Genomic DNA, 56,512 nt, shown 5'->3' on the forward strand with positions numbered 1-56,512 from the left:
TCTTCGCAAGCGAGCCGCCGAATTTGCCGACCGCGGTCCGCGCGGCCGATACGATCACTACGTCCGTCATGTTCAATTCCTGCTTCGAAATCAGTTCGTCGTTCCGACGCCGGCACGCGCCGGCTGCAACGGGCGATGGCGCACGTCGGGCCATCCGGCGCGATCACGGTCGCACGCCGCCATACGGCGGACAACGCTCGCGCACACCGGCGGCACACCGGCACGGGCGCCTTGCGGCGAACCGGACGGCCGCCGGACACCGCGTAGCACACACGGCGTCCGGCGCCACCCGGCGCCGATCAAGCGGGTCGCGCTTGCACGCGACACGCTGTCATGCAGTTACGCAGCCGATTCGCGCGCAGCCGCGTCCTTGCGTGCGGCGGCAGCCGTCTGCTTGGCGCCGCGCGTGGCCGTTTCGCTGACCGCGTCGAAACCGCTCTGTGCGGCTTCGATCGCCTGACCCGTCGCTGCACGCACGGAGTCGGCCGCGGCCGTCGCCGCGGACAGCGCCGAATTCAGCGCGGCCACGACCGGCGCCGAGCCGGCCGGCGCGTGCTTCGACAGTTCGCCGAGCGCGTCCTTCAGGCGCTTGTCGTTCTGTTCGTACTGCGCCTGCGCGACCTTCGCCCATTCGGATTGCGTCGACACCGCGATGTCGAACAGATGGCGGCCGTACGACACGACCTTGCCGGCTGCTTCCTGCGGTGCGGCGATCTGCTGCGCAAAGCCCGCGGCCGGATTGCTGCTGTTGAACGCGTTCTTCAGCTTGTCCTCGTACTCTTCGAGCGCCGTCCGGGCCGCCTGCAGGTTGAGTTCGACGACAGCCTCGAAACCGTGGATCGCCGGACGGGCAATCGCAAACCACGCGGCGATACCGGACTGATAATCGGCGCTGAGTTTTTCGGGGGCAAATACGGACATCGGGCACGCTCCTGTTAGCAATGCGAGAGACGACATAAAGAAAAATGGAAGCTCGACCAGCCACCGCTTCCTTATTGACAACCCGTCACTTATTTGAGTGCGGGAAGTTGAAGGAGGCCATTCTAGATCGATTAATTGTCAATTAAATGGCATTAATACTAGGTGCAAACCCTTATTATCGCTTCCGACAGCCGCTGGAACCTTCGGCCCGCCGACATCGCAGAGAGGATCCCGCAGGGTTCGGTCCCGCAATGCCTTTTTACCTTTTTACAGGATAGCGCATCGTGACGTCGCGCAATATTTACCAATCCATTATTCCGTTTATTAGAAAACCGGCGCACATTGAAAATGGAGCAGTCACTTATGTAATCGTTTTTTCTGGATTTAATATGAAATCGTTTCCGGGATTATTAATGACGGAATCAATGATCGGACGAATTGCGGGTCGCAATGAAAATACGGCCGCATGAAGCGGCCGCGGTCGACACGGGAAAGCGCGCAATCAGCCGGCCAGTTCGCGATGCAGTGCGCGGAATTCCTGCGCGAGCTTGTGCCCCGGCTCGAGATGGATCACCGGCATCGACTGCTGATGCGATTCGCGAATCTTCACCGACGCCGACAGCCTCGACGCAAGCACCGGCAGCCCTTCATCGACGAGCTCGTCGACCAGCCGTTGCGGCAGGCTCGCGCGCGGCTGGAACTGGTTGATGACGATCCCTTCCACCTCGAGCGCCGCGTTGTGGTCCTGCTGGATTTCCTTCACGTTCTCGAGCAGCGTGTACAGCGCGCGGCGCGAGAAATCGTCGCAGTCGAACGGGATCAGGCAGCGCTCGACCGCGATCAGCGCCGAGCGCGTATAGAAATTCAGCGCGGGCGGCGTGTCGATGTACACGGCGTCGTAGGTGTCGAGCTCGTTCAGCGCGTCGCGCAGCTTGTAGATCTTGTAGCGCGATTCGAGCTTGCCGTGCAGCGTGTCGAGATCCGGATGCGCGGGCATCACGTCGAGCCCTTCGAACGGGGTCGGATGGATGAACGACGCGACGTCGACCGGACGGAAGTTGAAGGTCAGCGCGGTTTCGAAGAAACCGGCAACGCCCGGTTGCGCGTCGGCCGCGGCATCGCCGAGCAGGTAGCGCGTGGAGTTCGCCTGCGCATCGAGGTCGATGACGAGCGTGCGCAGCCCTTCGCTCGGACTGATCGCCGCCAGGTTGCAGACGATCGTCGACTTGCCCACGCCGCCCTTCTGGTTGAATACGACCCGCCGCATGGTGTCCCCTCGATCGAACGTCGAAAGGATCAGCTTAGCCGGTCAATCATGGCGGCCGCGTGACGCAGGTCGAATTGCGTGCGACTTGTGGACGGCGCACGTCAAATGCGCGGCAGCGCGCCCGAAACGTGCTGGTTGCCCGGCACGCACCACCGCCACGGGAATTCCGTGCCGACACGAATGCCGATGCGCGGCCCGCTCGTCGGATCCATGGGCGGCGCCGTGCCGTCGTCGACGATCGCGAACCCTCCACGCGCATCGACCAGGTCGACGCCATCCTGCGCGCCGCCGATCCCCATCGCCTGGGTCAGCCGCGCCGGCCCGCGGCACAAGTCGCGATCGCGCGTCTGCGGTGGCCGCGCCGCGCGCATTCGCTCGAGCCCGTGCAGCGGCTCCAGCGCGCGGATCAGCACACCGGTGCCTGTGCCGTCGGGGCCGCACACGCAGTTGCAGCACCAGTGCATGCCGTACGTGAAATAGACGTACAGATGCCCCGACGGCCCGAACATCGTCGCGTTGCGCGGCGTCCGGCCGCGATAGGTATGCGCGGCCGGATCGATCGCACCGGCATACGCCTCCACTTCGACGATGCGGCCGGCGCGGCCGTCCGCCGCCGCGAGGATCTTGTTGAGCAGTTGCGGGGCGACGTCGGTGGCCGTGCGGTCAAAGAACGCGCGCGGCAACACCGTGCCCGGCCAGAGCGGCGCGGTCTTATTGCGTCGCATGCTGCCCGGCCGTCGATGCAGCCAGAAAAAGCTGACGGTATGCATCGACCAGTTCATTGAGACCGAACGCGAGATTTCGTCCGCTCGGATTGGGGAGCACCCCGACACTCGCGCCCTGCATGCGGGCCGGCTGCAGCCCCCACTGGACTTCGCGCTGCCCCGACAGCGCCGAGTACGCGGCCTTGCCGAGAAAGGCGATGAAGCGCGGCCGGTAACGCACGATCTTCTGCTCGAACGCGGCGGCCGCGGCAACGAATTCCGCGCGCGAGAGTTGGTCGGCACTTGCCGTCGGCCGCGTCACGACCGCCGTCAGACCGCAGCCGTACTGGAGGATCGTGCGATCGTCCTGCGGCGCGATTTCCGTCGGCGTGAAGCCGGCGAGATGGATCACGCGCCAGAAGCGGTTGCTTCTGCCCGCGAAGTGATGCCCGGTCACGGCCGCGGTCAGGCCGGGATTGATCCCGCAGAACAGCACGCCGAGATGATCGACGATAAGGTCGGGAAGTTCGTCAGCCACGTTTTACCCGGAGTGCGATGTGCAGGAACAGGAACGCCGTAAACGAAGCAAGGCCCGAAGGCCCGGGCCAAGCAAACGGCTTGACTCGGACATTCGGGCCCATCGTGATGCGGGATGCCGACTGGGCGATCAGAACGGGATATCGTCGTCCATCTCGTCGAAGCCGCCGCCGGCCGGTGCGCTCGGACGGCTTTGCGCGCCGCCGCCAGCACCGCCACGCGCCGCGCCGCCGGCACGACCGCCGCCGCCACCGCCGCGTTCCATCTGCTCGCCGCGACCGCCGCCGCCGCCACCACCGTAGCCGCCGCCGTAACCGCCTTCGTCACCGCCGCCACCGCCGCCCGCACCGCGGCCGCCGAGCATTTGCATCTGTTCGGCCACGATTTCGGTCGAGTAACGATCCTGGCCGTCCTGGCCCTGCCACTTGCGCGTGCGGATGCGGCCTTCGATATAGACCGACGAACCCTTCTTCAGGTATTCGCTGACGATTTCCGCCAGACGGCCGAAGAACGCGACGCGATGCCACTCGGTCATTTCCTTGAAATCGCCGCTTGCCTTGTCCTTGTAGCGGTCGGTCGTCGCGAGACGGATGTTCGCAACCGCGTCGCCGCTCGGCAGGTAACGGACTTCAGGATCGGCGCCGAGATTGCCGACGAGGATGACCTTGTTGACGGATGCCATGTGTTTCTCCAGTAAATTCGATGCCGGGCCGCCGGCGCATATTGCCGGGACGGCCCACCGGGCAAGCCGGCGCGCGGCCGGCGCCTGCCCGAAATGAGGTTCAGGCCTTGCGCGGCGGCGCTTTCATGCTGGCCGCGATTATAAGCCACGCGGCCACGAGCCCCGAACACGTATAGAAGACCGTGTTGGCGCCCCCGTGCTTCAGCAGCCAGCCGCCCACGATGCCGCCGAGCGCGAGCCCGATCGACTGCGTGGTGTTGTAGACGCCCGTGGCCGCGCCCTTGCGCGAACCGGGCGCGAGCTTCGACACGAGCGACGGCTGCGACGCTTCCAGGATGTTGAAACCGAGGAAGTAGACGAAGAGAATCGCCGCCACAATCAGGATGGTATGCGGTGCGCTGCCGAGCAACAATTGACCGATCAGGATAGCCAGAATGCCGCCGAGCAGCACCGGCTTCATCTTGCCCCGTTTTTCCGCGACGATGATCGCCGGGACCATCATCACGAACGCGAGCCCCATCACCGGCAGGTAGACTTTCCAGTGCGCGGCGACCGGCAGCCCGCCGTCGACCAGCAGGCGCGGCACGACGAGGAACAGCGCCGTCTGCGTCGCGTGCAGCACCAGCACGCCGAAGTTCAGGCGCAGCAGCTCGACGTTGTGCAGCACCTCGGCGAACGGCGCGGGCACGTGCACGGGCTTCGCCGCATCGGGCACGATCCACAGCACGACGCCGATCGCGAGGATCGACAACACGCCGACGATCGCGAACAGCCCGCTCATCCCGACCCAGTGGAACACGATCGGCGCGCCGACGATCGCGACCGCGAACGACACGCCGATCGAGCCGCCGACCATCGCCATCGCCTTCGTGCGGTTCTGCTCGGAGGTCAGGTCGGCGATGAACGCGAGCACCGCGGACGACACCGCGCCCATCCCCTGGATCACGCGGCCGACGATGATCCACGTGATGTCGTGCGCGGACGCGGCGACGAAGCTGCCGATCGCGAAGATCACGAGGCCCGTGGCGATCACCGGCTTGCGGCCGAACTTGTCGGACGCCCAGCCGTAGAAGATGTAGAACAGCGACTGCGTGACGCCGTAGGCCCCGAGCGCGAGGCCGACGAGCAGCACGTTGTCGCCGCCCGGGATGGTTTTCGCGTAGACCGAGAACACCGGCATGATCATGAACAGGCCGAGCATGCGCAGCGCGAAGATCGCCGCGAGCGACGTGGTCGCGCGCAGTTCGGGCGCAGTCATGCGGGAAGACGTGGCAGACGGATTGGACATCGGGAATGAATTTCGAATGATCGGAGTGTCCGCCCGGCGGCGGGCGGCGGAAGATCAGGACCGGCGGCCCGGGAGGCCTGGCGGGCGACACGTCGGGGCAGGATGCTGACGGCCCGCGGGCCGCCCGGAACCGTGCGGCGCGACCGCTTTCCCCGGTGCGGGTGTCGCCTTGCTGCCACCTGCTGTAAAGGCTGGGGGCCGTAAACGACGGTCTCGAAAAGCCGTTATAGTAGCAGGTTTGGTTCCCTCCATTTTCGCCAGGTTCATGGAACAGATCCGTATCCGTGGGGCGCGCACCCACAACCTGAAAAACGTCAATCTCGACCTGCCGCGCCACAAGCTGGTCGTGATTACCGGGTTGTCCGGGTCGGGCAAGTCGTCGCTCGCGTTCGACACCCTTTATGCCGAGGGCCAGCGCCGCTACGTCGAAAGCCTGTCCGCGTATGCCCGCCAGTTCCTGCAACTGATGGAGAAACCCGACGTCGACCTGATCGAGGGCCTGTCGCCCGCGATCTCGATCGAACAGAAGGCGACGTCCCACAACCCGCGTTCGACCGTCGGCACGGTCACCGAAATCCACGACTACCTGCGACTTTTGTACGCACGTGTCGGCACGCCTTACTGCCCCGACCATGAGATCCCGCTCGAGGCGCAGAGCGTGTCGCAGATGGTCGACGCGGCGCTCGCGCTGCCCGAGGAAACCAAGCTGATGATCCTCGCGCCCGTCGTCGCCGACCGCAAGGGCGAGCACGCCGAGCTGTTCGAGGACATGCAGGCGCAGGGCTTCGTGCGCTTTCGCGTACGCTCGGGCGGCGGCACCGCGAACGAAGGCGTCGCGAAGATCTACGAAGTCGAGTCGCTGCCGAAGCTGAAGAAGAACGACAAGCACACGATCGACGTCGTCGTCGACCGCCTGAAAGTGCGCCCGGACATGAAGCAGCGGCTCGCCGAATCGTTCGAGACGGCGCTGCGCCTCGCCGACGGCCGCGCGATCGCGCTGGAGATGGACACCGACCGCGAACACCTGTTCAGCTCGAAGTTCGCGTGCCCGATCTGCTCGTACTCGCTGCAGGAGCTCGAGCCGCGCCTGTTCTCGTTCAACAACCCGATGGGCGCGTGCCCGGAATGCGACGGCCTCGGCCAGATCACGTTCTTCGACCCGAAGCGGGTCGTCGCGCACCCGTCGCTGTCGCTCGCCGCCGGCGCCGTGAAGGGCTGGGACCGCCGCAACCAGTTCTACTTCCAGATGCTGCAGAGTCTCGCGGCGTTCTACGAATTCGACATCGACGCCGCGTTCGAGGACCTGCCGGAAAAGATCCGGAAGGTGCTGCTGTTCGGCTCGGGCAAGCAGACGATCCCGTTCTCGTACATCAACGAGCGTGGCCGCACGACGATCCGCGAGCACGTATTCGAGGGGATCATCCCGAACCTCGAGCGCCGCTACCGCGAGACCGATTCGGTCGCGGTACGCGAAGAGCTGTCGAAGTACCAGAACAACCAGCCGTGCCCGTCGTGCGACGGCACGCGCCTGCGCCGCGAGGCGCGCCACGTGCGGATCGGCACCGGCGACTACGCGCGCGGCATCTATGAAATCAGCGGCTGGCCGCTGCGCGATGCGCTCGGCTATTTCGACGGCCTGACGCTCGAAGGCGCGAAGCGCGAGATCGCCGACAAGGTGATCAAGGAAATCGTCGCGCGCCTGACGTTCCTGAACAACGTCGGCCTCGACTACCTGTCGCTCGAGCGCAGCGCCGAGACCCTGTCGGGCGGCGAGGCGCAGCGCATCCGGCTCGCGTCGCAGATCGGCTCGGGCCTGACAGGCGTGATGTACGTGCTCGACGAGCCGTCGATCGGCCTGCACCAGCGCGACAACGACCGCCTGATCGCGACGCTCAAGCATCTGCGCGACCTCGGCAACTCGGTGATCGTCGTCGAGCACGACGAGGACATGATCCGCACGGCCGACTACGTCGTCGACATGGGCCCCGGCGCGGGCGAGCACGGCGGCGTGATCGTGGCTGAAGGCACGCCGAAGCAGGTGCAGTCGAACCCGCAGTCGCTCACCGGCCAGTACCTGCTCGGCAAGCGCACGATCGAGTACCCGGACGAGCGGCTCGCACCCGATCCCGAGCGGATGCTGCGCATCGTCGACGCGTACGGCAACAACCTGAAGCACGTCGATCTCGAGCTGCCGATCGGCTTGCTGACCTGCATCACCGGCGTGTCGGGCTCCGGCAAGTCGACGCTGATCAACGACACGCTGTATCACGCGGTCGCGCGCCACCTGTACGGCTCGTCGGCCGAGCCGGCGCCGCACGAGGCGATCGAGGGCCTCGAGCACTTCGACAAGGTGATCAACGTCGACCAGTCGCCGATCGGCCGCACGCCGCGCTCGAACCCGGCCACCTACACGGGCCTGTTCACGCCGATCCGCGAGCTGTTCTCGGGTGTGCCGACCTCGAAGGAGCGCGGCTACGATCCGGGCCGCTTCTCGTTCAACGTGAAGGGCGGCCGCTGCGAATCGTGCCAGGGCGACGGCGTGCTGAAGGTCGAGATGCACTTCCTGCCGGACGTCTACGTGCCGTGCGACGTGTGCCACGGCAAGCGCTACAACCGCGAAACGCTCGAAGTGCAGTACAAGGGCAAGAACATCAGCGAAGTGCTCGACATGACGGTCGAGCACGCGTACGAGTTCTTCAGCGCGGTGCCGGTCATCGCGCGCAAGCTGAAGACACTGCTCGACGTCGGCCTCGGCTACATCCGCCTCGGCCAGTCGGCCACGACGCTGTCGGGCGGCGAGGCGCAGCGCGTGAAACTGTCGCTGGAGCTGTCGAAGCGCGATACCGGCCGCACGCTGTACATCCTCGACGAGCCGACCACCGGCCTGCACTTCCACGACATCGCGCTACTGCTCGAAGTGATCCACCGGCTGCGCGACCAGGGCAACACGGTCGTGATCATCGAGCACAACCTCGACGTGATCAAGACAGCCGACTGGGTGATCGACCTCGGCCCCGAAGGCGGCGCCGGCGGCGGCCAGATCATCGCGCAGGGCACGCCCGAGCAGGTCGCGAAGACGAAGGCGAGCTTCACCGGCAAGTACCTCGCGCCGCTGCTCAAGCGCACGGCCCGCAAGGTCGCGGCCGGCTGACGGCCGCCGCCTTCCCGCGCGCGGCCGCCCGGCCGCGCGCGCCCCTCCTTCGCGCCGCGCAACCGGCCTCCCCTCGTTTTCCCTTCTGCGTTTACACCATGCGCCAAACGGCCCCATTGCGGACCATAATGGCAGCTATACTTTACGGTCGTAAGGTTCTCCGTACGCACCAATCCGGTGCGGCGCCGGGCGAACACGGCTCTGCCGCGCATTCCGCGGCATGACACACGAACGACAGGAATCCACGATGGAGAAGCAACCAGACTCGTCGCGCGATGCGCAGAATCGCGAACCGCACCTGCGCAGCGTGCGACTGACGAGCGACTTCAGCCTGCCGAAGCTGTCGGCGCTCGAGATCGGCAGCTACCTGTTCGCGATCCTCGCCATGTGGCTCGTGATCGAGCTCAAGCTGCTCGGCGGCCTGCTGGCCGGCCTGCTCGTCTACCAGCTGATCCACACGATCGCCCCCGTGATCGAACGCCACACCACGAGCATGCGCGCGCGCTGGGTCGCCGTCGTGCTGCTGTCGATCGCGATCGTCGGCGCGCTGACGAGCCTGACGATCGGCATCATCGAACACTTCGAGCGCACGGTGCCGAACCTGCAGAGCCTGCTCGACCAGCTGATGCAGATCGTCGAGCAAACCCGCGCGCGCACGCCGGCCTGGATCGCGAACCTGCTGCCCGTCGACGTCGAGCAGATGAAGACGAAGGCCGCCGTGCTGATGCACTCGCACATGGACCAGCTCCAGCAGAGCGGCAAGAGCGTCGCGCGCGGCTTCGGCCACATCCTGTTCGGGATGATCATCGGCGCGATGATCGCGATCGGCGTCGAGCACGGCAAGGTGCGCCGGCCGCTGTCGACCGCGCTGGTCACGCGCGTGTCGCGCTTCGCCGACGCATTCCGCCGGATCGTGTTCGCACAGATCAAGATCTCCGCGATCAACGCGGTGTTCACCGGCATCTACCTGCTCGTCGCGCTGCCGATCTTCCACCAGCGGCTGCCGCTGTCGAAAACGCTCGTGCTCGTCACGTTCATCGTCGGCCTGCTGCCCGTGATCGGCAACCTGATCTCGAACACGCTGATCGTCGCCGTGTCGCTGTCGGTCAGCATGGGCACCGCAATCGCGTCGCTCGCATTCCTCGTGATCATCCACAAGCTCGAATACTTCCTGAACGCGAAGATCATCGGCGGCCAGATCGAGTCGCGCGCGTGGGAGCTGCTGCTCGCGATGCTGATCATGGAAGCCGCGTTCGGGCTGCCCGGCGTGATCGCCGCGCCGATCTTCTATGCGTACCTGAAGCGCGAGCTGTACCTGCTGCGGCTGATCTGAAGACGCCCGCGCGCCCAGGCTCGAGCAACAAAAAACGCCGCACTCCGTAAAGGGTGCGGCGTTTTTGCTGGTACGGGCCCGCGCCGGTCAATCAGCGGAACACGACCGTCTTCGTCCCGTTCAGCACGATCCGGTGCTCGACGTGCCACTTCACCGCGCGTGCGAGCGTCACGCACTCGACGTCGCGGCCGATCGCGGTCAGCTGGTCGGGCGTCATGCTGTGGTCGACGCGCTCGACTTCCTGCTCGATGATCGGGCCTTCGTCGAGATCGGTCGTCACGTAGTGCGCGGTCGCGCCGATCAGCTTCACACCGCGGTCGAACGCCTGGTAGTAAGGTTTCGCGCCCTTGAAGCTCGGCAGGAACGAATGGTGGATGTTGATCGCACGCCCGGCGAGCTGCTCGCACATGTTCGGCGACAGGATCTGCATGTAGCGCGCGAGCACGACGAGATCGGCCTGGTGCTCGTCGATCACTTCCAGCACGCGCGCTTCCTGCGCGGCCTTCGCGGCATCGGTCGAACCGCCGATCAGCGGAAAGTGATGGAACGGGATGTTGTAGCTCGCGGCGAGCTGGTAGAACTCCTTGTGGTTCGACACGATCGCCGGGATCTCGATCGGCAGCTGGCCGGTGCGATAGCGGAACAGCAGGTCGTTCAGGCAATGGCCGATCTTCGACACCATGATCACGACGCGCGGCTTCACGGCCGCGTCGTGCAGTTCCCAGCGCATCGAGAACTGCTCGGCGAGCGGTGCGAACTCCTTGCGCAGCGTGTCGAGCGCCGTCGCGGCATCCGTGCCGTCGCCGTCCTGCTCGAAGTGCACGCGCATGAAGAACTCGCTGGTGCGGCTGTCGCCGAACTGCGCCGAATCGAGGATGTTGTTGCTGCGGTCGAACAGGAAGCCCGAGACCGCGTGGACGATGCCGTGCCGGTCGGGGCACGACAGTTTCAAGATAAAGCTGTGATCGGTCGGCATGACCGCTACTCCCTTTGTTTCCGTATTCGTCAAATTGCCCGTTCGCCGCGCCTGCGTCACGCGGCCGGGGCGAACAGCGCGTCGATGCCGGCCGCGTCGGCCGCCAGAATCCAGCCGTGGCGCAGCAGCGTATCGAGCGTCGCGAGGCTCGCGTCCATCGTCGCGCGGCCTTCGCGCAGCCAGCCGATCACCTCGGGCACGCCGGCCAGCAGGTGCTCGGCCACTTCGCCATCCTGGTTGCGCGGCGCGAAGTCGTTCGGCAGCGGCAGGTCGTACACGAAAATCAGTTCGGACTGCGTGCCTTCCGGCAGCGAGTTCAGCACCTGCACCGCGCGGCCCGCGATCGCGCGCGCGGCCAGTTCGGGCGGAATGCCGGCTTCTTCCCAGCACTCCTTTGCGAGCGTCTCGTGAACACCCAGGCCCCAGCCGATACCGCCCGCGACGACATTGTCGAGCATGCCGGGGTCGGTGGCCTTGGTCTCGCTGCGGCGGCCGAGCCACATCTGCGGCACCGCCGCAGCGCGCGGCTCGCCCGGCGCAACCGCATATTCTACGATGCCGTTCACGTGCACCGCATAGGTCTGCGTGCCGAAGAAGCGCGACGCGGCGCGCTCGATGTACGCGAGCGGCGGATCGTCGAAGCGGTTGCGGATCGCGTAGATCTCGTCGCGCCAGCCGGGAATCGCGCCTTCGGCCGCGAGCGCGCCGATCGCGCTTGCCAGCGCCATGCTGCGCGCGTCGACCGAGTCGTAGCGCGCCGACAGCACGACACGCTCGTCGGACAACTCGAACACGTCGGGCCAGCGCGCGAGCTTCGCGACGTCCTGGCGGCGCACCCAACCGACCGCCTGGCCGGCGATCTCGAAACGCAGGTGCGCGGCCGGGTCGAAACGGCGCGCGGCCGCGATACACGGAAACGTCATCGCGATCAGTCCTTCAGCGCGACGCGGATGCCGATCGCGATGAACGTCGCGCCGGCGATCCGGTCGAGCCACACGCCGGCCTTCGGGCGGCGCTTCAGCCATGCGCCGATCATGCCCGCGCCGACGCCGAACAGCGAGAAGACCACGGCCGTCTGCAGCATGAACAGCGCGCCGAGTTCGAACATCTGCAGCGTCACGCCCTGGGCGCCATGCGGATCGACGAACTGCGGCAGGAACACGACGAAGAACAGCGTGACCTTCGGGTTCATCAGGTTGCCGATCACGCTCTGCCGGAAGATCGTGCCGAGCGGCTGCGGCGGGCGCGCATGCGCGTTCGCGAGGCCCTGGCTGCGCAGCGCCTTGATACCGATCCACACGAGATAGGCCGCACCCGCGAGCTTCAGGATCTGGAACGCGACCGGCGACGAACGCAGCACGGCCGCGACGCCGAGCGCCGCGAGCGTCGTGTGGAACAGGATCCCGGCGGTGAAGCCGAGCGCGGCGACAAAGCCGGCCGCGCGGCCCTGCGAGATGCCGCGCGCGAGCACCTGCAGGTTGTCGGGACCGGGCGCGAACGTGATCGCGATCGACGTGGCGAGAAACAGCATGAAGTTGGGCATCGGTGACCTCGCTGTATGACGGACGCTAACGCTGGCCTGCGCTCAGTGGCCGCCGAATTCGGTAACGGTATAGACGGGCAGGCCCGCGTTGCGCAGCAGCGCCGAGCCGCCGAGATCGGGCAGGTCGATGATCGCCGCGCCTTCGACGACCACCGCGCCGAGCCGCTGCAGCAGGTTGCGTCCCGCCATCATCGTGCCGCCGGTCGCGATCAGGTCGTCCATGATGATCACGCGGTCGCCGGGGCGGCACGCGTCTTCGTGGATCTCGACCGTCGCGCTGCCGTATTCGAGGTCGTACGATTCCGAGCGCGTCTTGTACGGCAGCTTGCCGACCTTGCGGATCGGCACGAAGCCGACGCTCAGTTCGTACGCGACGATCGGCGCGATGATGAAGCCGCGCGCGTCGAGGCCCGCGACATAGTCGAGCTTCGCATCGACATAGCGTTCGACGAACAGGTCGACGAGGATGCGCAGCGCCTTCGGGCTCTGCAGCAGCGTCGTAATGTCGCGGAACTGCACGCCCGGCTGCGGCCAGTCGGGCACCGTGCGGATCTGGCTGTGGATGAAGGCGACCGGATCGAGCGGTGCGCCCGACGACGAATGCGGCATGAAACTCTCCGAAAAAAACGGTGCGCGAAGATCGGGCACCGTTTCGAATAAATACGGGTCAGGTTATCAAACCAAGCGCGGCTCAGGCGGCCGCGGCCGGCGGATCGCGCCGATGGCGGGACAACCGCTCCTCCGCGAGCGCGAGCGCCTCGGGCAGCCCGCGCAGCACCACGATGTCGCTCGCGCGCAGCTTGGTCTGCGGATCGGGTTCGACGCCGCGGATGCCGTGCCGGCGGATCGCCGTGACTTCCAGCCCGAGCGCATACAGCCCGAGTTCTTCCAGCGAACGCCCGACCGCGTCCGCGCGCGCATCGACCGGCACCGATTGTAGCCGCACCTGCTCGTGGTCGTCGTCGTCCGCGTCGTCCGCACCGCGGAAATAGCCGCGCAGCAGGCTGTAACGCTCGTCGCGCATTTCCTCGACGCGCCGCACGACCTTGCGCATCGGCACGCCGACCAGCACCAGCGTGTGCGACGCGAGCATCAGGCTGCCCTCGACGATCTCCGGAATCACCTCGGTCGCGCCGGCCGCGAGCAGCTTCTCGAGATCGGCATCGTCGACGGTACGCACGATCGCCGGCAGAGTCGGCTCGAGCTCGTGCACGTGGTGCAGCACGCGCAGCGCCGACGGCGTGTTCGCATAGGTGATCGCAACGGCGGCCGCGCGGTGGATACCGGCCGCGAGCAGCGATTCGCGGCGCGCCGCGTCGCCGAACACGACCGATTCGCCGGCCGTCGCGGCCGCGCTCACGCGATCGGGATCGAGGTCGAGCGCGACGTACGAAATGCCTTCCTGTTCGAGCATCCGTGCCAGGTTCTGCCCCGCACGGCCGTAGCCGCAGATGATCACGTGGCCGCGCTGCTTCAGGCTTTGCGTCGCGATCCGCGTCATCTGCAGCGACTGCTGCATCCATTCCGTCGACGACAGCCGCATCACGATCCGGTCGGCGTTCTGGATCAGGAACGGCGCGGCGAGCATCGACAGCAGCATCGACGCGAGGATCGCCTGCAGCAGCGTCGAATCGACGAGATGCCGGTCGAGGATCAGGTTCAGCAGCACGAAGCCGAATTCGCCGGCCTGCGCGAGGCCGATACCGGTGCGCATCGCGACGCCCGGCGTCGCGCCGAACAGCCGCGCGAGCCCCGCGATCATCGTCCCCTTGAACAGGATCTGGCCGACGAAGAAGCCCAGCACGAGCAACGGATGCTCCCAGATCACGCGCGGATCCAGCAGCATCCCCGTCGTCACGAAGAACAGGCCGAGCAGCACGTCGCGGAACGGCTTGATGTCCTCTTCCACCTGATGGCGGAACGGCGTCTCGGAGATGAGCATCCCCGCGATGAACGCGCCGAGCGCGAGCGACAGGCCGAAGCGGTCGGTGATGAACGCGGCGCCGAGCGTGACGAGCAGCAGGTTCAGCACGAACAATTCCTGCGAGCGGCGCCGCGCGACGACGTTGAGCCAGCGCGTCATGAAGCGCTGGCCGATGACCAGCAGCAGCGTGAGTGCGATCACGATCTTCACGGCCGCGAAGCCGAGCGTGATCGCGAGGTCCTTCGACGATTCGGCGCCGAACGCGGCGATCACGATCAGCAGCGGCACCACCGCGAGATCCTGGAACAGCAGCACGCCGAAGATGTTGCGACCGTGCTCGGTCTCGATCTCGAGCCGCTCGGCGAGCATCTTCGACACGATCGCCGTCGACGACATCGCGAGCGCGCCGCCGAGCGCGATGCTGCCCTGCCACGTGATGTGCACCCAGTGCTCGAACACCATGCCGAGCACGAGCGCGAGCACGAGCGTCGCGACCACCTGCAGCAACCCGAGCCCGAACACGAGCCGCTGCATCGCCCTCAGCTTCGCGAGCGAGAATTCGAGGCCGATCGAAAACATCAGGAACACCACGCCGAACTCAGCGAGGTGCTCGGCCCGTTCGAGATCCGCGGCGATACCGAACGAATGCGGGCCGACCAGGATGCCGACGGTCAGATAGCCGAGCATCGGCGGCAGGTTCAACGAGCGGAATACGACGACGCCCACCACCGAGGCCAGCAGCAGCAGCAGGGTCATTTCGAGCGGGGAAATCACAGGCGAAGCGTCCTCGTTCGTCGGGGCCACGGCAATGCGGGCGCGGGTGGTGGCGGTGGACAGGCGACATCGGACGAGACCGAAGGCCCGGCGCGGCGAACAAACGCCTTTGCTATACTCCGCGCATGATAGCGAAAATCAATGATGACCGGGCGCTCGCGCTCGCCCGCGACGTGCTCGACATCGAGGCGGACGCCGTGCGCGCGCTGCGCGACCAGCTCGACGGCGGCTTCGTCCAGGCCGTCGCGCTGCTGCTCGGCTGCCGCGGCCGCGTGGTGGTGTCCGGCATCGGCAAATCAGGGCATATCGCCCGCAAGATCGCAGCCACACTGGCCAGCACCGGTACGCCGGCGTTCTTCGTCCACCCCGCCGAGGCCAGCCACGGCGACCTCGGGATGGTCACCTCCGACGACGTCTTCATCGGCATCTCCTATTCCGGCGAATCGGAAGAGCTCGTCGCGATCCTGCCGCTCGTGAAGCGGATCGGCGCGAAGCTGATCGCGATCACGGGCCGCGCGGAGTCGAGCCTCGGCACGCTCGCCGACGTGAACCTGAACGCCGCGGTGTCGAAGGAAGCGTGCCCACTGAACCTCGCGCCCACCGCGAGCACGACCGCCGCGCTCGCGCTCGGCGATGCGCTTGCCGTCGCCGTGCTCGACGCGCGCGGCTTCGGTTCGGAAGATTTCGCGCGCTCGCACCCGGGCGGCGCGCTCGGCCGGCGCCTGCTCACCTACGTGCGCGACGTGATGCGCTCGGGCGACGACGTCCCGTCCGTCGGGCTCGACGCGACGCTGTCGGACGCGCTGTTCCAGATCACCGCCAAGCGCCTCGGCATGACGGCCGTGGTCGACGCCGGCGGCAAGGTCGTCGGCATCTTCACGGACGGCGACCTGCGCCGCGTGCTCGCGCGCGACGGCGATTTCCGCACGCTGTCGATCACCGACGTGATGACGCGCGACCCGCGCACGATCGCACCGGATCATCTCGCGGTCGAAGCCGTGGAACTGATGGAGCGCCACCGGATCAACCAGATGCTCGTGGTCGATGCCGACGGCGCGCTGATCGGCGCGCTGAACATGCACGACCTGTTTTCGAAGAAGGTGATCTAATGAGCGCAGCGCTGACTGCGGCCGAACGCGCGAGCCGCGTGAAGCTCATGATTTTCGACGTCGACGGCGTGCTGACCGACGGCGGCCTGTTGTTTACCGCGACCGGCGACACGATGAAGTCGTTCAACTCGCTCGACGGCCACGGTGTGAAGCTGCTCGGCGAAGCCGGCATCGCGACCGCGATCATCACGGGCCGCCGCTCGGATATCGTCGCGGCGCGCGCGAAGGAAATGAAGATCGCGCACCTGTTCCAGGGCGTCGAGAACAAGCTCACCGTGTTCGCCGACCTGATCGCGTCGCTCGGCCTCACCGCCGACGCGTGCGGCTACATGGGCGACGACTGGCCCGACCTGCCCGTGATGCTGCGTTGCGGCTTCGCGACGGCCCCCGCGAACGCGCACCCCGAGGTGATCGCCCGCGCGCACTGGGTGGCCGAGGCCCGCGGCGGCCAGGGCGCCGTGCGCGAAGTCTGCGACGCGATCCTGCGCGCGCAGCGCCGCTACGACGCGCTGCTCGCAGCGGCCTGCGGAGCCTGACGGATGAATACGCATTTCCGCTGGACCCAGCTGCTGCCGCTCGTCGCGGTCGCCGCGCTCGCGGGCATCACGTGGTGGCTGCTGCAGGCCACGCTGCCGCCGCCCGGCGAGGGCATCGTGCAGCCGAAGCGCCACACGCCCGACTATTTCGCGGACAACTTCTCGGTCACCGAGCTCGACCAGTCCGGCACGACCCAGTACCGGCTGACGGCCGCGAAGCTGATCCATTACGAAGACACTGAAAACAGCGACCTGACCGATCCGGCCATGCGCGCGTTCCAGCCCGGCAAACCGGTCGTGACGACCACCGCGAAGCGCGGCACCGTCAACGGCGACGTGTCGATCGTCGATTTGTACGACAATGCGCGCATCCTCCGTGCGGCCGGCGGCGGCGATCCGCAGATGCAGGCTGATTCCCAGCATTTCCGGATCTTCGTCAATGACGATGTGATCCAGACCGAAAAGCCGGTTAAACTTCAGCGCGGCCTGTCGCTCGTCAACGCGACCGACGGCATGAAGTACAACAACGTCACCCGGGTCATCGAGCTTTACGGCAACGTGCGCGGCACGATCGCCGCCGCGGACACGTCCGGCGGCTCGAAAGGTCAACCCAAGTGACGCATCCCTCACGTGACTGCATGAACGAACCGTTCCCTCGACAGATTTCCGGCGGCGCTGCGCGCGCCGTCCGCGCCGCGCTCGCCGCGACGCTCGTGGCGCTCCCGCTGATCGGGCTGGCGCCGCTCGCCCATGCCGAGAAGGCCGACCAGAGCAAGCCGATCAACGTCGAGGCCGACAACCTGACCTATGACGACCTGAAGCAGGTCACGGTCGCGACCGGCAACGTCGTGATCACGAAGGGCACGATCATCATCAAGGGCGATCGCGTCGAAGTGCGCCAGGACCCGGAAGGCTATCAGTACGCAACGTCGTTCGGCAGCAGCAAGAAGCACGCGACGTTCCGCCAGAAGCGCGAAGGCCTCGACGAATACATCGACGGCGACGGCGAGCGCATCGACTACGACGGCAAGCAGGACCTGACCACGCTGACGACCGCCGCGACCGTACGCCGCCTGCAGGGCTCGTCGACTGTCGCCGATACCGTGCACGGCAGCGTGATCACGTACGACGGCCAGCGTGACTTCTATACCGCGAAGGGCGGCAAGGACGTCGCCGCGCCGGGCAACCCGAACGGCCGCGTGCGCGCGATGCTGTCGCCGAAGAACGGCGGCCCCGCGCCGCTGAACGGCGCGCCGGCAAAGCTGTCGCCGTCGACCACGATCCAGGGAGCGCCGGGCCAATGAACGCGCTACCGAACCGCCAGCCGGCCGGCACCACGAGCTCGCTCGTCGTCCGCAACCTGAAGAAGCGCTACGGCTCGCGCACGGTCGTCAAGGACGTGTCGCTCGACGTGAAGAGCGGCGAAGTCGTCGGCCTGCTCGGCCCGAACGGCGCCGGCAAGACCACGTCGTTCTACATGATCGTCGGCCTCGTGCCGCTCGACGCGGGCGAGATCTCGCTGAACGGCAGCTCGATCAGCCTGCTGCCGATTCACAAGCGCGCGTCGCTCGGCCTGTCGTACCTGCCGCAGGAAGCGTCAGTGTTCCGCAAGCTGACCGTCGAGGAAAACATCCGCGCGGTGCTCGAGCTGCAGTACGGCGAAGACGGCAAGCGGCTGTCGAAGGACGCGATCTCGTCGCGCACCGAGGCACTGCTCGACGAACTGCAGATCGGCCACCTCCGCGAGAATCCCGCGCTGTCGCTGTCGGGCGGTGAACGACGCCGCGTCGAAATCGCGCGCGCGCTCGCAACCAACCCGAACTTCATCCTGCTCGACGAACCGTTCGCCGGTGTCGACCCGATCGCGGTGCTCGAGATCCAGAAGATCGTCAAGTTCCTGAAGCAGCGCAACATCGGCGTGCTGATCACCGATCACAACGTCCGCGAAACGCTCGGCATCTGCGATCACGCGTACATCATCAGCGACGGCTCGGTGCTCGCCGCCGGCGCACCGAGCGAAATCATCGAAAACGAAAGCGTGCGCCGCGTGTACCTCGGCGAACACTTCCGCATGTAACGCTCCCTCGTGGCTGGCTGCCCCCGCCCGGCATCGCCGCGCGGGGCGGCTCCCCGCTTTGCAACCATGCCCGCGGCCATGCCTGCGGCCGGGCCGCGCGCCGCGCGTAATCGCGGATGGCTCAATGCGCCTGGGTCGTGGCAAACTGCCGGTATGACTCCCTCCTTGCCATGAAAGCCAGCCTTCAACTCCGCCTGTCGCAACATCTGGCGCTGACGCCGCAGCTGCAGCAGTCGATCCGGCTCCTGCAGTTGTCGACGCTCGAATTGCAGCAGGAAGTCGCGATGGCCGTCGCGCAGAACCCGCTGCTCGAGAACGACGACGAATGGATCGCGAGCCCGCTGCGCGTCGCGGCGGACGGATCGCTGATCGCGCAGACGCCGCCCGCGCAGAACACCGAGCCGGCCTCGTCTAACGGTAGCAGCACGTCCAGCGATCGTACCGAGCGCGACGAGCGAGGCGGCGCCGACGATTACGACGGTTATGGGTCCGGCGACGGCAACGACGGCCCGCAATGGAATCTCGACGAGTTCGGCCGCGCGAGCGGCGCGTCCGACGACGACGATCTCCCACCGCTGCAGGTGCAGGAAGCCGCGACGTCGCTGCGCGACCACCTGTCCGCGCAGTTGCGCGTCACGCAGGCCGGCCCGCGCGATCGTGCGCTCGTGATGTTCCTGATCGAATCGCTCGACGACGACGGCTACCTGACCGCGACGCTCGACGAAGTACTCACCGACCTGCCGCCCGAGCTGGAAATCGACTGCGACGAACTGAACGCGGCGCTCGCGCTGCTGCACAGCTTCGACCCGGCCGGCGTCGGCGCGCGCTCGGCGTCCGAATGCCTGAAGCTGCAGCTGCTGCGCCTCGATCCGTCCCCGACACGCACGCTCGCGCTCGAGATCGTGTCGCAGCATCTCGAACTGCTCGCCGCCCGCGATTTCACACGGTTGCGCAAGCACCTGAAGGCAAGCGACGACGCGCTGCGCGACGCGCATGCGCTGATCCGCTCGCTGGAGCCGTTCCCCGGCGCCGCGTACGGCAAGGCCGAGGCCGACTACGTCGTGCCCGACATCATCGTGAAGAAGGCCGGCCAGGGATGGCTCGCGGAGCTCAATCCGGAGGTCGTGCCGCGCCTGCGGATCAACAACCTGTACGCGAACATCCTGCGCAACAGCCGCGGGGATCCGTCGGCCGGTTCGCTGAAGCAACAGCTCCAGGAAGCGCGCTGGCTGATCAAGAATATTCAGCAACGATTCGACACGATCCTGCGTGTCGCGCAGGCTATTGTCGAGCGTCAGAAGAACTTCTTTGCGCACGGTGAAATTGCCATGCGCCCCTTGGTTTTGCGGGAAATAGCTGATACGCTGGGCCTACACGAGTCGACTGTCAGCCGTGTGACAACCGGGAAGTACATGCTGACCCCGTTCGGGACGCTTGAATTTAAGTACTTCTTCGGATCTCACGTCTCGACCGACACCGGTGGCGCCGCTTCGTCGACCGCCATCCGAGCCCTGATCAAGCAACTGATAGGAGCTGAAGACCCAAAATCGCCACTTTCGGATAGCCGCATTGCCGAGCTGCTGGCAGAACAGGGGTTCGTGGTCGCGCGCCGCACGGTTGCGAAATATCGCGAAGCCCTCAAGATCCCGGCCGTCAATCTGCGAAAGTCTCTTTAGGCCTGCTGCCTGCCCGGCGGCAGGCGTGTTCCGGCCACCGCGCACACGGGGAACAGGCCGGGCGACCTGTCAGCGATACGCCGCCGCGTGCGGCAGGGCAAGTCGACCGGAGCGCCGCCTCGATGCGGCCGGGTGGTCACTCGCTTGGAGAAGCACTATGAACCTGAAGATCAGTGGACATCATCTCGAAGTCACGCCTGCAATTCGCGAATACGTGATCACCAAGCTGGACCGGGTGCTACGGCATAGCGATCAGGTGATCGATGGCACTGTGATCCTCTCGGTCGACAATCACAAGGAAAAGGACAAGCAGCAGCGCGCGGAAATCAACCTGCACCTGAAGGGCAAGGACATCTTCGTCGAAAGCGCGAACGGCAACCTGTACGCTGCGATCGATTTGCTGATCGACAAGCTGGATCGCCAGGTCGTCAAGCACATGGAGCGCCTGCAAACGCACGCGCACGACCCGATCAAGCTTCAACCGTCGATCGACCAGATCGAACTGCCGCCGCAATAACCTTCACTGCAACACGCACGCCGCCCGGTTCGCCGGGCGTTTTTTTTTGCGACTCCGCGCGATGATGCAACCGGTCCGACCGTGCCGCGCCACGCACGCGGCTGTGCTCTATAATGTTTCGGTTATCGCCGGGGGGCGTTGGGTGCGGTAGCTGCGTAGCAGGTTGCCGATGCCACATGCCTTGATATCACCGAACATGGAAAATCAGTCTGCCGCAGCAAGGAGACCCCAGGCCGCCCAATCGCCTGCCAACATGAATCGCCTAGCCAAAATCCTGCCCATAGAGAACGTCGTCATCGACCTCTCAGTCACCAGCAAGAAACGCGTCTTCGAACAAGCCGGGCTGATGTTCGAGAATCAGAACGGCATCGCCCGCAGCACCGTCACGGACAACCTGTTCGCGCGGGAGCGCCTCGGTTCGACCGGGCTCGGCGAAGGGGTCGCGATTCCGCACGGTCGCATCAAGGGTCTCAAGCACCCGCTCGCCGCGTTCGTCCGCCTCGCCGATGCCATCCCGTTCGAAGCGCCCGACGGCCAGCCGGTCGGCCTCCTGATCTTCCTGCTCGTCCCCGAGCAAGCCACCCAGCAGCACCTCGAGATCCTGTCGGAAATCGCGCAACTGCTATCCGATCGCGACGCGCGCGAGCGTCTGCACAACGAAACGGATATCGCCGAGTTGCATCGTCTGCTCACTCAGTGGCAACCTTGAGTTGATCCGGGCGGAATTTTTTCCGGTACGAGGCGGCACATGCCGCCGTCCAGGGCCGCCCGGCGCCGGCTCGGCATGGCGACGCCCGTCGCCGCGCGCATGCACCGGCTCATTGGAGTGACGAGAGTCATGGATACGTCCAGCATCAACGCCCAGAGCATCTTCGACGACAACGCGGCCACGCTGAAACTGAGCTGGCTGACGGGGCATGAAGGCTGGGAGCGCGGCTTTTCCGCCGACACCGTCGGCAATGCGACGTCGAGCGCCGACCTCGTCGGCCACCTGAACCTGATCCACCCGAACCGGATCCAGGTGCTCGGCGAAGCCGAGATCGACTACTACCAGCGGCAGACCGACGAAGACCGCTCGCGCCACATGGCCGAGCTGATCGCGCTCGAACCGCCGTTCCTGGTCGTCGCCGGCGGCGCCGCGGCCCCGCCCGAACTCGTGCTGCGCTGCACGCGCTCGTCCACCCCGCTGTTCACGACGCCGATGTCGGCCGCCGCGGTGATCGACAGCCTGCGGCTCTACATGTCGCGCATCCTCGCGCCGCGCGCGACGCTGCACGGCGTGTTCATCGACATCCTCGGGATGGGCGTGCTGCTGACCGGCGACTCGGGCCTCGGCAAGAGCGAACTCGGCCTCGAACTGATCAGCCGCGGCCACGGCCTCGTCGCCGACGACGCGGTCGATTTCGTCCGACTTGGCCCCGATTTCGTCGAAGGGCGCTGCCCGCCGCTGCTGCAGAACCTGCTCGAAGTGCGCGGCCTCGGCCTGCTCGACATCAAGACGATCTTCGGTGAAACCGCCGTACGGCGGAAAATGAAGCTGAAGCTGATCGTCCAGCTGGTACGGCGCCCCGACGGCGAATTCCAGCGCCTGCCGCTCGAAAGCCAGACCGTCGACGTGCTCGGCTTGCCGATCAGCAAGGTCACGATCCAGGTCGCGGCCGGCCGCAACCTGGCGGTGCTGGTCGAGGCGGCCGTCCGGAACACGATCCTGCAGTTGCGCGGAATCGACACGTTGCGCGATTTCATGGATCGGCAACGACTCGCGATGCAAGATCCCGACAGTCAGTTCCCCGGCAAACTGGTGTAACCCGCACGCGCCGGCCGCGCAACGCCGACGCGTCGAGCCGGTGCTATGATGAAACGTCAGGATTCTCTGCTTCCCATGCGCATCGTCCTTATCACCGGCATCTCCGGCTCAGGCAAATCCGTCGCGCTGAACGCGCTCGAAGACGCAGGCTATTACTGCGTCGACAACCTGCCGCCGCACGTGCTCCCCGAACTCGCCCGCTACCTCGCCCAGAACGGCCAGCGTCGGCTCGCGGTCGCGATCGACGCGCGCTCGAGCGCGTCGCTCGACGAAATGCCCGGCCTGATCCGCGAACTGTCGGGCGAGCACGACGTGCGCGTGCTGTTCCTCAACGCAAGCACCCAGGCGCTGATCCAGCGATTTTCCGAAACGCGCCGCCGCCATCCGCTGTCCGGCTCGCTGTCGCATGATGCGGACGTCGGCCTGCTGTCGTCGCTCGAGGAAGCGATCGAGCGCGAGCGCGACCTCGTCGCGCCGCTCGCCGAATTCGGCCACCAGATCGATACGAGCACGCTGCGCGCGAACGTGCTGCGCACCTGGGTCAAGCGCTTCATCGAACAGAAAGACAACGACCTGATGGTGATGTTCGAGTCGTTCGGCTTCAAGCGCGGCGTGCCGCTCGACGCCGACCTGATGTTCGACGTGCGCGCGCTGCCGAATCCGTACTACGACCACGAGTTGCGCCCGCTCACCGGGCTCGACCAGCCGGTCATCGCCTTTCTCGACGCACTGCCGATCGTCCACCAGATGATCGACGACATCCATGCGTTCCTGATGAAATGGCTGCCGCACTTCCGTGATGACAACCGCAGCTACCTGACCGTCGCCATCGGCTGCACGGGCGGCCAGCATCGCTCGGTGTTCATCGCGGAAACGCTCGCCGCGCGCCTTGCGCACGAGGCGAACGTGATCGTGCGGCATCGTGACGCGCCAGTGGATGTCGACGCGTCGTCGCGGCTCGTCTCCGAGGTCGCCCGACCCTAGACGCCCGCTCCCTTGTCAGCGCGCCATGTCCTCCCTATCGACCTCCCTGATCGACCTGCCGCTGTTTCCACTGCACACGGTATTGTTTCCGGGAGGCCTGCTCCCGCTCAAGGTGTTCGAGGCGCGCTATCTCGACATGTCCCGCGCATGCCTGCGCGATGACGCGCCGTTCGGCGTGTGCCTGCTGAAGAGCGGGCCGGAGGTCGCGCAGGACGGCGCCGTGTCGGTGCCGGAGACCATCGGTTGCATGGCACGCATCACCGAGTGCGATACCGGTGAATTCGGGATGCTGTATCTGCAGGCGGTCGGCACGCAGCGTTTCGAGCTGCTGTCGTATCGCGTGGAAGGCAACGGACTGCTGGTCGGCATCGCGGAGCCGCTGCCCGACGACATCCCGCTCGAAGGCGAGCAGACGCTCGCTCAATTCGGTTCGTGCGCCGAGGTGCTCGAGCGCATCATCAACGCGCTGAAGAAGTCCGATCCGGAGAAAATGCCGTTCGGCGAACCGTTCCGCCTCGACGATCCGAGCTGGGTGTCGAACCGCCTCGCGGAACTGCTGCCGCTCGACCTGCGTGCGCGGCAAAAGCTGATGGAGTTTCCGGACGTCGGCGCACGCATCGATGCCGTGCACCACGTGCTCGACCGGCACGGCTGGCTGTAAGCGTCACCGGCCCGGCGATTTCCGGGCAGCTCGGCGCCCTTCCCCCTTCATTACAGCAGCGGCCCGCTCAGTGCGTCGAGCAGCTTGCGCACGGGCGCCGGCACGCCGTACGCATCGAGCCGGCTCAGCGGCACCCACGCGGTATCGGCGTCTCGTGCGGACGAAGGCAATCCTCCGCCGTCCGCCACGTCGCTCAGCCGCGGCTCGATCTCCAGCCGAAAATGCGTGAACGTGTGCATGAGCGGCGCGAGCGGCACCGTGCCGCCACCGCCGAAGCCGCGCGCGAGTTCCGCGAGTGCGGCATCGCCGTCCGCTTGCGGCAGGCTCCACAGCCCACCCCAGATGCCGGTCGGCGGCCGCCGCTCCAGCAGCACGGCGTCGCCGTCGCGCAGCACGAGCATCCAGGTCTTGCGCGTCGGCACGGCCTTCTTCGGCCGCGCGGCCGGCAGTTCGCGCTGGCGGCCCGTGGATTGCGCGACGCAATCGCCCGCGAACGGGCAGCGCGCGCAATCGGGCTTGCCGCGCACGCACAGCGTCGCGCCGAGATCCATCAGCCCCTGCGTATAGGCGCTCACGTCAGCCGCGTTCGCCGCGTCGGGCAGCAGCGATTCGGCGAGCGCCCACATGTCGTTCTCGACACGCTTCTCGCCCGGAAACCCCTCGACGCCGAACACGCGCGCGAGTACGCGCTTCACGTTGCCGTCGAGAATCGTCGCGCGCGCGCCGTAGGCGAACGACGCGATCGCCGCGGCCGTCGAGCGGCCGATGCCCGGCAGTTCGGCCAGCGCGTCGGGCGTTGCCGGAAACGCGCCGCCATGCTCGGCGACGACGACCTGCGCGCAGCGATGCAGGTTGCGCGCTCGCGAGTAGTAGCCGAGCCCCGCCCACAGCGCCATCACGTCGTCGGTCGGCGCGGCCGCGAGCGCGGCGACGTCGGGGTAGCGTTCGAGAAAGCGCGTGTAATACGGAATGACGGTCGACACCTGCGTCTGCTGCAGCATGATTTCCGACAGCCAGATCCGGTATGGATCGCGGGTGTTCTGCCACGGCAGGTCGTGGCGGCCGTGCTCGCGCTGCCACGCGACGAGGCGCGTGGCGAACGTGCGATGCAGCGGCGTGACGGGGAACGGAGCGGGGGCGATGCGGGGCGGCTTCAAGTTATCTAATCGTGAAAAAAGGTTTCAACGCTGGCAGGTCGGGCAGAAATAGGTCGATCGCTGGCCCTGCACGATCTGGCGGATCGGCGTGCCGCATACGCGGCACGGCTGGCCTGCACGGTCGTAGACGAAGCAGTCGAGCTGGAAGTAGCCGCTTTCGCCGTTGCTGCCGACAAAATCGCGCAACGTGCTGCCGCCGCGCTCGATCGCGTCGGCAAGCGTCGCACGCACTGCGTCGGCCAGCCGCTCGTAGCGCGGCAGCGAAACCTTGCCGGCGGCCGTCGTCGGCCGGATGCCGGCACGAAACAGGCTCTCCGACGCATAGATGTTGCCGACGCCGACGACCATGTCGCCCGCGAGCAGCGCCTGCTTGACCGACACCGTGCGGCCGCGCGTGCGCGCGTGCAGCAGCGCGCCGGTGAACGCAGGCGAGAACGGCTCGACACCGAGGCTCGCGAGCAGCGGATGCGCATGCACGTCGCCCGCTTCGCGCGGGTGCCACAGCACGGCGCCGAAGCGGCGCGGATCGCGGAACCGCAGCACGAATTCGTCGAAGATCCAGTCGATGTGGTCGTGCTTCGCGGCGACCGGCACGCCGGCCGCGGGCAACACGCGCAGCGTGCCCGTCATGCCGAGATGGACGATGAACCAGCCGGCGTCGACCTCGAACAGCAGATACTTGCCGCGACGCTCGACGGCGATCACCTCGCGCGCGCGCAACTGCTCGGCGAGCCCCGCCGGCACGGGCCAGCGCAGCATCGCGGTACGGACGTCGACACGCTCGACGCGGCGGCCTGCGACAAAGGGCTCGATGCCCCGGCGCGTGACTTCGACTTCTGGCAACTCTGGCATGTTTTGCAGGTCTGAAACTGGATTCACGATCGTGCGTGTATTGTAGCGAGCGCGTTACAATCGGTTGAAACATCGAACGGATTTCCATGACCCTGCCCTCGAAGCTGCTTCAGAAGCGTCCCGCCGCCGTGCGCGGCGCGCGCGCCTTCCCGGTCCGCCGTGCACTCGGCGCCGCGTTGTTTGCCGCCTGGACCCTCACCGCCTTCCCGGCCCACGCGCAGGATCCGGCATCGGACGACGCGGAGCCGCAGGGCGCGTTCGAGCATGTGATGCCGGACGAGCAGAAGAATCTCCCCGGTGTACCGCTGACGAGCCAGATCGTCTACCAGGTGCTCGCCGCCGAAGTCGCGCTCCAGCGCAACCAGCCGGCGCCGGCCTACCAGACCTACCTCGCGCTCGCCCGCGACACGCGCGATCCGCGCATGGCGCAGCGCGCGACCGAAATCGCGCTCGGTGCGCAGAGCCCGGCCGACGCACTGTCCGCCGCGAACCTGTGGCGCCAGTACGCGCCGGATTCGAACCGCGCGTCGCAAGTCGACGCCGCGCTGCTGGTGCTCGCCGGCAAGCCGGCCGACGCGCAGCCGATGCTCGCGCGCGAGCTGACCCGCGCGACCGGCGAGACACGCGGCCCCGCGATCCTCGCGCTGCAGGCATTGCTCGTGCGCGGCTCCGACCGCGTCGGCGGCCTCGCGGTGCTGAAGGACATGCTGAAGAACGACATGAACCGGCCCGAGGCACAGCTCGCGATCGCGCGGCAACAGCTCGCGGTCGACGACAAGGACGGCGCCGCGCAGTCGCTGAAGCAGGCGCTGGCGCTGCGCCCCGACTACCTGCCTGCGGCGCTGATGCTGTCGCAGATGGGCCCGGCGGAACGCGCGGCCGGCATCGCGTCGTTCGAGAAATATGTTCAGCAGAATCCGAAGTCGCGCGATGCGCGGCTGGCGTTGTCGCAGCTGTATCTCGCCGACGATCGCCTCGAGGACGCGCAGAAGCAGTTCGAGACGATGCGCAAGCTCGACTCGAAGGATCCGACGCCACTGATGGCGCTCGCGCTGATCAAGATCCAGCAGAAGAAGCTCGACGAAGCGACCGCCTACCTGAAGCAGTACGTGCAGCTCGGCGACAAGCAGCCGAACCTCGACGTCGGCCAGGGCTACATCTACCTCGCGCAGATCGCGATCGACCAGAACAACGACGCGCAGGCGTCGCAATGGCTCGACAAGGTCGACCAGACGAGCCAGCACTACCTGCCCGCGCAGATCACGCGCGCGCAGCTGCTGCAGAAACAGGGCAAGACCGACGAGGCGCGCAAGGTGCTCGACGACCTGCCGATCACCGATCCGCGCGACGCGGCCGTGGTCGCACGCACCGACGCGTCGATCCTGTTCACCGCGAAACGCTATCCGGAGGCCGAGGCACGGCTCGGGCAGGCCGTCCAGGACTTCCCGGACGATCCCGACCTGCGCTACGACTACGCGATGGCGGCCGAAAAGACCGGCCACTACACGACGATGGAAAAGCAGTTGCGCGAGCTGATCCGCACGCAGCCCGACAACCCGCAGGCGTACAACGCGCTCGGCTATTCGCTGGCCGACCGCAACCAGCGCCTGCCCGAAGCCAGCAAGCTGATCGACAAGGCGATGACGCTCGCGCCGAACGACGCCTACATCATGGACAGCCTCGGCTGGGTGAAGTACCGGATGGGCGACACGGCCGGCGCGACGAAGGTCCTGCGGCGCGCGTACGAACTGCAGCCGAACGCCGAAATCGGCGCGCACCTCGGCGAGGTGCTGTGGAAGAGCGGCGCGCAGGACGACGCGCGCACCGCGTGGCGTGACGCACAGAAGCTCGAACCCGACAACGACACGCTCGTGCAGACGCTGAAGCGCCTCCAGGTCAACGGTCTCTGATGCGGATGTTCCCGAAGCTTTCCCTGTCCTCCCGCGCGCAGCGCACGCTGGCCGCGGCCGGCGCGGCGCTCGCGCTGGCCGGCTGCGCGAGTACGCCGCCGTCGGCCAGCGCGCCGACGACGGGCGCGGTGCTGCAAACGGCCGCGACACACGCATACCATGGCCGCTTCGCGGTGCAGTACGACGACCGTCTCGGCAAGCAGCAGCACGTGTACGGCAACTTCGACTGGCAGGAGCACGGCGACGACGTGTCGCTCGAGCTGCGCAGCCCGCTCGGCCAGACGCTCGCGATCGTGAAATCGACGCCGCAGGCGGCCTCCCTCGAACTGCCGAACCGTCCGACGCAATACGCACCTGACGTCGGCGACCTGATGCAGAAAACGCTCGGCTTCGAACTGCCGCTCGCCGGCCTGCGCTACTGGCTGCTGCCGACGGCCGCACCCGCGACGCAAGCGGAAACCGTGCGCGACCCGGCCGACGGCACGCGCGTCAAGCAGATCCGCCAGGACGGCTGGACGATCGACTACCTTGCCTACGCGGATGCCCCGGCCACGGGCGTCAAACGCGTCAACCTCGTGCGCGCGACACCGCCGCTCGATATCAAGCTCGTGCTCGACCAGTGAGCACCGGCCCAGCCCAGACATACGCATGACCGATTCGACCCGCTCGCTGCGCAACTGCCTTGCGCCCGCGAAACTCAACCTGTTCCTGCACATCACCGGCCGCCGCCCGAACGGCTATCACGATCTGCAGAGCGTGTTCCAGCTGCTGAACTGGGGCGATACGCTGCACTTCACGCTGCGCGACGACGGCCGTGTCGCGCGCGTCACCGACGTGCCCGGCGTGCCCGAGGAAAGCGATCTCGTCGTACGCGCGGCCAACCTGCTGAAAGCGCATACGGGCACCGCGCACGGCGTCGACATCGAGATCGACAAGCGCCTGCCGATGGGTGCCGGCCTCGGCGGCGGCAGCTCCGACGCGGCGACGACGCTGCTCGCGCTGAACCGCCTGTGGCAGCTCGACCTGTCGCGTGTCGAGCTCCAGTCGCTCGCGGTCAAACTCGGCGCAGACGTCCCGTTTTTTATTTTTGGAAAAAATGCGTTCGCAGAGGGTATCGGAGAGGAATTAGCTGAGGTACAATTGCCGACTCGCTGGTTCTTGGTTGTGACGCCAAGCGTTCATGTCCCGACCGCTGAAATATTTTCAGATGAGTTGTTGACAAGAGATACGAAGCCCGTCACAATTGCTGACTTTCTTGCACAGCAAACCAGCGATGCGGGATGGCCAGATAGCTTCGGCCGGAACGACATGCAGGAAGTTGTAACAAGGAAGTACGCGGAAGTTGCGCAGGCGGTTAAATGGTTGTATGATTTGACCCCCGCGAGGATGACCGGCTCCGGAGCAAGTGTGTTTGCAGCGTTTCACAGCAAGCACGCGGCAGAAGCGGCGAAAGCCAAGCTGCCCGCCAGTTGGAATGGCGCAGTTGCCGAGAGTCTGAACGAGCATCCGCTCTTCGCTTTCGCGTCATGAAGTTTTACTTTGCCGAACGGCCTACACGAGTTCGGTGAAGCAGTCAGTTAAGTGTAGGGGAGTCGCCAAGTTGGTCAAGGCACCGGATTTTGATTCCGGCATGCGAGGGTTCGAGTCCTTCCTCCCCTGCCAAAAATTTTCCCGCATTTCCCGCCCAAGCCTGAAGCAGGTGCACGATGAGCAGCCACAGCCATGATGGCCTGATGGTCTTTACTGGCAACGCGAATCCCGCGCTCGCCCAGGAAGTCGTCAATATCCTTGGTATTCCCCTCGGCAAAGCAATGGTCAGCCGTTTCTCCGACGGCGAGATCCAGGTCGAGATCCAGGAAAACGTGCGCGGCAAGGACGTCTTCGTCCTGCAATCCACGTGCGCACCGACGAACGACAACCTGATGGAACTGATGATCATGGTCGATGCGCTCAAGCGCGCATCCGCCGGCCGGATCACTGCAGCCATCCCCTACTTCGGCTATGCCCGTCAGGATCGACGCCCGCGTTCGGCGCGCGTCGCGATCTCGGCGAAGGTCATCGCGAACATGCTGGAAATCGCCGGCGTCGAGCGGATCATCACGATGGATCTGCACGCCGACCAGATTCAAGGCTTCTTCGACATCCCGGTCGACAACATCTACGCAACGCCGATCCTGCTGGGTGACCTGCGCAAGCAGAACTACTCGGATCTGCTCGTCGTGTCGCCGGACGTCGGCGGCGTGGTGCGTGCCCGGGCACTCGCGAAGCAGCTCAACTGCGATCTCGCGATCATCGACAAGCGTCGTCCGAAGGCGAACATCGCCGAAGTGATGAACATCATCGGTGAAGTCGAAGGCCGCACCTGCGTGATCATGGACGACATGGTCGATACGGCCGGCACGCTCTGCAAGGCCGCACAAGTGCTGAAGGATCGCGGGGCGAAGCAGGTGTTCGCGTATGCGACGCACCCCGTGCTGTCGGGCGGCGCAGCAGACCGCATCGCCGCATCGGCACTCGACGAGCTGGTCGTCACCGATACGATCCCGCTGTCGGCCGAATCGCTGGCCTGCCCGAAGATCCGCTCGCTGACGAGCGCGAGCCTGCTGGCCGAGACGTTCTCGCGCATCCGCCGCGGCGATTCGGTGATGTCGCTGTTCGCGGAATCCTGATCGCGAATCGACTGAACAAAGTATGCGCGGAAAGCGAAGCGGCAACGCTTCGCTTTTTGCACAATCGGACGGGATAGACGAAACCCCGACCGTTTCATCAGGGGCCGCCGTTTGACGGCCCCGTTTTACTGCCTGGTCGCGGGCAGCTATTGGAGAATCATATGAAAGTCGTCGCTTTCGAGCGCCAAGAGCAAGGTACGGGTGCGAGCCGCCGCCTGCGCAACGCTGGTAAGACCACGGGTATCGTTTACGGTGGCGAAGCAGCCCCGCAAAAGATCGAACTCGATCACAACGCCCTGTGGCACGCCCTGAAGAAGGAAGCTTTCCACTCGTCGATCCTCGACCTCGAAGTCGCTGGCGCATCGCAACAGGTTCTGCTGCGCGACGTGCAATACCACCCGTTCAAGCAACTGGTGCTGCACGTGGACTTCCAGCGCGTCGACGCGAAGAAGAAGCTGCACACGAAGGCACCGCTGCACTTCCTGAACGCAGAAGTCAGCCCGGCCGTGAAGCTGTCGAGCGCGATCGTTTCGCACGTCGCGACGGAAATCGAAATCGAGTGCCTGCCGGCTGACCTGCCGGAGTTCCTCGAAGTCGACCTGTCGAAGATCGAAGCCGGTCAATCGCTGCACGCAAAGGACATCACGCTGCCGAAGGGCGTCGCGCTGGTCTCGCACGTCGAAGCGGAAAACCCGGTTGTCGCATCGGCAACGATCCCGGCTGGTGCCGTGTCGGACGCAGCCGAAGGCGAAACGCCGGCTGCCTAAGCGGCTGCCTACGCGCCCCATCGATCCGTTTCTCGAAACGGTCGACGCAACCCGCCGCGGCTTGCCCGGCGGGTTTTTCTTTTTCTGCGCCCAGGCGGCCGTTGCCGCCTTCGAAACGTCATGATCAAACTGATCGTCGGCCTCGGCAATCCCGGGGCGGAATACACCGCGACGCGCCACAACGCCGGCTTCTGGCTGATCGACCAGCTCGCCCGCGAAGCCGGCACGACGCTGCGCGACGAACGCCGCTTCCACGGCTTCTACGCGAAAGCGCGCCTGCACGGCGAGGAAGTCCATCTGCTCGAGCCGCAGACCTACATGAACCGCTCCGGCCAGTCGGTCGTCGCGCTCGCTCAATTCTTCAAGATCCTGCCCGACCAGATCCTCGTCGCACACGACGAGCTCGACCTGCCGCCCGGCACCGTGAAGCTGAAGCTCGGCGGCGGCAGCGGCGGCCACAACGGCCTGAAGGACATCACCGCGCACTTGTCGTCGCAGCAATACTGGCGGCTGCGGATCGGCATCGGCCATCCGCGCGACCTGATTCCGGAAAGCGCACGCGCCGGCGCGAAGCCCGATGTCGCGAATTTCGTGCTGAAGCCGCCGCGTCGCGAAGAGCAGGACGTGATCGACGCGTCGATCGAACGCGCGCTCGCCGTGATGCCGATGGTCGTCAAGGGCGAACTCGACCGCGCGACGATGCAGCTGCATCGCAACTGACCTGGCCTCGCACCGGCCCGGTGCATCGGGCCGTCCGGCGTCGCCGGGCGGCTTCGCCCGCCCCACCGCGACGCGCACATGCGGTAATCTCGACGTTTTGCCCGACAGGAGCCAAGCGGTGAGCCGTTACTGGAGCGACGTCGTTCAGCAACTCGTGCCTTATGTGCCGGGCGAGCAGCCCGCACTCGCGCACCCCGTCAAGCTGAACACCAACGAGAATCCCTATCCGCCGTCGCCGCGCGTCGTCGCGGCGATCGCACGCGAACTCGGCACGACCGGCGACACGCTGCGCCGCTATCCCGACCCGGTCGCGCGTGCGCTACGCGAGACGGTCGCGGCCCATCACCGCATCAAACCCGAGCAGGTGTTCGTCGGCAACGGCTCCGACGAGGTGCTCGCGCATACGTTCCAGGCGCTGCTCAAGCATGACCGGCCGCTGCGCTTTCCGGACATCACGTACAGCTTCTATCCAACCTACGCGCGCCTGTACGGCATCGAGACCACGATCGTGCCGCTCGCGGACGACTTCTCGATCCGCGTCGAAGACTATCTCGACGACGCCGGCGGCGTGCTGTTTCCGAATCCGAATGCGCCGACCGGGCGCGCGCTGCCGCTCTCGGACGTCGAGCGGATCGCGGCCGCGAATCCGTCGTCGGTCGTCGTGATCGACGAGGCGTACGTCGATTTCGGTGCGCAGTCGGCGATTACGCTGATCGACCGTCATCCGAATCTGCTCGTCGTGCACACGACGTCGAAAGCGCGCTCGCTCGCGGGCATGCGCGTCGGCTTCGCGTTCGGCGACGCGGCGCTGATCGACGCGCTGAACCGCGTGAAGGACAGCTTCAACTCCTATCCGCTCGACCGGCTCGCGCAGGTCGCGGCGCAGGCCGCGTATGAAGACACCGACTATTTCGACGCGACCTGCCGGCGCGTGGTCGACAGCCGGACGCGGCTCACGCATGCGCTCGACGCGCTCGGCTTCGACATCGTGCCGTCGGCCGCGAATTTCGTGTTCGCACGCCATCCCGCGCACGATGCAGGCACGATCGCGGCGAAACTGAAGGAACGGGAAATTTTCGTGCGACACTTCCGGCTGCCGCGGATCGACCAGCACCTGCGCATCACGGTCGGCACCGACGCCGAATGCGACGCGCTCGTCGCGGCGTTGCGCGAGTTGCTGGCCTGATCAGGAAGAACCGGCGCCCGGGCGGCGCCGATCTGAAAGCGGAGCGCGCGCTCGCCAATCAACGGGCGCGCGTCACCGCCGGGTCACGACGCGTCGTCGCCCTTCACGGCGATCAACGCGTGATACTTCTCCATCAATTGCGCGTGCGATTCGTCATGCTGCGGATCGCGCGGAATGCATTCGACCGGACACACTTGCTGGCACTGCGGTTCGTCGAAATGGCCGACGCACTCGGTGCACTTGTTCGGGTCGATCACGTAAATGTCCGGGCCCATCGAAATCGCGCCGTTCGGGCACTCGGGCTCGCACACGTCGCAATTGATGCACTCGTCGGTAATCATCAAAGCCATACTGATCTCACTTCTTCAGGCCGGCGGCCGGCTTCGCAACGAAACCGGCCGGCGCCGCATTACGCGGCAGGGCCTCCCATCGCCGTCACTTTCTCGGTCAGCCACTTCTCGACGGACGGGAACACGAACTTGCTGACATCGCCGCCCAACTGTGCGATTTCGCGCACGATCGTCCCCGAGATGAACTGGTACTGATCGGACGGCGTCATGAACATCGTCTCGACGTCGGGCAGCAGGTAGCGGTTCATCCCTGCCATCTGGAACTCATATTCGAAATCGGACACGGCGCGCAGGCCGCGCACGATCACGCGTGCATTGTTGGTCCGGACGAAATCCTTCAGGAGGCCGGTGAAACTCATCACCTTCACGTTCGGATAATGGCCGAGCACCTCGTTCGCAATCGTCAGACGTTCTTCGAGCGAGAAGAACGGCTTTTTCGCGCGGCTGTCGGCGACGCCCACAACCAGCGTATCAAAAATGCTCGACGCACGCCGCACGAGGTCTTCGTGCCCGCGTGTCAGCGGATCGAACGTACCGGGATACACGGCGACTACCATGTCGCTCCTCCTGTCATCACGCAAACGGGATGGCAGCCGCGCGATGCGCACGCCACTGCCGAGATGGGCATGCGTCGCCTTTGCGGCGCGCCGCCTCGTATGGAACGCGCATTATTCATCATTTTCGCGCCGCAGCAAATGATAGTGAACCGCACCTGCCTTGCCGTGCTTCTCCACCTGCCAGCCTGCGAGCGCCTCGTGCGCGACGGGGTCGAGTTCCGCCCCCGTTTCGACGTACAGCGCACCGCCCGCCGCGACGAGCGGCGCCGCCAGCGCGATCGCACGATCGAGCACGGCCGGCTCACCGAACGGCGGATCGAGGAACACCACGTCGAACGCACCCGGCGTGAGCCCGGCCGCGAGCCGCAGCGCGTCGGCCTCGGCAACTTCGACCGCGCGCGCGCCGAGCTTGTCCTTGATCGCCCGCAGCTGCTGCGCGGCGCGCGGGTGGCGTTCGACCATTACGACGCTCGCGGCGCCGCGCGATGCCGCCTCGAAGCCGAGCGCGCCGGTGCCCGCGAACAGGTCGAGGCAGCGGCGGCCTTCGAGATCCTGGCCGAGCCAGTTGAACAGCGTCTCGCGCACGCGATCAGGCGTCGGCCGCAGGCCGTCGAGATCGAGCACCGCGAGCGGCGTGCGCTTCCAGTCGCCGCCGATGATGCGGATCGTGTGCGGCTTGCCGCGGGCAGGAGGGGCCGCCGGGCGGCCGGAAGAGGAACGGGACATACGGAATATCGACGACGGAGGGACCGGGTACGCACAGGGGCGCACCGCCAAACAGGCGCACGTTACCACAGCGGCAGCGCGCACTGACGCGAGCGCCACGCCGCACTGATAAAATGCACGGTTTCGGCCGCCGTGCGCCGCGCCCGCGCGAACGCAGAACGGCCCGTCCGGCGCCCCGCCCCTCTCGGCGGGCCTGCCCTCTTCCCGACGTCAGACCATGTTCAGTTTCTTCAAACGATTCAAGAAATCGCAGGAGCCCGATCCGGCGGAATCGCAATCGGCCGACGCGCAGCAAGCGGACGAGCCGTCCGATGCGACGCCCGTGCTCGAGGCGCCGCCCGCGGCCGCTGTGCCGCAGGCGCCCGCGCAACCGGCCGCGCCGGCCGTCGTGATGACGGTCACGCCGACCAACGACGGCCGCAACGAAGTCGTCGAGACGGTCGAGATCGTCCCGCCGCCGCTGCAGGACGCCTCCGCGAAGAAGTCGTGGCTCGCGCGCCTGAAAACGGGGCTCGCGAAAACGGGCTCGAGCATCACCGGCGTCTTCGTCAACACGAAGATCGACGAGGACCTGTACGAGGAGCTCGAAGCCGCGCTGCTGATGTCCGACGCGGGTGTCGATGCAACCGAGTACCTGCTCGGCGCGCTGCGCGAAAAAGTGCGCACGGCCCGGCTGACCGACCCGCAGCAGGTGAAGGACGCGCTGCACGACCTGCTCGTCGAGCTGCTGACGCCGCTCGAGAAATCGCTGATGCTCGGCCGCGCGCAACCGCTCGTGATGATGATCACCGGCGTGAACGGCGCGGGCAAGACGACCAGCATCGGCAAGCTCGCGAAGCATCTGCAGAGCTTCGACCAGTCGGTGCTGCTGGCCGCGGGCGACACGTTCCGCGCGGCCGCACGCGAGCAGCTCGCGATCTGGGGCGAGCGCAACAACGTGACGGTCGTGCAGCAGGAAAGCGGCGATCCGGCCGCGGTGATCTTCGACGCGGTGAGCGCCGCGCGCGCGCGCAAGATCGACGTGATGATGGCCGACACGGCCGGCCGCCTGCCGACGCAGCTCCACCTGATGGAAGAGTTGAAGAAGGTGAAGCGCGTGATTTCGAAGGCGCACGACGGCGCACCGCACGAGGTGCTGCTGGTGATCGACGCGAACACCGGCCAGAACGCGCTCACGCAGGTGAAGGCATTCGACGACGCGCTCGGCCTCACAGGCCTGATCGTCACGAAGCTCGACGGTACCGCGAAGGGCGGGATCCTCGCCGCGATCGCGCGGCAACGCCCGGTGCCCGTCTACTTCATCGGCGTCGGCGAAAAGGTCGAGGACCTGCAGCCGTTCAGCGCCGTGGAATTCGCGGACGCGCTGCTCGGCTGAACCTCACCGGCACGCATCGCACGGGGCGCCTTCGGGCGCCCTTTTTCATGCGCGCCCGCTCACGTTCGCGGCGGGCGCGCCGCGCTCATTCCGCGTCGGGCTGCACGCCCGGCTCGGCGGCCTTGAATGCGTCGAGCGTCGCGGCATGGTCGACGATCCGCTGGATCGTCGGATAGCGCGTGGTATCGATCGAGAAGCGGTTCGCGTTGAACACCTGCGGCACGAGGCACACGTCGGCGAGCGTCGGCGTGTCGCCGAAGCACAGCTTGCCGGTGCGCGGATCGTTCGCGAGGCGCGTCTCGAGCGTCTCGAAACCGGCCTCGATCCAGTGCCGGTACCACGCGTTCTTCGCCTCCTCGGGCACCTGCAGCGTGTGCTTCAGGTACTTCAGCACGCGCAGGTTGTTGAGCGGATGGATTTCGCACGCCACCTGCAGCGCGACCGCACGCACGTACGCGCGATCGACCGGCTGCGTCGGCAGCAGCGCGGGCTCGGGATGGGTTTCCTCGAGATATTCGATGATCGCGAGCGACTGCTGCAGCGTCGCCTCGTCGTCGATCAGCGTCGGCACGACCGCGTCCGGATTCAGCGCGCGGTACGCGTCCTTCAGTTGCTCGCCGCCGTCGCGCAGCATGTGCACGGGGACGTAGTCGAACGGCAGCTGCTTCAGGTTCAAGGCAATCCGCACACGGTACGACGCGGAACTGCGGAAATAGCTGTAGAGCTTCATGGGATGTCTCTCGTAGTCGTATTCGGCCGGCAACGGCACGGGCGCGGCGCAGCCGGCGCGCGCACCGCCGGGACCCAGAGTGTAGCGCGGCACGATGCGCGGCCGCGCCCGTGCGATACTCGGGGCATTCCTCACCGCTCACCGCGCGGCCCGATGCCGGCCGCCCGCCCCACGCCCCGATGACCGCTTCCCTCGATCCCGCCACCGCTCCGTTCCCGTGCGCCCGCTTCATCAAGGAAATCGGCCGCGGCCCGCACGGCGCGCGCGCGCTGTCCGCCGAGGACACGTTCGAGCTGTATCGCGCGATGCTCGACGCACGCGTGTCGGACGTCGAACTCGGCGCGATCCTGATCGCCTATCGGCTGAAGGGCGAATCCGCCGACGAACTGGCCGCGATGCTCGCCGCCGCGCAAGCGTCGTTCGAGCCCGTGCGCGTGCAGGACGCCGCGTTCCGCCCCGTGGCAATCCCGAGCTACAACGGGGCGCGCAAGCAGCCGAACCTCGTGCCGCTGCTCGCGCTGCTGCTCGCGCGCGAAGGCGTGCCGGTGCTCGTGCACGGCGTGGCGCGCGATCCGGGCCGCGTGACGAGCGCGGAGATCTTTTCCGCGCTGTCGCTCGCGCCGTCGACGTCGCACGATGCGATCGAGGACACGCTGGCCGAGCGCCGCGTCGCATTCGCGCCGATCGAAGTCCTGGCGCCGCGGATTGCACACCTGCTGTCGATGCGCAGCGTACTCGGCGTGCGCAACTCGACGCACACGCTCGTGAAGATCCTGCAGCCGTTCGCTCCGGCCGGCCTGCGGCTCGTCAACTACACGCATCCGCCGTACCGCGACAGCCTCGCGCAATTGTTCCGCGATCATCCGGACGCCGCGCTCGGCGGCGCGCTGCTCGCGCGCGGCACCGAGGGCGAAGCCGTCGCCGACACGCGGCGCCAGGTGCAGGTCGACTGGCTGCACGACGGCGTGTGCGACACGCTGATCGAGGCCGAACGTTCGTCGACCGATGCGCCGCCCGTCGCGCTGCCCGAATCGCGCGATGCGGCGACCACGGCCGCGTGGACGGACGCCGTGCTGCGCGGCGAGGTGCCGGTGCCGGACACCGTTGCGCGGCAGGTCGCGACGATCGTGCAGATCGCCCGTATCGCGCGCTGACGACCCGCCCCTTTATCCCGACCATTTGACACACTGCCGCATCCTGGCATAGAGTGGTCGCCATGCGTTCCTTTCCGAACACCCTCCGAATTACCTCCGGCCGCCTAGCGCGGCCGCTATCGCTACGACTAGCCTAAGGCTGTCGTAGCGCCGTGTGCTGTCCGCACGGTCCCTCCCAGCAGTTCCTCGCAGTACCCCTCTCGTAGTTTTTACAACCGAAGTCGTCAGCATTCGTCCGTCTATCCGTCGGCCGATTCGCGAAGATCATCCGCATCCGCGGCGCAATTGCGCGCGGCGGTGCGAGGCAGCGCCAACCGTCGCCCATGCCGCCCGTCTTCGCTCGCGACTTGAGACCCGAGGTCCAGAAGATGCAGCGCAATCCGCAAGACAAGTACCGTCCGTTCGAGCCCGTCCGCCTCAATGGCCGAAAATGGCCGTCGCGCACCATCGAGCGCGCGCCCGTATGGATGAGCACCGACCTGCGCGACGGCAACCAGTCGCTGATCGAGCCGATGAGCATCGAGCAGAAGCTCGAATTCTTCGAGATGCTGGTTGCGATCGGGTTCAAGGAGATCGAAGTCGGTTTTCCGTCGGCGTCGCAAACCGACTTCGATTTCGTCCGCAAGCTGATCGACGACAAGCGGATTCCAGACGACGTGACGATCGAGGTGCTCGTGCAGGCGCGCGAAGACCTGATCGCCCGCACGTTCGACGCGCTCGAAGGCGTGCCGCGCGCGATCGTGCACCTCTACAACGCGGTCTGCCCGTCGTTCCGTCGCATCGTGTTCGGGATGTCGAAACACGACGTGAAGGCGCTCGCGATCGACGGCACGCGCATCATCAAGGAACACGCGGCCGCGCGCCCCGACACGCAGTGGACCTTCCAGTACTCGCCGGAAACCTTCAGCATGACCGAGCTGACGTTCGCACGCGAGATCTGCGACGCGGTCGCGCAGACGTGGCGCCCGACCCGCGACCACAAGATGATCGTCAACCTGCCGGCCACGGTCGAAGCCGCGAGCCCGAACGTGTTTGCCGACCAGATCGAATGGATGGACCGCAACCTCGCGTATCGCGACAGCATCGTGCTGTCCGTGCATCCTCACAACGATCGCGGCACTGCGGTCGCGGCAGCCGAACTCGCGTTGCTCGCGGGCGCCGACCGCATCGAGGGCTGCCTGTTCGGCAACGGCGAGCGCACCGGCAACGTCGACCTCGTCACGCTCGCGCTGAACCTCTACACGCAGGGCATCGACCCGGGCCTCGACTTCTCCGACATCGACGCGGTGCGCCGCGTCGTCGAGCGCTGCAACCAGATTCCCGTGCATCCGCGCCACCCGTATGCGGGCGACCTCGTATTCACCGCGTTCTCGGGCTCGCACCAGGACGCGATCCGCAAGGGCTTCGCTCAGCAGCGCCCCGACGCGGTCTGGGAAGTGCCGTACCTGCCGATCGACCCGGCCGACCTCGGCCGCAGCTATGACGCGGTGATCCGCGTAAACAGCCAGTCCGGCAAGGGCGGCGCGACGTTCCTGCTCGAACGCGGAATGGGCTTCACACCGACGCGCCGCGTGCAGATCGAATTCAGCCACGCGGTGCAGACGCTCGCCGACGCGTCCGGCGAGGAAGTGACGGGCGATGCGATCTGCGCGCTGTTTGCGCGCGAATTCTTCGAGACCGACGGCCCGGCCGCGCGCCACGGCAGCGGGGCGCGCTGGCAGAACCGCGAGATCGCGGCGGCGGCACCCGCCGCCGATGCGATGCCCGAGGACACCGCGCGACGTTTCGCCGCGGCCTTCGCGGCGGCGGCCGGCGCCGCGATCGATGTCGCGTCGTGCGAATCCGTGCGTACGACGGACGGACGGTTCGCGGTATCGGTCGGCTGCCGGTTCGGCGATGCGCCGCTGCGGCACGGTGTCGGCCTGCATGCCGATGCGGCGAGCGCCGCGCTCGACGCCGTCGTCAGCGCCATCAACCGTTCGGCCTGGCACTGCACGGACCGCCGCGCGGCGGCCTGACGGCCGGGCATCGAATCAGGGTTGGACGTCAGCGAGCGGGACGTGACCGCCCGTGCGCCGCGCGATCCGCGCCGCACGGGCCAGCAAAAAGCGGCCCAGAAGGCCGCCCGGTTGGGGACATGAAAAGGAGCGCCACGCGCGCTCATGTCTCGGTCGCGCACCGCGTCGCCTGCCACGCGAGCAGGCACCAGCGCCCCTGCTCCTCGGTATGGACGCACGTATAGGCAATCGGAAAGACCAGGCCGCCGTTGTTCGTTTCCATCTCGATCAACGCGCGCCCGGTGACGATGCAGGTTTCGCCGCCGACCGGCAGCACGTCCTGCGACTGGATTTCGATCTGGCGATAGCGGCGGCGGCCGGCGACGATGGCATCGATGAACTGCTGCTTGGTTTCACGTTTGCCGTTGGTGTGCACGAAGAACACCTTGTCCGACAGCAGCGCGCCGAGCGCCTCACCGTCCCCGTCCACCATCGCCCGGAACCGATCGCGCTCGAGCGCGCGGATCGCATCGACCACCTTCGCCATCGCCTGACTCCTCGGCAACGCGCCCGCGTGCGCGGGCGTGCGGATCAGAAGTTGTATTGCACGTAGAACTGGTGGAAATTTATACCAGGATTCGGCTCTTTGATACCCGCGTTAGACACATGTTCAAAACGGTAGCCGACCTGATACTGTTGCCGTTGGCCGAACTGCACGCCGACGCCCGCGGTCGGTGCGAACTGGAACGCGGTCGACAGCGAGAAATTGTTCGAAATCGTCGGATGAGTCAGAAGCCGGACGCCGCCGCCGGCCTCGATGAACGGACGAATCTCCCCCGCGCTCTTGATGAAGCGGAACATCGGCGTCACGCCGAATTCGCCGATGCTGCTGTGGACGTTGCCGCCCGTGTGCCAGTAGCCGACGTGCCCTTCGACGACGAACGCGAAGTGCCAGCCGCCGACTTGCCACCAGTTCCAGCCCGGATCCCATACAACGCCGAGATCGCCCTTGTCGATCCCGCGACGATCCGAAAACCCGCCGCCCGCCTGGATCCCCCATCGATCCGCGAACGCCGCACCCGATCCGCCCAGAAGCGACGCCGCCAGTAACGCATGCAGCGCAAGCCGGCTGCGGGGCCGGCGATTCTTCTTATTGTTCATCTGACACTCCAACTTTTTGGGTTGAATGGAGCCTGCCGCGACGGCATGGCCCGAGCGAACTGAATGGTATGGTAAAGGACTTTTCCGATCGGCATCACGAAGCGAAATGGCTTCCTTCCAAAACGACAAAAATCGAAATCGTCTACTGATTACCATCAGAAACAATGGTTTACGGAACTTGGCGCCGCGCCCTCTGTCGCAGATTAGACTATCGACTCGACTTTCTTGATAGAAAAACGGGAACTCGGATGTCCACGCCCGCTCTAAGGAATTAGCACTCGTCTTGCGGGAGTGCTAAGATGGCCCACGGAATTTCATTCGATGCCGGGGGTTTGTCCCTGATTCCAAAGGAGTTTTTAGTGAGCAACGCCCTGACCCTCCCGAATACCCTGAGCCCGACGCCGGCCAAGGCCGAATCGGCAGGCTCGCTGGCGCTCGCAGCCCAATCGATGTTGCCCGGCCAGCTCGGCAACATCGACGCGTATATCCAGGCCGTCAACCGCATCCCGCTGCTGACCGCCGAAGAGGAACGCCAGTACGCAACCGAATTCCGCGAAGGCAACAACCTCGACTCGGCGCGCCGCCTCGTGCTGTCGCACCTGCGTCTGGTCGTGTCGATCGCGCGCAACTATCTCGGCTACGGCCTGCCGCACGGCGACCTGATCCAGGAAGGCAACATCGGCCTCATGAAGGCCGTGAAGCGCTTCGATCCGGCGCAGAACGTGCGTCTCGTGTCGTACGCGATTCACTGGATCAAGGCCGAGATTCACGAGTACATCCTGCGCAACTGGCGCATGGTGAAGGTCGCGACGACGAAGGCGCAGCGCAAGCTGTTCTTCAACCTGCGCAGCCACAAGAAGTCCATGCAGGCGATGACGCCCGAGGAAATCGACGGCCTCGCGCAGGAACTCAACGTCAAGCGCGAAGACGTGACCGAGATGGAAACGCGCCTGTCGGGCGGCGACATCGCGCTCGAAGGGCAGGTGGAAGACGGCGAGGAGTCGTACGCGCCGATCGCCTACCTGGCCGACTCGCACAACGAGCCGACCGCCGTGATCGCCGCACGTCAGCGCGACATGCTGCAGACGGACGGCATCGCGCAGGCACTCGAGGCACTCGACGCGCGCAGCCGCCGCATCATCGAGGCGCGCTGGCTGCACGTCGACGACGACGGCTCGGGCGGCTCGACGCTGCACGATCTCGCGGCCGAATTCGGCGTGTCGGCGGAACGCATCCGTCAGATCGAGGCGAGCGCCATGAAAAAGATGCGCACTGCCCTCGCCGAATACGCGTAAATCGCCGCGATTTAGAGCGCTTCATCAAAAACCGCTGCCTGCCCGGCAGCGGTTTTTTTTCGCCCGTCTTTTTCGCATGCTTTCACGCGCTGGTACACGCGTTTCACCGCCCTTTTCTCCGCCCTTTTCTCTACTGATTAATTGACCTGATTCATCAGGTATTAGGCCGTTTGCGGGCCCCTTCCGCATAACCTTGATCTGCCTCAACTTTTGCCCCGCGTTTCGCGACGGTCTGCCGCAGCGCAGCACTCGGCATCGGAAAGCCGTCCTTTTAAAATTGGCATGTCAGGCGCAAAAGGATTAAAACAGCTTCACGGCCGTCATAAATCCGACGTAAAGTCGCCCCAAATCCGTCCTAAATCGATTCAGGATAATCGCCTTGATCTCGATCAATAAAGAGCCTGCGCCGCCGCCTCCCCCGCGGCCGGCCGGCACGATCGGCTGGCGCGCGCGCATCGCCGCGTGGGCACGCGGCCCGACCCTCGCCCGCGACATCACCCTGGTGCTGATCGTCAAGCTGATCCTCCTGATGTCGCTCAAATACGCATTCTTCAATCATCCGCAGGCCGAGCACATGTCGCTTCCGCCTGCCGCCGTCGCCGAGAAGCTGCTCTCGGTGCCGGCGCCTGCATCTACCGAGGGAGACCACCATGATAAGTAGTGAAGTCGTCGATCTGTCACGTCTGCAGTTCGGCATCACGGCGCTCTACCACTTCCTGTTCGTGCCGTTGACGCTCGGCCTGTCCTGGCTGCTCGTCATCATGGAAGCCGTCTACGTGATGACCGGCAAACAGGTCTACAAGGACATGACCCAGTTCTGGGGCAAGCTGTTCGGGATCAACTTCGCGATGGGCGTGACCACCGGCATCACGCTCGAATTCCAGTTCGGCACGAACTGGTCGTACTACTCGCACTATGTCGGCGACATCTTCGGCGTGCCGCTCGCGGTCGAAGGCCTGATGGCGTTCTTCCTCGAATCGACGTTCGTCGGCCTGTTCTTCTTCGGCTGGAACCGCCTGTCGAAGGTCAAGCACCTGCTGGTCACGTTCCTCGTCGCGCTCGGCTCGAACCTGTCCGCGCTGTGGATCCTCGTCGCGAACGGCTGGATGAACAACCCGGTCGGTGCCGAGTTCAACTACCAGACGATGCGTATGGAGATGACGAGTCTGTTCGACGTGCTGTTCAACCCCGTCGCGCAGGTGAAGTTCGTGCACACGGTGTCGGCCGGCTACGTGTCGGCGGCGATGTTCGTGCTCGGCGTGTCGTCGTGGTACCTGCTGAAGAAACGCGACATCGACTTCGCGCTGCGCTCGTTCGCGGTCGCGGCCGGTTTCGGCCTCGCGGCAACGCTGTGCGTGATCGTGCTCGGCGACGAATCGGGCTATACGACCGGCGAAGTGCAGAAGATGAAGCTCGCCGCGATCGAATCCGAATGGGAAACGCAGCCGGCGCCCGCATCGTTCACACTGATCGGGATTCCGAACCAGGAAGAACAGCGCACCGACTACGCGATCAAGATCCCGTACGCGCTCGGCCTGATCGCGACGCGCTCGATCGACGAACCGGTGATCGGCCTGCGCGAGCTCGCGAAGCACAGCGAGGAGCACATCCAGAGCGGGATGGTCGCGTACGGCGCACTGCAGAAGATCAAGCAAGGCGACACGAGCGACGCGACGCGCGCGCTGTTCGACCAGCACAAGCAGTATCTCGGCTACGGGCTGATGCTCAAGCAGTTCACGCCGAATGTGGTCGATGCGACGCCCGAGCAGATCAAGGCCGCCGCGAAGAAGACGATCCCGCCGGTCGCGCCCGTGTTCTTCTCGTTCCGGATCATGGTGGCGCTCGGCTTCCTGTTCGTCGCGACGTTCATTGCCGCGTTCTGGTTCTGCGCGCGCCGCGAACTGCTGCAGGACAACCGTCGCTGGTTCCTGCGCTATGCGGTGTGGGCGATCCCGCTGCCGTGGATCGCGATCGAATTCGGCTGGATCGTCGCCGAGCTCGGCCGCCAGCCGTGGACGATCGCCGGCGTGCTGCCGACGCACCTGTCCGCGTCGAGCCTGCAGCCGTCCGACCTGTACCTGAGTCTCGCGGGCTTCATCCTGTTCTACACCGCCCTGTTCGTCATCGAGATCAAGCTGATGTTCAAGTACGCGCGCCTCGGCCCGTCGTCGCTGCATACCGGCCGCTATCACCACGAACTCGCGGCCGCCAGCGAGCGCGCCCCGGCGTGAGCACGCACCTGAAACGGAACAAGGAATCGCTATGGACTATGCAACTCTCAAGCTGATCTGGTGGCTGCTCGTCGGCGTGCTGCTGATCGGCTTCGCCGTCACCGACGGCTTCGACATGGGCGCGACCGCGCTGCTGCCGTTCCTCGGCAAGACCGACGACGAGCGCCGCATTATCGTCAACACGGTGGGCGCGACGTGGGAAGGCAACCAGGTGTGGCTGATCACGGCCGGCGGCGCGATGTTCGCCGCCTGGCCGCTCGTCTACGCGGCGTCGTTCTCCGGCTTCTACTTCGCGATGCTGCTCGTGCTGTTCGCGCTGTTCTTCCGGCCGGTGGGCTTCGACTACCGCAGCAAGCGGCCCGACCCGCGCTGGCGCGCGGGCTGGGACTGGGGCCTGTTCGTCGGCGGCTTCGTGCCGGCGCTCGTGTTCGGCGTCGCGTTCGGCAACCTGCTGCAAGGCGTGCCGTTCAAGTTCGACAGCGACCTGCGCGTGACCTACTACGGCGGCTTCTGGGCGCTGCTGAACCCGTTCGCGCTGCTGTGCGGGCTCGTCAGCCTCACGATGCTCGTCGCGCACGGCGCCGCGTTCATCAAGATGAAGACCGACGGCGTGATCGCGCGCCGCGCATCGATCGCGCTGCGCGTGGCGTCGTTCCTCGCGGTCGTGCTGTTCGCGCTGGCCGGCGTGCTGATCGCATCGTATGTCGGCGGCTTCCACATCACGCACGCCGCGCCGACCGACTCCGTCGCGAACCCGCTGCTCAAGGAAGTCGCCGCCGGTTCGGGCCTGTGGCTCGCGAACTACGGCGAATTCCCGTGGATGATCGCGGCGCCCGTCGTCGGCATCGCGGGCGGCCTGCTCGCGATGCTGCTGGCCGGCTCGAAGCAGGAGAAGACAGCCTTCTTCTGCACGGGGCTGATGATCGCCGGCGTGATCCTGACCGCGGGCTTCTCGATGTTCCCGTTCATCATGCCGTCGTCGCTCGACCCGCGCAGCAGCCTGACCGTATGGGATTCGACGTCGAGCCACATGACGCTGCAGGTCATGCTGTTCGCGGTGATCGTGTTCCTGCCGATCGTGCTGCTCTACACGAGCTGGGTGTATCGCGTGATGCGCGGCAAGGTCACGCGCCAGACGCTCGAGGACAACAAGCACTCGATGTATTGAAGAACCGGGCCGGGGCGCACCCGCGCCCTCGCCCACCGTTTCGCAAGGAGTCGGATCATGTGGTATTTCAGCTGGATTCTCGGTATCGGCGTCGCGCTGTCGTTCGGCATCGTCAATGCGATGTGGCTCGAAGCGCGGCAGAAGCCGCAGGAAGCGCCCGTACGCACACGCCGCGACTGACGCCCGCCTGACGCGTGCGGCCGAGCGCGCCGCCGCTGACCGGAACGAACCTCGCCTCGCGCGAGGTTTTTTTTTCGTCCGGCCCATCCGGACGGGCGCCGCGCGTCGATGCCAATTTAGCGCCAGATTGATACCACTTGAATACCAATAAAAGGTTTCATAAGATCTTTGGACACGGCCGCTGACAGGCCGATTCCTTCTGGGTGGGGGAGACATGCGAATCCCGTATGTGGCGCGCGCCTGCGCGCCGTGTCGACGTCCGCGTACCGCGGCGTCCGCTGTCGCGCTCGCGCGCGGCCGGCCGAACAGGGTCGGCTGCGGCCGGCTCGCCGCCACCGCGGCCATTGTGGTGCGCCCCCAATGATCATGCGCACACCGCCCGGCCGATCCGATCGGCACGCGTGCCCGCCTCCCGTTCCGTAACGCACGCCCGCGCGTGCAGATTGCGCGCGGTGCAGTCGCATCGCCCCGCGTGCTGGTATCTCCCGCAGCTCCACTGAAAGACCCGATCGCAGCGACGTCGCTCCACGACGCCGCTACGCCCCCTTTTTTCTCAGGAGTTCGAATGAAGCGCATCATGCCCTCCCTTCTTGCAAGCCTGCTGATCGCGGCGCTATCGCCGGCCGTGATCGCGGCCCAACCCGCACCGGCGGCCTCCGGCGCGACCGCCGGCACCGTGCTGGCTAGCGCACAAGCGGCCAGTCTCGCGACGCTGCTGTCGAACGGCCTCGCATTGCGCGTCGCCGTCGACAACAACCACGCGGCCACGGCCGGCGTGCCGTGTGCCGATCTTGGCGCCGACGGCGCGGCCTGCGCGACGGGCCGCCTGATCCTGCAGAACCGCGGCCATCAGGTAATCGCCGACGGCGGCTGGAAGCTCTACCTGCACAGCATCCGCCGGCTGCTGCGGATCGACCGCCCGGGCTTCGCGCTGCGGCGGCTCACCGGCGACCTGTACGAACTGACGCCGCAGCCGGGCTCGGTGCGGCTCGCACCCGGCGAACGCCTCGAACTGCCGTTCGTCGCCGAATACTGGCTGCTGCGCTACAGCGACGTGATCCCGCGCCCGTACGTGGTGGTCGATGGCGCGCCGCCAGCCGTGCTGCGCTACAACGACACCGACGACGAGCTGCGCTACGTCGAATCGCTGCCGGCCGACGCGCAGAACAACTCGACCGGCAATGCGCCGCCGGTGGCCGCACGGCCCGACGCGAGCCGCGCGCTGCCGAGCGTGAAGCGCGAACAGCCGCTGCCCGGCACGCTCGACCTGCGCGGCGTCGAACTCGCGCTGCCGGACCTGCCCGACGCGCAGGTCGCGGCGCTGCGCGAACGCGCGACGACCCTCGGGCTCGACGGTGCGCGCGTGCCCGTCCGCGGCGCCGTCGCGCCGCGCCGGCTGCCGGCCGACATCGCGACGCCGGGCGGCTACCGGCTGGCGATCGGGCCGCGTGGCGTCCTGATCGAAGGCTACGATCGCGCGGGCCTCTACTACGGCGTGCAGACGCTCTACTCGCTCGCGCCGGCCGGCGGCGGTCCGATCCCGGCGATGCTCGTCGAGGATGCGCCGCGCTTCACCCATCGCGGGATGCACGTCGACCTCGCGCGCAACTTCAAGCACCCGGCGACGCTGCGCCGCCTGATCGACCAGATGAGCGCACACAAGCTCAACCGCCTGCACCTGCACCTGTCCGACGACGAAGGCTGGCGCATCGAGATTCCCGGCCTGCCCGAGCTGACCGAGATCGGTTCGCGCCGCTGCCACGACCCGAGCGAGACTCGCTGCCTGCTGCCGCAGCTCGGCTCCGGCCCCGACAACCGTTCGGGCGGCGGCTACCTGACGCGCGACGACTACGTGGCGCTGGTGCGCTACGCGGCCGCGCACTTCGTGCAGATCATCCCAGAGATCGACATGCCCGCGCATGCGCGGGCGGCCGTCGTGACGATGGAAGCGCGCTACCGGCGGCTGCATGCGGCCGGCCGCGAACAGGAAGCGAACGCGTACCGGCTGCTCGATCCGCAGGACACGACGAACCTGACGACGGTGCAGTTCTACGACCGGCGCAGCGACCTGAACCCGTGCGTGCCGGGCGCGCTCAATTTCGCGTCGAAGGTGATTCGCGAGATCGCGGCGATGCATGCGGACGCCCAGGCGCCCCTGCATACCTGGCACTACGGCGGCGACGAAGCGAAGAACATCTTCCTCGGCGCGGGCTTCCAGCCGCTGAACGGCACCGACCCGAACAAGGGGCGCATCGACCTCGCCGCGCAGGACAAGCCGTGGGCGCGTTCGCCCGCGTGCACGGCGCTGCTCCAGCGCGGCGAGATCAAGTCGATCGACGAGTTGCCGACGCGTTTCGCGAAACAGGTGAGCGCGGCGGTCAGCGCGAACGGGATCGACACGATGGCCGCGTGGCAGGACGGCATCAAGCATGCGAACGGGCCGCAGGACTTCAGCACGCGCCACGTGATGGTGTCGCTGTGGGACACGATCTTCTGGGGCGCGTCGGACAGCGCGCGCGACCTGAGCGGCAAGGGCTACCTGACGGTGCTCGCGCTGCCCGACTACCTGTACTTCGACTTCCCGTACACGCTCAACCCGCGCGAGCGCGGCTACTACTGGGGCTCGCACGCGACGGACGAGTACAAGGTGTTCTCGCTCGCGCCCGAGAACCTGCCGCAAAACGCCGAAGTGATGGGCGACCGCGACGGCAACCCGTTCGAGGTCACCGGCACGGGTCCCGCGCCGCGTATCGAAGGCATGCAGGGCCAGGCGTGGGGCGAGGTGATGCGCAACGACACCTTCCTCGAATACATGGCCTACCCACGGCTGCTCGCGCTCGCCGAGCGCGCGTGGCACCGGGCCGACTGGGAGCTGCCGTATGCGGCCGGCGTGCGCTTCAAGCGCGGCGACACGCATCACGTCGACACGGCCGCGCTGCAGCGCGACTGGGCCGGTTTCGCGACGCTGCTCACGCAACGCGAATTGCCGAAGCTCGACCGGGCCGGTGTCGGCTACCGGAAGCCGACCTTCACGCTGACGAATCCGTGATCGGCTGAACGCCCGGACGACGCGCGATGCAAACGCATGCATCGCGCGATCGCCCGGACCAAAGAAAAACGGCTTGCGACACACACGTCGCAAGCCGTTTTCGTTTTACTGCCCGGCCGAACCCGCCACGCGGATCAGGCCGGCTTCATCGCATCAGGCCGGTTGCGCGGCCGCCGCGCTGCCCGACGGCGGCAGGCGCGCGCCGAGCTGTTCGGCATAGCGCGCGGCCGCGTTGCCGCAGACGATGTGGAACGTGTCGAGCGACACCCATGCTACGTCGAGCGCACCGAGGCGATCGCGATCGACTGCCGACGGATCGCGCACGACCACCCGCAGGCGCGTGGTCGCCACCGCGTCGAGCGATGCGACGTTGGTCGCGCCGCCGAACACCGCGAGCCAGCGCGTCGGTTCCGGATCGAGCGGGCCGGCGGCCGCGCCCGTGACAGGCTGCGCGGCGGCGGCCGTCGCGGTCGACGCGGCGCCGGTCGCGCCGCTGCCGATCGCGACACGCATCTCGTCGGCAATGATGTCGGCCTCGGGCCCGATGATCACCTGCACGCTGTTGCCACCGCGCTTGAGCACGCCACGCGCGCCGATCGACTTCAGCTCGGGCTCCGAGACCTTCTCCGGATCGACGACGGTCAGGCGCAGGCGCGTCGTGCATGCGTCGACGACCGACAGGTTGCCCGCACCGCCGAGTGCGGCGATGTAGCGTTGCGCGCGCGGTGCGGCGGCCGTCGCGGCACCCCCCGCAGCCGGTGCGACGAAGCCGCCCGATGCGTACGATTCGGCAGGCGCATCGGCCGATGCCGGCTCGCGGCCCGGCGTCGCCATGTTGAACTTGCGGATGAAGAAGCGGAACAGCCCGTAGTATGCGGCGCCGTACGCGATGCCGAGCGGGATCGCGATCCAGCCCTTCGTCGACAGCCCGTAGTTCAGCACGTAGTCGATTGCACCGGCCGAGAACGTGAAGCCGAGCTTCACGCCGAGGATCTGGCAGATCGCGAGCGACAGCCCCGTCAGCACCGCGTGGATCACGTACAGCACCGGCGCGAGGAACATGAAGCTGAATTCGATCGGTTCGGTCACGCCGGTCAGGAACGACGTGAGCGCCATCGAGAACAGCAGGCCGCCGACCATCGCGCGGCGCTCCTTCGGTGCCTCGTGCAGCATCGCGAGACACGCGGCCGGCAGGCCGAACATCATGATCGGGAAGAAGCCGGCCATGAAGGTGCCCGCGGTCGGGTCGCCCGCGAAGAAGCGGTGCAGGTCGCCGTGCACGATCTCGCCGCCGGCGGGCGGCGTGAAGTTGCCGAACACGAACCATGCGAGCGAGTTGATGATGTGGTGCAGGCCCGTGACGAGCAGCAGGCGGTTCAGGAAGCCGAACACGAACGCACCGATCGCGCCCGCCGTCGTCAGCCACTGGCCGGCCGCGTCGATCAGATGCTGGACCGGCTGCCACACGTACCCGAACACGATGCCGAGTATCACGCACACCAGCCCCGTGATGATCGGCACGAACCGTTTGCCGCCGAAGAACGCGAGGTAGTCCGGCAGCTTGATGTCCTTGTAGCGGTTGTACAGCAGGCCCGCGACGACACCCGCGATGATCCCGGACAGCACGCCCATGTTCAGCTTGGGATCGATGTCCTTCATGATCGCGGTTTCGATCAGGTAGCCGATCGCGCCCGCGAGCGCCGCCACGCCGTTATTGTCCTTCGCGAAACCGACCGCCACGCCGATCGCGAACAGCAGCGGCAGGTTGTCGAAGATCGCGCCGCCGGCATCGGCGATCATCTTGATGTTGAACACGTCCGGCTGGCCGAGTCGCAGCAGGATGCCGGCAACCGGCAGTACCGCGATCGGCAGCATCAGTGCCCGGCCCAGGCCCTGTATTTTCAGAAACGGATTCCCGTTCATTCAGTCCTCCAATCCTTGTCTCGTCGTTAATCGTCGTTGACCTAATTACGCTCTTGTACCGAAACGGGCCGCGCGCCCGCCGCCGACGTTCAGTCGAGCGGCCAGACCTCGCGGCTTGCTGCCCTTACCGCCTGTGCCGAATCGAGCGCGAGCAGATCCTGCGCGCGCTGACGGCACAACTGGTAATCGAGACGGCGCACACGCGCCTTGATGCCCGGCACCGAAACGGGGTCGACCGACAGTTCGGTCACGCCGAGGCCCACCAGGATCGGCACCGCGAGCGGATCGCCGCCGAGCGCGCCGCATACGCCAACCCACTTGCCGTGCTTCGCGGCGCCGCGCACCGCGAAGTCGATCAGGCGCAGCACGGCCGGATGCAGGCCATCGGATTGCGCGGCCAGATCGGCCTGGCAGCGGTCCATCGCGAGCGTGTACTGCGTCAGGTCGTTGGTGCCGATCGACAGGAAATCCGCGTGCTGCGCGAGCTGGTCGGCCAGCAGCGCGGCCGACGGCACCTCGATCATCACGCCGACCTCGATCGGCTCGGTACGGCCCTGCGCGCGCGCGAATTCGTCGATGCGCTTGCGCAACCGCACGAGTTCACCGGCGTCGGTAACCATCGGCAGCAGGATGCGCACCGCACCGAACGGCTTCACCGCGAGCAGGCCCTGCAATTGATCGTCGAGCAGATCGGGGCGCACCTGCGCGAGGCGGATGCCGCGCAGGCCGAGCGCCGGGTTCGGTTCGGGCGGCAGCGTCAGGTAGTCGACTTCCTTGTCGGCGCCGACGTCGAGGGTGCGGATGATCGCGGTGCGACCCTGCAGCGCATCGACGATCGACTGGTAGCTCTGCTGGTGTTCGACGACCGTCGGCGCGGCCTGGCGATGGATGAACATCAGCTCGGTGCGCAGCAGGCCGACCGCATCGGCGCCGTTGTCGACCGCGGTGTTCGCGTCGTCGAGCGTCGCGATGTTCGCGGCAACCTCGATCGCGCGGCCATCGACGGTCTCGGCGGCAACGCCTGCCAGTTGCCGGTTCGCCTCGCGCACGCCGTCCAGGCGCTGGCGTTCGTGCCGCGCACGCTCCACGTCGAGCGCGGTCGGCGCGTGTTCGAGCCGGCCCGCGCTCGCATCGACGACGACCTGCGTGCCGTCCGGGATCGCATACAGCGCATCGCCGACCGCGACCAGTGCCGGAATGCCGAGCTGCCGCGCGATGATCGCCGCGTGCGACGTCGCGCCGCCACGCGCCATCACGAGCGCGGTCACGCGCTGGCGATCGAGCGACGACAGGTCCGACGGCGTGAATTCCTCGGCCGCGAGCACGGCCTCGTCGGGCAGCGCACGCGTGGCGCCGTTCGTGTGGCCGAGCGCGCGCAGCACGCGCTTCTCGATATCGCGCAGGTCGGCCGCACGTTCGGCGAGCAGCGCATCGTCGAGCTTCGACAGCGTGTCGATCTGCGTGCGGATCGTCGCGCGCCACGCGAAGCCCGCGCTCTTGCCGAGACTGATCAGGTCGCGCGCCGCATCGATCAGCGTCGGGTCTTCCAGCAGCACGCGATGCACCGCGAAGATGCCCGCTTCACCGACCGCGCCGCGCGCCGATGCGTTGCGCACCGTTTCGTCGAGTTCGGCGTCGACCGCCTTCAGCGCCTGGTCGAGCTGGCGGCTTTCCGCAGCCGGCGTGCCCGAAGCCTGCTCGGGCGGCACGATTTCCGCATCGTCGAGACGCACCAGCGTGCCGACCGCGATGCCGGGCGCCGCACATACGCCTGCGAGCGTGTTCAGGTCGATTGGCGCGCCGGTGCTGCGCGCGACCGTTTGCGGTGCGGGCGACCTCAGCCGCGCCGGTTTTTCCTCGACTTCGCCGTGCGCTTCGCGCAGCAGCTCGTGCTCGACCGCATCGACAGCCTGTTGCGCGTGCGCGCCGCGGCCGACCAGCTCGACCGTCGCGCCTTCGCCGGCGCCGAGGCCGAGCAGGCCGACGACGCTCGCGATCGATGCCTTGCGGCCGTCGAACAGCACGTCGACACTCGCGTCGAACCCGCGCACGGCTTCACGCGCTCGCGCGGCAGGCCGCGCGTGCAGGCCGCCCGGCTGTGCGAGCACGATCTCGCGGCGCACTTCGTTCTTTGCCGCCGCATCGGTTCGTGCCGCCTGCGCAGCCGCTTCGCCCTTGCCGCGCAGCACGAGCAACGGCGTCTCGCCGGCCGTCGCGAAACCGCTCGCGCGATCGACGACCTCGAACGCGTCGGAGTTGGCGATCGCGATCACCGACACGAGCGAATGCGCGCTGCGCGCCACCGCGTCCTGGTCGAACTCGATCAGCAACGCACCTGCCTCGACACGCGCGCCGGCCTCGATGTGTGCGATGAAGCCCTGCCCGTTCAGCTCGACGGTGTCGATGCCGATGTGCAGCAGCACTTCCGCGCCTTGCGGCGTCGTGATCGTCACCGCGTGACCCGTGCGCGCGAGATGCGACACGACGCCCGCGCACGGCGCGACGAGCTTGCCCGCGAGCGGGTCGATGCCGATGCCGTCGCCGAACATCCCGCCGGAGAACACCGGATCGGGCACGTCGGCCAGCGCGACGATCGGCCCCGTCAAGGGGCTAAGCAGGACGATCTGATCATGGGTGGAACTCTTCAACTGGGACTCCTCGGCGCGTCTCATCGGCTGTCTCGGCTATCAGTGCGTTTCGGTGACTTTGTTCAGGTGGCGCGGCGTGTCGGGGTTGCGGCCGCGCGCGACGGCGAGATCCGCCGCCATCACGTAGAACGAAAGAATGGCGGCGATCGGGTCGAGCGCCGAATGGGCGGACTGCGCGAGCGGCAGCGTCGCACCGGGCGTGCCGGCCGGCGCCGCGAGCAGCACGGCGGCGCCGCGTGCGCGCATGTCTTCGGCAAGCTGCAGCAGGCCGGCCTGCTCGGGCCCCGGCGGTGCGAACACGAGCAGCGGATAGTCGCGGTCGATCAGCTCCATCGGGCCGTGACGGACTTCGGCACTCGAGAACGCCTCGGCCTGGATGCCGGACGTTTCCTTCAGCTTCAGCGCGGCTTCCTGCGCAATGGCGAGACCGAGGCCGCGGCCGATCACGATCATCCGCTCGACACCTGCGAGCGCGGCAACGGCCTGCGACCAGTCGAGCTGGCCGGCCCGCGCGAGCACGTCGGGCAGCCCGCGCAGCGCGGTCATCAGCGCCGCGTCGCGCTGCCAGTACGCGACGATCTGCGCGGACAGCGACAGCATCGCGATATAGCTCTTCGTCGCGGCGACCGACAGTTCGGGGCCGGCGAGCAGCGGCAACTGGTGCTCGCATGCATCGGCGAGCGGCGACGGCAGCACGTTCACGGCGGCGACGGTACGCGCGCCGGCTTCGCGCAGCGCGGCCATCGTGTTGACGAGGTCGGGGCTCTTGCCCGACTGGGAGAAGGCGATCGCGAGTTGATCCTGCACCTTCAGCGGCGCCTGCTGCAGCGTCGCGACCGACATCGGCAGCGACGCGACCGGCACGCCGAGGCGGCTCATCGTCAGGCTCGCGAAATAGCTCGCGGCGTGATCCGAGCTGCCGCGTGCGACCGTCAGCGCAACGGCCGGCGGGTGATCGAGCAATTGGCCGGCGAGCGCTTCGACGCGCGAGGTGTCGGCGATCTGCGCGGCGACGACCTGGGCGGACTCGCGCGCTTCCTTAAGCATATTCGACAATCGATTCTCCTTCGACGTAGGTCGCGGTGAGGTTCAGGTCGCGGTCGAACACCGCGAGGTCGGCCCATGCGCCGCGCTCGAGGCGGCCGCGATCGGTGACGCCGAGGTAGTCGGCCGCGTAGCGCGACATCCGGTTCGACACGTCGGCGATCGGCAGGCCGAGCGAGACGAGGTTGCGCAGCGCCTGGTCCATCGTCAGCGTGCTGCCGGCGAGCGTGCCGTCGGCCAGCCGCACGCCGCCGAGGCACTTCGTCACGTGCTGGCTGCCGAGGCGGTATTCGCCGTCGGGCATGCCCGTTGCCGACGTGCTGTCGGTCACGACGTACAGGCGCGGAATCGCACGCAGCGCGGCACGAATCGCGCCCGGGTGCACGTGCAGCAGGTCGGGGATGATTTCCGCGTATTCGGCATGCGCAAGCGCCGCGCCCACGAGGCCCGGGTTGCGGTGATGCAGCGGCGACATCGCGTTGAACAGGTGCGTGAAGCCGCATGCGCCGTGCTTGAGCGCGGCGACCGCGTCGTCGTAGGTCGCGAGCGAGTGGCCGAGCTGCACGCGTACGCCGCGTGCGGCCATCTCGCCGATGATCTCGATGTGGCCGGCGATTTCCGGCGCGAGCGTGACGACGCGGATCGGTGCGATCGACAGGTATTTCAACACTTCGTCGAGCACGGCCGACACGGCCGCGTCGGGCTGCGCGCCGAGCTTGCCGGGGTTGATGTACGGCCCTTCGAGGTGCACGCCGAGCACGCGCGCGCCGCCCGGCGTGCGGGTGCGCGCGACGCTGCCGAGGTTGCCGACGACTTTCATGAGTTCGTCGCGCGGCGCGGTCATCGTCGTCGCGAGCAGGCTCGTCGTGCCGAACTGCGCGTGCGTGCGGGCGATCGTCTCGATCGCGTCGCCGCCTTCCATCACGTCGGCGCCACCGCCGCCGTGCACGTGCAGGTCGATGAAGCCGGGCAGGATGTAAGGCGCGTCGTTCTTCGCGGGATCGACGGGGGTGCCGTCGAGCGTGGTGATGCGGCCGTTCTCGCTATCGAGCGAACCGTGAATCCAGCCTTCGGGGGTGAGGATGTTTCCAGTCAGCATGACGTTCTCTTGATGATCTGGTGACGCGGGCATCCGCGTCGTGATTTGCAAATTCGTGTCGTTGCTTCTCGTCTGTCGCGCGCGGGCAGTCTCGCGC

53 protein-coding genes and 1 tRNA gene are annotated in these 56,512 nt (G+C 66.7%); 31 read left to right on the forward strand and 23 right to left on the reverse strand.

Features of this window, described 5'->3' with window-relative positions:
* Window positions 1–339: 339 nt before the first annotated feature.
* Window positions 340–921, reverse strand: coding sequence for a TIGR01841 family phasin (phaP, locus tag U5809_RS28085; RefSeq protein WP_176049660.1), 582 nt, complete (start codon window positions 919–921; stop codon window positions 340–342).
* A 284-nt stretch (window positions 922–1,205) separates the two neighbouring features.
* Between phaP and U5809_RS28090 the strand changes: the two genes are divergently transcribed.
* On the forward strand, window positions 1,206–1,391 hold the full coding sequence (locus U5809_RS28090) for a hypothetical protein (RefSeq protein WP_322088935.1): 186 nt from the start codon (window positions 1,206–1,208) through the stop codon (window positions 1,389–1,391).
* 32 nt (window positions 1,392–1,423) lie between these two features.
* On the opposite strand, the gene U5809_RS28095 is transcribed toward U5809_RS28090, so the two are convergent.
* The 5 genes from U5809_RS28095 to U5809_RS28115 all read right to left on the reverse strand — a co-directional run bounded on the left by U5809_RS28095 (window position 1,424) and on the right by U5809_RS28115 (window position 5,399).
* Window positions 1,424–2,188 carry a ParA family protein gene (locus U5809_RS28095; RefSeq protein WP_322088936.1) on the reverse strand — a complete coding sequence of 255 codons (765 nt, stop codon included), beginning with the start codon at window positions 2,186–2,188 and terminating at the stop codon, window positions 1,424–1,426.
* Between the two features lie 101 nt (window positions 2,189–2,289).
* On the reverse strand, window positions 2,290–2,913 hold the full coding sequence (locus tag U5809_RS28100) for a DNA-3-methyladenine glycosylase (protein WP_322088937.1): 624 nt from the start codon (window positions 2,911–2,913) through the stop codon (window positions 2,290–2,292).
* The gene (gene mug / locus U5809_RS28105) at window positions 2,900–3,430 is read right to left on the reverse strand and encodes a G/U mismatch-specific DNA glycosylase (protein ID WP_322088938.1); all 531 of its coding nucleotides are present in this window, start codon (window positions 3,428–3,430) and stop codon (window positions 2,900–2,902) included. The genes U5809_RS28100 and mug overlap by 14 nt, the downstream gene beginning before the upstream one ends.
* A gap of 129 nt (window positions 3,431–3,559) precedes the next feature.
* The gene (locus U5809_RS28110) at window positions 3,560–4,111 is read right to left on the reverse strand and encodes a single-stranded DNA-binding protein (RefSeq protein ID WP_322088939.1); all 552 of its coding nucleotides are present in this window, start codon (window positions 4,109–4,111) and stop codon (window positions 3,560–3,562) included.
* Between the two features lie 100 nt (window positions 4,112–4,211).
* Entirely contained in the window at window positions 4,212–5,399 is a 1,188-nt protein-coding gene (locus U5809_RS28115; protein WP_048025666.1) for an MFS transporter, read from the reverse strand.
* A gap of 265 nt (window positions 5,400–5,664) precedes the next feature.
* On the opposite strand from U5809_RS28115, the gene uvrA reads away from it, so the two are divergent.
* Both uvrA and U5809_RS28125 read left to right on the forward strand, forming a co-directional pair.
* A complete protein-coding gene (gene uvrA / locus U5809_RS28120) occupies window positions 5,665–8,550 on the forward strand; it encodes an excinuclease ABC subunit UvrA (protein ID WP_176049655.1) in 2,886 nt (961 codons plus the stop codon).
* A 247-nt stretch (window positions 8,551–8,797) separates the two neighbouring features.
* Complete coding sequence (locus U5809_RS28125; protein ID WP_176049654.1) at window positions 8,798–9,883, forward strand: AI-2E family transporter; 1,086 nt, start codon at window positions 8,798–8,800, stop codon at window positions 9,881–9,883.
* Between the two features lie 91 nt (window positions 9,884–9,974).
* Here U5809_RS28125 and purU read toward each other — a convergent pair whose 3' ends face one another.
* From purU to U5809_RS28150, 5 genes are all read right to left on the reverse strand, one after another.
* The gene (gene purU / locus U5809_RS28130; RefSeq protein ID WP_282505990.1) at window positions 9,975–10,859 is read right to left on the reverse strand and encodes a formyltetrahydrofolate deformylase; all 885 of its coding nucleotides are present in this window, start codon (window positions 10,857–10,859) and stop codon (window positions 9,975–9,977) included.
* A gap of 56 nt (window positions 10,860–10,915) precedes the next feature.
* Window positions 10,916–11,782 carry an NUDIX hydrolase gene (locus U5809_RS28135; RefSeq protein ID WP_322088940.1) on the reverse strand — a complete coding sequence of 289 codons (867 nt, stop codon included), beginning with the start codon at window positions 11,780–11,782 and terminating at the stop codon, window positions 10,916–10,918.
* A gap of 5 nt (window positions 11,783–11,787) precedes the next feature.
* The gene (locus U5809_RS28140; protein WP_176049651.1) at window positions 11,788–12,402 is read right to left on the reverse strand and encodes a LysE family translocator; all 615 of its coding nucleotides are present in this window, start codon (window positions 12,400–12,402) and stop codon (window positions 11,788–11,790) included.
* A 42-nt stretch (window positions 12,403–12,444) separates the two neighbouring features.
* On the reverse strand, window positions 12,445–13,011 hold the full coding sequence (locus U5809_RS28145) for an adenine phosphoribosyltransferase (protein ID WP_282505992.1): 567 nt from the start codon (window positions 13,009–13,011) through the stop codon (window positions 12,445–12,447).
* 82 nt (window positions 13,012–13,093) lie between these two features.
* Window positions 13,094–15,100 (reverse strand): monovalent cation:proton antiporter family protein, encoded by a 2,007-nt coding sequence (locus U5809_RS28150; protein WP_176049649.1) that lies wholly within the window; start codon window positions 15,098–15,100, stop codon window positions 13,094–13,096.
* A 125-nt stretch (window positions 15,101–15,225) separates the two neighbouring features.
* Here U5809_RS28150 and kdsD point away from each other — a divergent pair, with 125 nt between their 5' ends.
* The 11 genes from kdsD to U5809_RS28205 all read left to right on the forward strand — a co-directional run bounded on the left by kdsD (window position 15,226) and on the right by U5809_RS28205 (window position 24,467).
* Window positions 15,226–16,209: an arabinose 5-phosphate isomerase KdsD gene (gene kdsD / locus U5809_RS28155; RefSeq protein WP_282505994.1), complete on the forward strand. Its 984-nt coding sequence runs from the start codon at window positions 15,226–15,228 to the stop codon at window positions 16,207–16,209.
* Window positions 16,209–16,745 carry an HAD family hydrolase gene (locus U5809_RS28160; RefSeq protein WP_322088941.1) on the forward strand — a complete coding sequence of 179 codons (537 nt, stop codon included), beginning with the start codon at window positions 16,209–16,211 and terminating at the stop codon, window positions 16,743–16,745. The genes kdsD and U5809_RS28160 overlap by 1 nt, the downstream gene beginning before the upstream one ends.
* 3 nt (window positions 16,746–16,748) lie before the next feature.
* Window positions 16,749–17,363 carry an LPS export ABC transporter periplasmic protein LptC gene (gene lptC, locus U5809_RS28165; RefSeq protein WP_176049646.1) on the forward strand — a complete coding sequence of 205 codons (615 nt, stop codon included), beginning with the start codon at window positions 16,749–16,751 and terminating at the stop codon, window positions 17,361–17,363.
* 20 nt (window positions 17,364–17,383) lie between these two features.
* A complete protein-coding gene (gene lptA / locus U5809_RS28170) occupies window positions 17,384–18,049 on the forward strand; it encodes a lipopolysaccharide transport periplasmic protein LptA (RefSeq protein WP_322088942.1) in 666 nt (221 codons plus the stop codon).
* A complete protein-coding gene (gene lptB, locus U5809_RS28175) occupies window positions 18,046–18,822 on the forward strand; it encodes an LPS export ABC transporter ATP-binding protein (protein WP_059233172.1) in 777 nt (258 codons plus the stop codon). Before lptA ends, lptB begins: the two co-directional genes overlap by 4 nt.
* Window positions 18,823–18,992: 170 nt before the next feature.
* On the forward strand, window positions 18,993–20,498 hold the full coding sequence (locus tag U5809_RS28180; RefSeq protein WP_282505996.1) for an RNA polymerase factor sigma-54: 1,506 nt from the start codon (window positions 18,993–18,995) through the stop codon (window positions 20,496–20,498).
* A 157-nt stretch (window positions 20,499–20,655) separates the two neighbouring features.
* On the forward strand, window positions 20,656–21,015 hold the full coding sequence (gene hpf, locus U5809_RS28185) for a ribosome hibernation-promoting factor, HPF/YfiA family (protein WP_006477786.1): 360 nt from the start codon (window positions 20,656–20,658) through the stop codon (window positions 21,013–21,015).
* Between the two features lie 196 nt (window positions 21,016–21,211).
* Window positions 21,212–21,724, forward strand: coding sequence for a PTS sugar transporter subunit IIA (locus U5809_RS28190; protein WP_034195643.1), 513 nt, complete (start codon window positions 21,212–21,214; stop codon window positions 21,722–21,724).
* 129 nt (window positions 21,725–21,853) lie between these two features.
* Window positions 21,854–22,822, forward strand: a complete 969-nt coding sequence (gene hprK, locus U5809_RS28195) for an HPr(Ser) kinase/phosphatase (protein WP_011353227.1) — start codon at window positions 21,854–21,856, stop codon at window positions 22,820–22,822.
* A 75-nt stretch (window positions 22,823–22,897) separates the two neighbouring features.
* A complete protein-coding gene (gene rapZ, locus U5809_RS28200; RefSeq protein ID WP_322088943.1) occupies window positions 22,898–23,806 on the forward strand; it encodes an RNase adapter RapZ in 909 nt (302 codons plus the stop codon).
* Between the two features lie 25 nt (window positions 23,807–23,831).
* A complete protein-coding gene (locus tag U5809_RS28205) occupies window positions 23,832–24,467 on the forward strand; it encodes an LON peptidase substrate-binding domain-containing protein (protein WP_176049642.1) in 636 nt (211 codons plus the stop codon).
* 50 nt (window positions 24,468–24,517) lie between these two features.
* Here the strand turns inward: U5809_RS28205 and mutY are convergent, their stop codons facing one another.
* Both mutY and mutM read right to left on the reverse strand, forming a co-directional pair.
* On the reverse strand, window positions 24,518–25,624 hold the full coding sequence (gene mutY / locus U5809_RS28210) for an A/G-specific adenine glycosylase (RefSeq protein WP_282505998.1): 1,107 nt from the start codon (window positions 25,622–25,624) through the stop codon (window positions 24,518–24,520).
* A 24-nt stretch (window positions 25,625–25,648) separates the two neighbouring features.
* Window positions 25,649–26,476, reverse strand: coding sequence for a bifunctional DNA-formamidopyrimidine glycosylase/DNA-(apurinic or apyrimidinic site) lyase (gene mutM, locus U5809_RS28215; RefSeq protein ID WP_176049640.1), 828 nt, complete (start codon window positions 26,474–26,476; stop codon window positions 25,649–25,651).
* A gap of 86 nt (window positions 26,477–26,562) precedes the next feature.
* On the opposite strand from mutM, the gene U5809_RS28220 reads away from it, so the two are divergent.
* From U5809_RS28220 to hisC, 8 genes are all read left to right on the forward strand, one after another.
* The gene (locus U5809_RS28220; protein ID WP_322088944.1) at window positions 26,563–28,386 is read left to right on the forward strand and encodes a tetratricopeptide repeat protein; all 1,824 of its coding nucleotides are present in this window, start codon (window positions 26,563–26,565) and stop codon (window positions 28,384–28,386) included.
* Window positions 28,386–29,009 carry a lipoprotein insertase outer membrane protein LolB gene (gene lolB, locus U5809_RS28225; RefSeq protein ID WP_322088945.1) on the forward strand — a complete coding sequence of 208 codons (624 nt, stop codon included), beginning with the start codon at window positions 28,386–28,388 and terminating at the stop codon, window positions 29,007–29,009. Before U5809_RS28220 ends, lolB begins: the two co-directional genes overlap by 1 nt.
* A 25-nt stretch (window positions 29,010–29,034) precedes the next feature.
* Window positions 29,035–29,916, forward strand: a complete 882-nt coding sequence (gene ispE, locus U5809_RS28230) for a 4-(cytidine 5'-diphospho)-2-C-methyl-D-erythritol kinase (protein ID WP_282506001.1) — start codon at window positions 29,035–29,037, stop codon at window positions 29,914–29,916.
* 55 nt (window positions 29,917–29,971) lie between these two features.
* A tRNA-Gln gene (locus tag U5809_RS28235) sits at window positions 29,972–30,048 on the forward strand.
* Window positions 30,049–30,092: 44 nt separating this feature from the next.
* Window positions 30,093–31,055, forward strand: a complete 963-nt coding sequence (locus U5809_RS28240) for a ribose-phosphate pyrophosphokinase (protein ID WP_176049636.1) — start codon at window positions 30,093–30,095, stop codon at window positions 31,053–31,055.
* 161 nt (window positions 31,056–31,216) lie between these two features.
* Window positions 31,217–31,822 carry a 50S ribosomal protein L25/general stress protein Ctc gene (locus U5809_RS28245; RefSeq protein ID WP_176049635.1) on the forward strand — a complete coding sequence of 202 codons (606 nt, stop codon included), beginning with the start codon at window positions 31,217–31,219 and terminating at the stop codon, window positions 31,820–31,822.
* A 120-nt stretch (window positions 31,823–31,942) separates the two neighbouring features.
* On the forward strand, window positions 31,943–32,542 hold the full coding sequence (pth, locus tag U5809_RS28250; RefSeq protein WP_006477776.1) for an aminoacyl-tRNA hydrolase: 600 nt from the start codon (window positions 31,943–31,945) through the stop codon (window positions 32,540–32,542).
* A 118-nt stretch (window positions 32,543–32,660) separates the two neighbouring features.
* A complete protein-coding gene (gene hisC, locus U5809_RS28255; RefSeq protein WP_322088946.1) occupies window positions 32,661–33,728 on the forward strand; it encodes a histidinol-phosphate transaminase in 1,068 nt (355 codons plus the stop codon).
* An 83-nt stretch (window positions 33,729–33,811) separates the two neighbouring features.
* On the opposite strand, the gene U5809_RS28260 is transcribed toward hisC, so the two are convergent.
* From U5809_RS28260 to rsmD, 3 genes are all read right to left on the reverse strand, one after another.
* Window positions 33,812–34,078 carry a YfhL family 4Fe-4S dicluster ferredoxin gene (locus tag U5809_RS28260; RefSeq protein WP_006477774.1) on the reverse strand — a complete coding sequence of 89 codons (267 nt, stop codon included), beginning with the start codon at window positions 34,076–34,078 and terminating at the stop codon, window positions 33,812–33,814.
* Between the two features lie 59 nt (window positions 34,079–34,137).
* The gene (gene coaD / locus U5809_RS28265; protein WP_021163047.1) at window positions 34,138–34,635 is read right to left on the reverse strand and encodes a pantetheine-phosphate adenylyltransferase; all 498 of its coding nucleotides are present in this window, start codon (window positions 34,633–34,635) and stop codon (window positions 34,138–34,140) included.
* Window positions 34,636–34,746: 111 nt separating this feature from the next.
* Window positions 34,747–35,361: a 16S rRNA (guanine(966)-N(2))-methyltransferase RsmD gene (gene rsmD, locus U5809_RS28270; protein WP_322088947.1), complete on the reverse strand. Its 615-nt coding sequence runs from the start codon at window positions 35,359–35,361 to the stop codon at window positions 34,747–34,749.
* A 217-nt stretch (window positions 35,362–35,578) separates the two neighbouring features.
* Here rsmD and ftsY point away from each other — a divergent pair, with 217 nt between their 5' ends.
* A complete protein-coding gene (ftsY, locus tag U5809_RS28275) occupies window positions 35,579–36,736 on the forward strand; it encodes a signal recognition particle-docking protein FtsY (RefSeq protein ID WP_322088948.1) in 1,158 nt (385 codons plus the stop codon).
* Window positions 36,737–36,821: 85 nt separating this feature from the next.
* Here ftsY and maiA read toward each other — a convergent pair whose 3' ends face one another.
* A complete protein-coding gene (gene maiA / locus U5809_RS28280; RefSeq protein WP_322088949.1) occupies window positions 36,822–37,466 on the reverse strand; it encodes a maleylacetoacetate isomerase in 645 nt (214 codons plus the stop codon).
* Window positions 37,467–37,645: 179 nt separating this feature from the next.
* Between maiA and ybiB the strand changes: the two genes are divergently transcribed.
* Window positions 37,646–38,620: a DNA-binding protein YbiB gene (ybiB, locus tag U5809_RS28285; RefSeq protein WP_322088950.1), complete on the forward strand. Its 975-nt coding sequence runs from the start codon at window positions 37,646–37,648 to the stop codon at window positions 38,618–38,620.
* Between the two features lie 368 nt (window positions 38,621–38,988).
* On the forward strand, window positions 38,989–40,638 hold the full coding sequence (gene leuA, locus U5809_RS28290) for a 2-isopropylmalate synthase (protein WP_322088951.1): 1,650 nt from the start codon (window positions 38,989–38,991) through the stop codon (window positions 40,636–40,638).
* A 142-nt stretch (window positions 40,639–40,780) separates the two neighbouring features.
* Here the strand turns inward: leuA and U5809_RS28295 are convergent, their stop codons facing one another.
* Window positions 40,781–41,164 carry a nuclear transport factor 2 family protein gene (locus tag U5809_RS28295; RefSeq protein WP_176049628.1) on the reverse strand — a complete coding sequence of 128 codons (384 nt, stop codon included), beginning with the start codon at window positions 41,162–41,164 and terminating at the stop codon, window positions 40,781–40,783.
* Between the two features lie 44 nt (window positions 41,165–41,208).
* The gene (locus U5809_RS28300; RefSeq protein ID WP_176049627.1) at window positions 41,209–41,778 is read right to left on the reverse strand and encodes an acyloxyacyl hydrolase; all 570 of its coding nucleotides are present in this window, start codon (window positions 41,776–41,778) and stop codon (window positions 41,209–41,211) included.
* Window positions 41,779–42,137: 359 nt separating this feature from the next.
* On the opposite strand from U5809_RS28300, the gene rpoH reads away from it, so the two are divergent.
* From rpoH to U5809_RS28330, 6 genes are all read left to right on the forward strand, one after another.
* Window positions 42,138–43,073: an RNA polymerase sigma factor RpoH gene (gene rpoH, locus U5809_RS28305; protein WP_322088952.1), complete on the forward strand. Its 936-nt coding sequence runs from the start codon at window positions 42,138–42,140 to the stop codon at window positions 43,071–43,073.
* A 373-nt stretch (window positions 43,074–43,446) separates the two neighbouring features.
* Window positions 43,447–43,734 (forward strand): cytochrome oxidase putative small subunit CydP, encoded by a 288-nt coding sequence (gene cydP / locus U5809_RS28310; protein WP_201752315.1) that lies wholly within the window; start codon window positions 43,447–43,449, stop codon window positions 43,732–43,734.
* Window positions 43,724–45,304 carry a cytochrome ubiquinol oxidase subunit I gene (locus U5809_RS28315; RefSeq protein ID WP_322088953.1) on the forward strand — a complete coding sequence of 527 codons (1,581 nt, stop codon included), beginning with the start codon at window positions 43,724–43,726 and terminating at the stop codon, window positions 45,302–45,304. The genes cydP and U5809_RS28315 overlap by 11 nt, the downstream gene beginning before the upstream one ends.
* 31 nt (window positions 45,305–45,335) lie before the next feature.
* On the forward strand, window positions 45,336–46,472 hold the full coding sequence (cydB, locus tag U5809_RS28320; RefSeq protein ID WP_322088954.1) for a cytochrome d ubiquinol oxidase subunit II: 1,137 nt from the start codon (window positions 45,336–45,338) through the stop codon (window positions 46,470–46,472).
* Between the two features lie 57 nt (window positions 46,473–46,529).
* Window positions 46,530–46,652 carry a cytochrome bd-I oxidase subunit CydX gene (gene cydX, locus U5809_RS28325; protein WP_166723818.1) on the forward strand — a complete coding sequence of 41 codons (123 nt, stop codon included), beginning with the start codon at window positions 46,530–46,532 and terminating at the stop codon, window positions 46,650–46,652.
* A 565-nt stretch (window positions 46,653–47,217) separates the two neighbouring features.
* Window positions 47,218–49,701 (forward strand): family 20 glycosylhydrolase, encoded by a 2,484-nt coding sequence (locus tag U5809_RS28330; RefSeq protein WP_322088955.1) that lies wholly within the window; start codon window positions 47,218–47,220, stop codon window positions 49,699–49,701.
* Between the two features lie 153 nt (window positions 49,702–49,854).
* Here the strand turns inward: U5809_RS28330 and nagE are convergent, their stop codons facing one another.
* The 4 genes from nagE to nagA all read right to left on the reverse strand — a co-directional run bounded on the left by nagE (window position 49,855) and on the right by nagA (window position 56,415).
* Window positions 49,855–51,624, reverse strand: coding sequence for an N-acetylglucosamine-specific PTS transporter subunit IIBC (gene nagE, locus U5809_RS28335; protein ID WP_322088956.1), 1,770 nt, complete (start codon window positions 51,622–51,624; stop codon window positions 49,855–49,857).
* Window positions 51,625–51,713: 89 nt separating this feature from the next.
* Window positions 51,714–54,296: a phosphoenolpyruvate--protein phosphotransferase gene (ptsP, locus tag U5809_RS28340; protein ID WP_322088957.1), complete on the reverse strand. Its 2,583-nt coding sequence runs from the start codon at window positions 54,294–54,296 to the stop codon at window positions 51,714–51,716.
* Between the two features lie 15 nt (window positions 54,297–54,311).
* Window positions 54,312–55,319 (reverse strand): SIS domain-containing protein, encoded by a 1,008-nt coding sequence (locus tag U5809_RS28345; protein WP_322088991.1) that lies wholly within the window; start codon window positions 55,317–55,319, stop codon window positions 54,312–54,314.
* Window positions 55,312–56,415: an N-acetylglucosamine-6-phosphate deacetylase gene (gene nagA, locus U5809_RS28350; protein ID WP_282506014.1), complete on the reverse strand. Its 1,104-nt coding sequence runs from the start codon at window positions 56,413–56,415 to the stop codon at window positions 55,312–55,314. Before nagA ends, U5809_RS28345 begins: the two co-directional genes overlap by 8 nt.
* Window positions 56,416–56,512 lie beyond the last annotated feature (97 nt).

The sequence above is a fragment of the Burkholderia sp. BCC1999 genome (genome assembly GCF_905339975.1).
In the GTDB taxonomy this organism is placed as follows: domain Bacteria; phylum Pseudomonadota; class Gammaproteobacteria; order Burkholderiales; family Burkholderiaceae; genus Burkholderia.

What these genes read in the sequence shown, in the direction of transcription:
- phaP (WP_176049660.1), bottom strand. Translation starts at nt 921, where the DNA reads ATGTCCGTATTTGCCCCCGAAAAACTCAGCGCCGATTATCAGTCCGGT.
- U5809_RS28095 (WP_322088936.1), bottom strand. Translation starts at nt 2,188, where the DNA reads ATGCGGCGGGTCGTATTCAACCAGAAGGGCGGCGTGGGCAAGTCGACG.
- U5809_RS28100 (WP_322088937.1), bottom strand. Translation starts at nt 2,913, where the DNA reads ATGCGACGCAATAAGACCGCGCCGCTCTGGCCGGGCACGGTGTTGCCG.
- U5809_RS28110 (WP_322088939.1), bottom strand. Translation starts at nt 4,111, where the DNA reads ATGGCATCCGTCAACAAGGTCATCCTCGTCGGCAATCTCGGCGCCGAT.
- U5809_RS28115 (WP_048025666.1), bottom strand. Translation starts at nt 5,399, where the DNA reads ATGTCCAATCCGTCTGCCACGTCTTCCCGCATGACTGCGCCCGAACTG.
- uvrA (WP_176049655.1), top strand. Translation starts at nt 5,665, where the DNA reads ATGGAACAGATCCGTATCCGTGGGGCGCGCACCCACAACCTGAAAAAC.
- U5809_RS28125 (WP_176049654.1), top strand. Translation starts at nt 8,798, where the DNA reads ATGGAGAAGCAACCAGACTCGTCGCGCGATGCGCAGAATCGCGAACCG.
- purU (WP_282505990.1), bottom strand. Translation starts at nt 10,859, where the DNA reads ATGCCGACCGATCACAGCTTTATCTTGAAACTGTCGTGCCCCGACCGG.
- U5809_RS28135 (WP_322088940.1), bottom strand. Translation starts at nt 11,782, where the DNA reads ATGACGTTTCCGTGTATCGCGGCCGCGCGCCGTTTCGACCCGGCCGCG.
- U5809_RS28140 (WP_176049651.1), bottom strand. Translation starts at nt 12,402, where the DNA reads ATGCCCAACTTCATGCTGTTTCTCGCCACGTCGATCGCGATCACGTTC.
- U5809_RS28145 (WP_282505992.1), bottom strand. Translation starts at nt 13,011, where the DNA reads ATGCCGCATTCGTCGTCGGGCGCACCGCTCGATCCGGTCGCCTTCATC.
- kdsD (WP_282505994.1), top strand. Translation starts at nt 15,226, where the DNA reads ATGATAGCGAAAATCAATGATGACCGGGCGCTCGCGCTCGCCCGCGAC.
- U5809_RS28160 (WP_322088941.1), top strand. Translation starts at nt 16,209, where the DNA reads ATGAGCGCAGCGCTGACTGCGGCCGAACGCGCGAGCCGCGTGAAGCTC.
- lptC (WP_176049646.1), top strand. Translation starts at nt 16,749, where the DNA reads ATGAATACGCATTTCCGCTGGACCCAGCTGCTGCCGCTCGTCGCGGTC.
- lptA (WP_322088942.1), top strand. Translation starts at nt 17,384, where the DNA reads ATGAACGAACCGTTCCCTCGACAGATTTCCGGCGGCGCTGCGCGCGCC.
- lptB (WP_059233172.1), top strand. Translation starts at nt 18,046, where the DNA reads ATGAACGCGCTACCGAACCGCCAGCCGGCCGGCACCACGAGCTCGCTC.
- U5809_RS28180 (WP_282505996.1), top strand. Translation starts at nt 18,993, where the DNA reads ATGAAAGCCAGCCTTCAACTCCGCCTGTCGCAACATCTGGCGCTGACG.
- hpf (WP_006477786.1), top strand. Translation starts at nt 20,656, where the DNA reads ATGAACCTGAAGATCAGTGGACATCATCTCGAAGTCACGCCTGCAATT.
- U5809_RS28190 (WP_034195643.1), top strand. Translation starts at nt 21,212, where the DNA reads ATGGAAAATCAGTCTGCCGCAGCAAGGAGACCCCAGGCCGCCCAATCG.
- hprK (WP_011353227.1), top strand. Translation starts at nt 21,854, where the DNA reads ATGGATACGTCCAGCATCAACGCCCAGAGCATCTTCGACGACAACGCG.
- rapZ (WP_322088943.1), top strand. Translation starts at nt 22,898, where the DNA reads ATGCGCATCGTCCTTATCACCGGCATCTCCGGCTCAGGCAAATCCGTC.
- U5809_RS28205 (WP_176049642.1), top strand. Translation starts at nt 23,832, where the DNA reads ATGTCCTCCCTATCGACCTCCCTGATCGACCTGCCGCTGTTTCCACTG.
- mutM (WP_176049640.1), bottom strand. Translation starts at nt 26,476, where the DNA reads ATGCCAGAGTTGCCAGAAGTCGAAGTCACGCGCCGGGGCATCGAGCCC.
- U5809_RS28220 (WP_322088944.1), top strand. Translation starts at nt 26,563, where the DNA reads ATGACCCTGCCCTCGAAGCTGCTTCAGAAGCGTCCCGCCGCCGTGCGC.
- lolB (WP_322088945.1), top strand. Translation starts at nt 28,386, where the DNA reads ATGCGGATGTTCCCGAAGCTTTCCCTGTCCTCCCGCGCGCAGCGCACG.
- ispE (WP_282506001.1), top strand. Translation starts at nt 29,035, where the DNA reads ATGACCGATTCGACCCGCTCGCTGCGCAACTGCCTTGCGCCCGCGAAA.
- U5809_RS28240 (WP_176049636.1), top strand. Translation starts at nt 30,093, where the DNA reads ATGAGCAGCCACAGCCATGATGGCCTGATGGTCTTTACTGGCAACGCG.
- U5809_RS28245 (WP_176049635.1), top strand. Translation starts at nt 31,217, where the DNA reads ATGAAAGTCGTCGCTTTCGAGCGCCAAGAGCAAGGTACGGGTGCGAGC.
- pth (WP_006477776.1), top strand. Translation starts at nt 31,943, where the DNA reads ATGATCAAACTGATCGTCGGCCTCGGCAATCCCGGGGCGGAATACACC.
- U5809_RS28260 (WP_006477774.1), bottom strand. Translation starts at nt 34,078, where the DNA reads ATGGCTTTGATGATTACCGACGAGTGCATCAATTGCGACGTGTGCGAG.
- coaD (WP_021163047.1), bottom strand. Translation starts at nt 34,635, where the DNA reads ATGGTAGTCGCCGTGTATCCCGGTACGTTCGATCCGCTGACACGCGGG.
- rsmD (WP_322088947.1), bottom strand. Translation starts at nt 35,361, where the DNA reads ATGTCCCGTTCCTCTTCCGGCCGCCCGGCGGCCCCTCCTGCCCGCGGC.
- ftsY (WP_322088948.1), top strand. Translation starts at nt 35,579, where the DNA reads ATGTTCAGTTTCTTCAAACGATTCAAGAAATCGCAGGAGCCCGATCCG.
- maiA (WP_322088949.1), bottom strand. Translation starts at nt 37,466, where the DNA reads ATGAAGCTCTACAGCTATTTCCGCAGTTCCGCGTCGTACCGTGTGCGG.
- ybiB (WP_322088950.1), top strand. Translation starts at nt 37,646, where the DNA reads ATGACCGCTTCCCTCGATCCCGCCACCGCTCCGTTCCCGTGCGCCCGC.
- leuA (WP_322088951.1), top strand. Translation starts at nt 38,989, where the DNA reads ATGCAGCGCAATCCGCAAGACAAGTACCGTCCGTTCGAGCCCGTCCGC.
- U5809_RS28295 (WP_176049628.1), bottom strand. Translation starts at nt 41,164, where the DNA reads ATGGCGAAGGTGGTCGATGCGATCCGCGCGCTCGAGCGCGATCGGTTC.
- U5809_RS28300 (WP_176049627.1), bottom strand. Translation starts at nt 41,778, where the DNA reads ATGAACAATAAGAAGAATCGCCGGCCCCGCAGCCGGCTTGCGCTGCAT.
- U5809_RS28315 (WP_322088953.1), top strand. Translation starts at nt 43,724, where the DNA reads ATGATAAGTAGTGAAGTCGTCGATCTGTCACGTCTGCAGTTCGGCATC.
- cydB (WP_322088954.1), top strand. Translation starts at nt 45,336, where the DNA reads ATGGACTATGCAACTCTCAAGCTGATCTGGTGGCTGCTCGTCGGCGTG.
- cydX (WP_166723818.1), top strand. Translation starts at nt 46,530, where the DNA reads ATGTGGTATTTCAGCTGGATTCTCGGTATCGGCGTCGCGCTGTCGTTC.
- U5809_RS28330 (WP_322088955.1), top strand. Translation starts at nt 47,218, where the DNA reads ATGAAGCGCATCATGCCCTCCCTTCTTGCAAGCCTGCTGATCGCGGCG.
- nagE (WP_322088956.1), bottom strand. Translation starts at nt 51,624, where the DNA reads ATGAACGGGAATCCGTTTCTGAAAATACAGGGCCTGGGCCGGGCACTG.
- ptsP (WP_322088957.1), bottom strand. Translation starts at nt 54,296, where the DNA reads ATGAGACGCGCCGAGGAGTCCCAGTTGAAGAGTTCCACCCATGATCAG.
- U5809_RS28345 (WP_322088991.1), bottom strand. Translation starts at nt 55,319, where the DNA reads ATGCTTAAGGAAGCGCGCGAGTCCGCCCAGGTCGTCGCCGCGCAGATC.
- nagA (WP_282506014.1), bottom strand. Translation starts at nt 56,415, where the DNA reads ATGCTGACTGGAAACATCCTCACCCCCGAAGGCTGGATTCACGGTTCG.